The 57,671-nt window shown below is 60.7% G+C and carries 50 protein-coding genes and 3 pseudogenes (2 of these 53 cut by a window edge); 23 read left to right on the top strand and 30 right to left on the bottom strand.

Annotated features, from left to right (window positions below; genetic code table 11):
• Window positions 1–399: the 5' portion of an RES family NAD+ phosphorylase gene (locus ACYVNQ_RS13955; RefSeq protein ID WP_460903083.1), read on the bottom strand. Its footprint begins 114 nt before the window's first position; the window shows 399 of its 513 coding nt (coding positions 1–399); it begins with the start codon at window positions 397–399; its stop codon lies off the left edge, out of view.
• Window positions 396–1,082, bottom strand: a complete 687-nt coding sequence (locus ACYVNQ_RS13950; RefSeq protein WP_460903082.1) for an antitoxin Xre-like helix-turn-helix domain-containing protein — start codon at window positions 1,080–1,082, stop codon at window positions 396–398. Before ACYVNQ_RS13950 ends, ACYVNQ_RS13955 begins: the two co-directional genes overlap by 4 nt.
• A gap of 193 nt (window positions 1,083–1,275) precedes the next feature.
• Here ACYVNQ_RS13950 and ACYVNQ_RS13945 point away from each other — a divergent pair, with 193 nt between their 5' ends.
• The 4 genes from ACYVNQ_RS13945 (at window position 1,276) to ACYVNQ_RS13930 (ending at window position 4,412) form a co-directional block, all read left to right on the top strand.
• Entirely contained in the window at window positions 1,276–1,707 is a 432-nt protein-coding gene (locus ACYVNQ_RS13945) for a hypothetical protein (protein ID WP_460903081.1), read from the top strand.
• Window positions 1,707–1,907, top strand: a complete 201-nt coding sequence (locus ACYVNQ_RS13940; RefSeq protein WP_460903080.1) for a hypothetical protein — start codon at window positions 1,707–1,709, stop codon at window positions 1,905–1,907. Before ACYVNQ_RS13945 ends, ACYVNQ_RS13940 begins: the two co-directional genes overlap by 1 nt.
• Before the next feature lie 213 nt (window positions 1,908–2,120).
• Window positions 2,121–2,750, top strand: coding sequence for an MEDS domain-containing protein (locus ACYVNQ_RS13935; RefSeq protein WP_460903079.1), 630 nt, complete (start codon window positions 2,121–2,123; stop codon window positions 2,748–2,750).
• Between the two features lie 39 nt (window positions 2,751–2,789).
• Entirely contained in the window at window positions 2,790–4,412 is a 1,623-nt protein-coding gene (locus ACYVNQ_RS13930; RefSeq protein WP_460903078.1) for a hybrid sensor histidine kinase/response regulator, read from the top strand.
• A 104-nt stretch (window positions 4,413–4,516) separates the two neighbouring features.
• On the opposite strand, the gene ACYVNQ_RS13925 is transcribed toward ACYVNQ_RS13930, so the two are convergent.
• The 4 genes from ACYVNQ_RS13925 to ACYVNQ_RS13910 form a co-directional block, all read right to left on the bottom strand.
• Window positions 4,517–4,987 (bottom strand): PRC-barrel domain-containing protein, encoded by a 471-nt coding sequence (locus ACYVNQ_RS13925; RefSeq protein ID WP_460903077.1) that lies wholly within the window; start codon window positions 4,985–4,987, stop codon window positions 4,517–4,519.
• 120 nt (window positions 4,988–5,107) lie between these two features.
• Entirely contained in the window at window positions 5,108–5,620 is a 513-nt protein-coding gene (locus tag ACYVNQ_RS13920; protein ID WP_460903076.1) for a GNAT family N-acetyltransferase, read from the bottom strand.
• A 59-nt stretch (window positions 5,621–5,679) separates the two neighbouring features.
• The gene (locus ACYVNQ_RS13915) at window positions 5,680–6,462 is read right to left on the bottom strand and encodes a helix-turn-helix transcriptional regulator (RefSeq protein ID WP_460903075.1); all 783 of its coding nucleotides are present in this window, start codon (window positions 6,460–6,462) and stop codon (window positions 5,680–5,682) included.
• A 108-nt stretch (window positions 6,463–6,570) separates the two neighbouring features.
• Complete coding sequence (locus ACYVNQ_RS13910; RefSeq protein ID WP_460903074.1) at window positions 6,571–7,335, bottom strand: tetratricopeptide repeat protein; 765 nt, start codon at window positions 7,333–7,335, stop codon at window positions 6,571–6,573.
• A gap of 207 nt (window positions 7,336–7,542) precedes the next feature.
• On the opposite strand from ACYVNQ_RS13910, the pseudogene ACYVNQ_RS13905 reads away from it, so the two are divergent.
• Window positions 7,543–7,695: pseudogene (locus tag ACYVNQ_RS13905) on the top strand (leucyl aminopeptidase); the annotation flags it as partial.
• Window positions 7,696–7,699: 4 nt separating this feature from the next.
• On the opposite strand, the gene ACYVNQ_RS13900 reads toward ACYVNQ_RS13905, so the two are convergent.
• Window positions 7,700–8,236, bottom strand: a complete 537-nt coding sequence (locus ACYVNQ_RS13900) for a carboxymuconolactone decarboxylase family protein (protein WP_460903585.1) — start codon at window positions 8,234–8,236, stop codon at window positions 7,700–7,702.
• 412 nt (window positions 8,237–8,648) lie between these two features.
• Here ACYVNQ_RS13900 and ACYVNQ_RS13895 point away from each other — a divergent pair, with 412 nt between their 5' ends.
• Genes ACYVNQ_RS13895 through ACYVNQ_RS13880 form a run of 4 tightly spaced genes read left to right on the top strand, consistent with a single transcriptional unit; the run spans window position 8,649 to window position 13,487 of the window.
• The gene (locus ACYVNQ_RS13895; RefSeq protein WP_460903073.1) at window positions 8,649–10,811 is read left to right on the top strand and encodes an FUSC family protein; all 2,163 of its coding nucleotides are present in this window, start codon (window positions 8,649–8,651) and stop codon (window positions 10,809–10,811) included.
• Window positions 10,808–12,304, top strand: a complete 1,497-nt coding sequence (locus ACYVNQ_RS13890) for an efflux transporter outer membrane subunit (protein ID WP_460903072.1) — start codon at window positions 10,808–10,810, stop codon at window positions 12,302–12,304. Before ACYVNQ_RS13895 ends, ACYVNQ_RS13890 begins: the two co-directional genes overlap by 4 nt.
• Window positions 12,276–12,488 carry a DUF1656 domain-containing protein gene (locus ACYVNQ_RS13885; RefSeq protein WP_460903071.1) on the top strand — a complete coding sequence of 71 codons (213 nt, stop codon included), beginning with the start codon at window positions 12,276–12,278 and terminating at the stop codon, window positions 12,486–12,488. Before ACYVNQ_RS13890 ends, ACYVNQ_RS13885 begins: the two co-directional genes overlap by 29 nt.
• Before the next feature lie 39 nt (window positions 12,489–12,527).
• Window positions 12,528–13,487 carry an HlyD family efflux transporter periplasmic adaptor subunit gene (locus ACYVNQ_RS13880; protein WP_460903070.1) on the top strand — a complete coding sequence of 320 codons (960 nt, stop codon included), beginning with the start codon at window positions 12,528–12,530 and terminating at the stop codon, window positions 13,485–13,487.
• 87 nt (window positions 13,488–13,574) lie between these two features.
• Here the strand turns inward: ACYVNQ_RS13880 and ACYVNQ_RS13875 are convergent, their stop codons facing one another.
• Window positions 13,575–13,874 carry a hypothetical protein gene (locus ACYVNQ_RS13875; RefSeq protein WP_460903069.1) on the bottom strand — a complete coding sequence of 100 codons (300 nt, stop codon included), beginning with the start codon at window positions 13,872–13,874 and terminating at the stop codon, window positions 13,575–13,577.
• 581 nt (window positions 13,875–14,455) lie between these two features.
• Here ACYVNQ_RS13875 and ACYVNQ_RS13870 point away from each other — a divergent pair.
• The 3 genes from ACYVNQ_RS13870 (at window position 14,456) to ACYVNQ_RS13860 (ending at window position 17,927) form a co-directional block, all read left to right on the top strand.
• Window positions 14,456–16,108: a hypothetical protein gene (locus tag ACYVNQ_RS13870; protein WP_460903068.1), complete on the top strand. Its 1,653-nt coding sequence runs from the start codon at window positions 14,456–14,458 to the stop codon at window positions 16,106–16,108.
• 169 nt (window positions 16,109–16,277) lie between these two features.
• On the top strand, window positions 16,278–17,045 hold the full coding sequence (locus tag ACYVNQ_RS13865) for an SDR family NAD(P)-dependent oxidoreductase (RefSeq protein ID WP_460903067.1): 768 nt from the start codon (window positions 16,278–16,280) through the stop codon (window positions 17,043–17,045).
• 117 nt (window positions 17,046–17,162) lie between these two features.
• Window positions 17,163–17,927 (top strand): sensor histidine kinase, encoded by a 765-nt coding sequence (locus ACYVNQ_RS13860; protein ID WP_460903066.1) that lies wholly within the window; start codon window positions 17,163–17,165, stop codon window positions 17,925–17,927.
• Window positions 17,928–17,990: 63 nt separating this feature from the next.
• Here ACYVNQ_RS13860 and ACYVNQ_RS13855 read toward each other — a convergent pair whose 3' ends face one another.
• From ACYVNQ_RS13855 to ACYVNQ_RS13845, 3 genes are all read right to left on the bottom strand, one after another.
• A complete protein-coding gene (locus tag ACYVNQ_RS13855) occupies window positions 17,991–18,347 on the bottom strand; it encodes a nuclear transport factor 2 family protein (protein ID WP_460903065.1) in 357 nt (118 codons plus the stop codon).
• A gap of 244 nt (window positions 18,348–18,591) precedes the next feature.
• Window positions 18,592–19,020, bottom strand: coding sequence for a DUF4148 domain-containing protein (locus ACYVNQ_RS13850; protein WP_460903064.1), 429 nt, complete (start codon window positions 19,018–19,020; stop codon window positions 18,592–18,594).
• Window positions 19,021–19,214: 194 nt separating this feature from the next.
• A complete protein-coding gene (locus tag ACYVNQ_RS13845; RefSeq protein ID WP_460903063.1) occupies window positions 19,215–20,072 on the bottom strand; it encodes a helix-turn-helix domain-containing protein in 858 nt (285 codons plus the stop codon).
• 279 nt (window positions 20,073–20,351) lie between these two features.
• Between ACYVNQ_RS13845 and ACYVNQ_RS13840 the strand changes: the two genes are divergently transcribed.
• Both ACYVNQ_RS13840 and ACYVNQ_RS13835 read left to right on the top strand, forming a co-directional pair.
• Window positions 20,352–21,074 (top strand): response regulator transcription factor, encoded by a 723-nt coding sequence (locus tag ACYVNQ_RS13840; protein ID WP_460903062.1) that lies wholly within the window; start codon window positions 20,352–20,354, stop codon window positions 21,072–21,074.
• A 203-nt stretch (window positions 21,075–21,277) separates the two neighbouring features.
• Window positions 21,278–21,643, top strand: coding sequence for a DUF4148 domain-containing protein (locus tag ACYVNQ_RS13835; RefSeq protein WP_460903061.1), 366 nt, complete (start codon window positions 21,278–21,280; stop codon window positions 21,641–21,643).
• A 90-nt stretch (window positions 21,644–21,733) separates the two neighbouring features.
• On the opposite strand, the gene ACYVNQ_RS13830 is transcribed toward ACYVNQ_RS13835, so the two are convergent.
• Entirely contained in the window at window positions 21,734–22,408 is a 675-nt protein-coding gene (locus ACYVNQ_RS13830; RefSeq protein WP_460903060.1) for a response regulator transcription factor, read from the bottom strand.
• Between the two features lie 171 nt (window positions 22,409–22,579).
• Window positions 22,580–23,908, bottom strand: a complete 1,329-nt coding sequence (locus ACYVNQ_RS13825) for an amidohydrolase family protein (protein WP_460903059.1) — start codon at window positions 23,906–23,908, stop codon at window positions 22,580–22,582.
• A gap of 373 nt (window positions 23,909–24,281) precedes the next feature.
• Here ACYVNQ_RS13825 and ACYVNQ_RS13820 point away from each other — a divergent pair, with 373 nt between their 5' ends.
• Together ACYVNQ_RS13820 and ACYVNQ_RS13815 are read left to right on the top strand one after the other, a co-directional pair.
• On the top strand, window positions 24,282–25,424 hold the full coding sequence (locus ACYVNQ_RS13820) for a porin (protein WP_460903058.1): 1,143 nt from the start codon (window positions 24,282–24,284) through the stop codon (window positions 25,422–25,424).
• A gap of 688 nt (window positions 25,425–26,112) precedes the next feature.
• Entirely contained in the window at window positions 26,113–31,179 is a 5,067-nt protein-coding gene (locus ACYVNQ_RS13815; protein WP_460903057.1) for a trifunctional serine/threonine-protein kinase/ATP-binding protein/sensor histidine kinase, read from the top strand.
• A 77-nt stretch (window positions 31,180–31,256) separates the two neighbouring features.
• On the opposite strand, the gene ACYVNQ_RS13810 is transcribed toward ACYVNQ_RS13815, so the two are convergent.
• From ACYVNQ_RS13810 to ACYVNQ_RS13795, 4 genes are all read right to left on the bottom strand, one after another.
• Complete coding sequence (locus ACYVNQ_RS13810; RefSeq protein ID WP_460903056.1) at window positions 31,257–31,985, bottom strand: alpha/beta fold hydrolase; 729 nt, start codon at window positions 31,983–31,985, stop codon at window positions 31,257–31,259.
• Between the two features lie 332 nt (window positions 31,986–32,317).
• Window positions 32,318–33,496, bottom strand: coding sequence for a porin (locus ACYVNQ_RS13805; RefSeq protein WP_460903055.1), 1,179 nt, complete (start codon window positions 33,494–33,496; stop codon window positions 32,318–32,320).
• Between the two features lie 541 nt (window positions 33,497–34,037).
• Window positions 34,038–34,529, bottom strand: a complete 492-nt coding sequence (locus tag ACYVNQ_RS13800) for a YkgB family protein (protein WP_460903054.1) — start codon at window positions 34,527–34,529, stop codon at window positions 34,038–34,040.
• Between the two features lie 127 nt (window positions 34,530–34,656).
• Entirely contained in the window at window positions 34,657–34,977 is a 321-nt protein-coding gene (locus ACYVNQ_RS13795) for a DUF4148 domain-containing protein (protein WP_460903053.1), read from the bottom strand.
• Between the two features lie 435 nt (window positions 34,978–35,412).
• Here ACYVNQ_RS13795 and ACYVNQ_RS13790 point away from each other — a divergent pair, with 435 nt between their 5' ends.
• From ACYVNQ_RS13790 to ACYVNQ_RS13765, 6 genes are all read left to right on the top strand, one after another.
• Window positions 35,413–36,273 (top strand): MBL fold metallo-hydrolase, encoded by an 861-nt coding sequence (locus ACYVNQ_RS13790; protein ID WP_460903052.1) that lies wholly within the window; start codon window positions 35,413–35,415, stop codon window positions 36,271–36,273.
• A complete protein-coding gene (locus tag ACYVNQ_RS13785; protein WP_460903051.1) occupies window positions 36,270–36,980 on the top strand; it encodes an SDR family NAD(P)-dependent oxidoreductase in 711 nt (236 codons plus the stop codon). The genes ACYVNQ_RS13790 and ACYVNQ_RS13785 overlap by 4 nt, the downstream gene beginning before the upstream one ends.
• 246 nt (window positions 36,981–37,226) lie before the next feature.
• Window positions 37,227–38,591, top strand: a complete 1,365-nt coding sequence (locus ACYVNQ_RS13780; protein ID WP_460903050.1) for an amidase family protein — start codon at window positions 37,227–37,229, stop codon at window positions 38,589–38,591.
• Window positions 38,592–38,608: 17 nt separating this feature from the next.
• On the top strand, window positions 38,609–39,502 hold the full coding sequence (locus ACYVNQ_RS13775) for a polysaccharide deacetylase family protein (protein ID WP_460903049.1): 894 nt from the start codon (window positions 38,609–38,611) through the stop codon (window positions 39,500–39,502).
• 76 nt (window positions 39,503–39,578) lie between these two features.
• On the top strand, window positions 39,579–41,015 hold the full coding sequence (locus ACYVNQ_RS13770) for an MmgE/PrpD family protein (protein WP_460903584.1): 1,437 nt from the start codon (window positions 39,579–39,581) through the stop codon (window positions 41,013–41,015).
• 304 nt (window positions 41,016–41,319) lie between these two features.
• Complete coding sequence (locus ACYVNQ_RS13765; RefSeq protein WP_460903048.1) at window positions 41,320–42,054, top strand: flagellar hook assembly protein FlgD; 735 nt, start codon at window positions 41,320–41,322, stop codon at window positions 42,052–42,054.
• An 81-nt stretch (window positions 42,055–42,135) separates the two neighbouring features.
• Here ACYVNQ_RS13765 and ACYVNQ_RS13760 read toward each other — a convergent pair whose 3' ends face one another.
• Window positions 42,136–42,423 (bottom strand): hypothetical protein, encoded by a 288-nt coding sequence (locus tag ACYVNQ_RS13760; RefSeq protein ID WP_460903047.1) that lies wholly within the window; start codon window positions 42,421–42,423, stop codon window positions 42,136–42,138.
• Between the two features lie 435 nt (window positions 42,424–42,858).
• Between ACYVNQ_RS13760 and ACYVNQ_RS13755 the strand changes: the two genes are divergently transcribed.
• Window positions 42,859–43,419 carry an acetate uptake transporter gene (locus tag ACYVNQ_RS13755; RefSeq protein ID WP_460903046.1) on the top strand — a complete coding sequence of 187 codons (561 nt, stop codon included), beginning with the start codon at window positions 42,859–42,861 and terminating at the stop codon, window positions 43,417–43,419.
• Window positions 43,420–43,529: 110 nt separating this feature from the next.
• Here ACYVNQ_RS13755 and ACYVNQ_RS13750 read toward each other — a convergent pair whose 3' ends face one another.
• The 12 genes and pseudogenes from ACYVNQ_RS13750 to ACYVNQ_RS13695 all read right to left on the bottom strand — a co-directional run.
• Window positions 43,530–44,156 carry an EF-hand domain-containing protein gene (locus ACYVNQ_RS13750; protein WP_460903045.1) on the bottom strand — a complete coding sequence of 209 codons (627 nt, stop codon included), beginning with the start codon at window positions 44,154–44,156 and terminating at the stop codon, window positions 43,530–43,532.
• A 356-nt stretch (window positions 44,157–44,512) separates the two neighbouring features.
• Window positions 44,513–44,760: pseudogene (locus ACYVNQ_RS13745) on the bottom strand (helix-turn-helix domain-containing protein); the annotation flags it as partial.
• A 440-nt stretch (window positions 44,761–45,200) separates the two neighbouring features.
• The gene (gene cysS, locus ACYVNQ_RS13740) at window positions 45,201–46,589 is read right to left on the bottom strand and encodes a cysteine--tRNA ligase (RefSeq protein ID WP_460903582.1); all 1,389 of its coding nucleotides are present in this window, start codon (window positions 46,587–46,589) and stop codon (window positions 45,201–45,203) included.
• A 34-nt stretch (window positions 46,590–46,623) separates the two neighbouring features.
• Window positions 46,624–48,786: a methylmalonyl-CoA mutase gene (scpA, locus tag ACYVNQ_RS13735; RefSeq protein WP_460903580.1), complete on the bottom strand. Its 2,163-nt coding sequence runs from the start codon at window positions 48,784–48,786 to the stop codon at window positions 46,624–46,626.
• A gap of 126 nt (window positions 48,787–48,912) precedes the next feature.
• Complete coding sequence (locus ACYVNQ_RS13730) at window positions 48,913–49,401, bottom strand: VOC family protein (RefSeq protein ID WP_460903579.1); 489 nt, start codon at window positions 49,399–49,401, stop codon at window positions 48,913–48,915.
• Between the two features lie 30 nt (window positions 49,402–49,431).
• Window positions 49,432–50,127 (bottom strand): annotated as a pseudogene (locus ACYVNQ_RS13725) (thioesterase II family protein); the annotation flags it as partial.
• A gap of 12 nt (window positions 50,128–50,139) precedes the next feature.
• Window positions 50,140–51,414 carry a beta-ketoacyl synthase N-terminal-like domain-containing protein gene (locus ACYVNQ_RS13720; RefSeq protein WP_460903044.1) on the bottom strand — a complete coding sequence of 425 codons (1,275 nt, stop codon included), beginning with the start codon at window positions 51,412–51,414 and terminating at the stop codon, window positions 50,140–50,142.
• Window positions 51,390–51,665, bottom strand: coding sequence for a phosphopantetheine-binding protein (locus ACYVNQ_RS13715; RefSeq protein ID WP_460903043.1), 276 nt, complete (start codon window positions 51,663–51,665; stop codon window positions 51,390–51,392). The genes ACYVNQ_RS13720 and ACYVNQ_RS13715 overlap by 25 nt, the downstream gene beginning before the upstream one ends.
• Before the next feature lie 29 nt (window positions 51,666–51,694).
• Window positions 51,695–52,924, bottom strand: coding sequence for a hydroxymethylglutaryl-CoA synthase family protein (locus ACYVNQ_RS13710; RefSeq protein ID WP_460903042.1), 1,230 nt, complete (start codon window positions 52,922–52,924; stop codon window positions 51,695–51,697).
• A complete protein-coding gene (locus ACYVNQ_RS13705; protein ID WP_460903041.1) occupies window positions 52,921–53,190 on the bottom strand; it encodes an acyl carrier protein in 270 nt (89 codons plus the stop codon). Before ACYVNQ_RS13705 ends, ACYVNQ_RS13710 begins: the two co-directional genes overlap by 4 nt.
• Complete coding sequence (locus ACYVNQ_RS13700; RefSeq protein ID WP_460903040.1) at window positions 53,187–54,152, bottom strand: LnmK family bifunctional acyltransferase/decarboxylase; 966 nt, start codon at window positions 54,150–54,152, stop codon at window positions 53,187–53,189. Before ACYVNQ_RS13700 ends, ACYVNQ_RS13705 begins: the two co-directional genes overlap by 4 nt.
• An 85-nt stretch (window positions 54,153–54,237) precedes the next feature.
• On the bottom strand, window positions 54,238–57,671 hold the end of the coding sequence (locus tag ACYVNQ_RS13695; RefSeq protein ID WP_460903039.1) for an SDR family NAD(P)-dependent oxidoreductase. The gene runs 17,965 nt beyond the window's last position; the window shows 3,434 of its 21,399 coding nt (coding positions 17,966–21,399); its start codon lies beyond the right edge, outside the window — the gene reads right to left on this strand; it ends in the stop codon at window positions 54,238–54,240.

The raw sequence follows: 57,671 nt of genomic DNA, 5'->3' as shown, positions 1-57,671 counted from the left end.
CAGCACGTTGTGCTCGCACGGCACGATCACCGACGGCACGACGTACAGCAGGCTAGCCATACTCGCAGACCATTTCTCGCCCGCATCCAGGCTGACCATGCCATGCGGGAGTGCGTCCCAGCCGACGTGGACGGAGGGATCAAACGAGGTCGCCGCTTTCCATACGGCCTCTGGCACGTCGATGCCGACCAGGTAGCGGTTGAACGGCAATGAGCCTGCTTTCAGATGGACCAGCGTTTCCATGCACGCCAGCGCGATGCTGCCGGAGCAGTACAGCATCGGGGTACCCGCGCGGTTCCAGCGTCCGCCGGTCGCCTTCGCGCCGGCTCCGGTCTTGTCTTCGGCAACATGGTCGGGTGTGTCGGTGGCGATTCGCCAGATCGTGACGGATTTGCTCAAGCGTAAGCCCCGCTCTGCGTCATCGCGAGCAGGTTCGACACCACGCTGCGCCCTTCTGCGGTATCCATCAGGTTGGCCGGGCAGTCGCCACCCAGCGCGGGCAACGGCTCGTCAAGCCACGCGCCGAGCCAGTGGGCCGCATCGAAGCCCTCCGGATTGCCTGACTGTTCGACCATTGTCTGTACCTGTCCGATCAATCTCGCGACACTGATCAACCGCTCGCCCTGTTCGGCAGTTAACGCCTCGCCGGACTTCACCTTGCGATCGACGGTGGTGACCGGAAGGCCGAGGGTCTTGCCCAACTGCTCCTTGCTGAGGTCCATCGAACGGGCAATTCGTCCAAACGTGTCGGCCGTGACACCCGACTTGATCGTGAAGATTCGCACTGCCGGATCAGCCCGGTAGACATCGCCAAAGCGCGTCAGATCCTTGAGCAGGGTAATTTTGAAGGACCGCAATTCCCTGGCCGGCACTTCGGGGGCTTGCGCGCGCGCTGCGCCCTCGGACGACGCCGGCTGCTGCCTGCTTTTGGTTGACGGAGTGTGCGCTGTTCGCGTGGCAGCAGGGGCGTCGGACGCGCCGGCGGCAGCAGAGCCGGTGCCCTTTGCCCGCGGCACGGCGCGCGCTTTTTTGTGCGCTTTCGTCTGATGCGCCTGCGTTGTCTCGCGTTCGATTACGGCCACGTCGAATCCTCCAAATGAGGCTTTAGTATAAACCATTTGGGGTTTGGCGTTAGAAGGTCGTGCGTTACACCGAAGACACGTGACACCTGTATATTTATACAGTATCTTATCTCGCAGGCATTAATGGCCCGGCTCCGTAAGCATGTGCGTGGGGCCAGCCTGGTTGCTGTCGCAAGTAGAACCGGAGATCGAAATGTTGCGAAGCTTCGCGCTCGCTGTCGTGCTGATGTGTATGGGGGCATCCGCGCTTGCGGCGTCCGCGCCGGCCGGCGAACGCATCATCGAAATCTGGAATCCGCCTGAGGCGCGGGCAGGGTACCCGCACGTGGCTATCAGGCATGCGCAGGCGCATCGCAGGAAAGTCGCCGTGCACCGCGTGCAGCCGGCGGCGCATCGGCCGCGCTCGAGCGCGGCACCGCTGGTGGCGCAAACGCCCGAGCGGCACAATGCGCCGATGCCGGCACGCGACGCAGCGCACGACAAAGCCCGCGCCGAAGCACGTTCCGACGCACGTTCGGACACACGCTTCGATACACGCTTCGAAGCGATCCCGCGCATCGTCACGCCGGAAGGCAACATCCTGCGTGTCGGCACGGGCAACGCGCACGCAGCGGTGGGGCACTGATGCAATCGGGCATCTACAAGGGCTACTCGATCTGGGGGCACGCCATCGCGCAGCAGAACCGCTATGCGGCGAGCGGCACGATCACCAGCGGCAACCGGGTTGTCGAGGCATCCGGCGTACTCGCGCATCTGATGACGGAACAGGAAGCGGAAGCGCTCGGCCTGCAATGGGCGAAGGCGTGGGTCGACGGTCATCATTGAAGGCGTGCGCCCCGATCGCGGGGTTCTTCAACCGTCGCGCAACATCCGGGCCTCCCAAAACGTTTCGAGACCTCCCGAAGCTGGCACTATTCGAATAAAGCCGTGACGCACCGTGCGATGCCATAGAATGCAATTGCCTTCCCGCGCCTGTCGTGGTGACGCGCCCGACAGGCGCGCGCTTCAGGCAACCCAAAGCCACCTTGGGAAATTTCAATGGACAATCGCATCGCTATCGCCGGCACCCTGATGGACGCGTACCACGTTTGCGCGTTCTTCGACAGCCGCGACCAGGAATATGAGGCCTTGATTCCCTACTACCGTCAGGCGGTCGAAGCTGGGGAGAAGAATTTCCACATCATCGATCCCTCTCTGGTCGACGAGCATCGGGCGAGGCTGGAATCGTCGGGTATCGATACCCACCAATGCGAAGCATGTGGTCAGCTGGAAGTGGTGACCTGGCCGGAGGCCTACCTTGACGACGAAGGCAAATTCGACAAGGAGCGGATGCTGCGCATGGTCGATCGCCTCACCGGTTCGGGACGTGACGCGGGCTTCACCCGGCTTCGCATCATGGGAAACATGGACTGGGCATTTGAAGACGTTGCCGCCGCGCCGGAACTGATCGAATACGAAGCGCAGGTGAACGAGATTATCGAGCGCAACCGGCAGCCCGCCGTGTGCGTCTACGATATGGCAAAGCTCTCGGGCGCCATGCTGATGGACGTGTTGCGTACGCACCCGCTTACGCTGATCAACGGGGTCGTGCAGGAAAACCCCTTTTTTATCCCACCGTCCGAAATGCTCAAGGAGCTCGAGTCTCGCAAAATGCGGGCATCGGCGTGATGGAGTGAATGTGAGCGTCATGAGAACACACGGGCGAGGATGAGCACGGATCGTTACGGTGATCAGAGCCCTGAGAGCGCCCTGCGAGACCTGATGGGGCTGCTTGCGCTTCCTGCGCTCTGGCCGGGTCGCGACGGTGCCGCGATCGTGGGCCTGATGACGCAGGCGATCGAACGGATCGTGCCTCTTGATATCTGCTACGTCGATGTCCCGCTGCTTCCGGAAGTGGCGCCGCTCGAGCAATTGCGAGTGCGCGGCACGCTGGTCGGCAAAGACCAGATGGGGCCCTGGCAGCACGCCATCGCGCAATGGCATGGGCTTCCGATCGGCACCCGCGTCAATCTGTGCGACACCCCACTCGGTCAGGCAAAGCTGATCCGGCTCAGTATGGGTTTCAGCTCCGGGCAAGGCAGCATCTGGTTTGGCGCCGTGGCGCCGTCGTTTCCGACCGTCAATCAGATCGCCTTTCTGCGAGCGGCCACCTCGCAGGCGGCCACCGGTATTCTGGCGGCCCGGGCGGCGCACGAACGCGAAGAAGCAAACCGGTCGAAAGACGAGTTTCTCGCGATGCTGGGTCACGAATTGCGCAATCCGCTGGCACCGATCGCGACCGCGCTGGGCCTGATCCGGCGCGAGAACGGCAACGCGGCAGACAAATACCACGAGATTCTGGAGCGGCAGGTCGACCATCTGTCGCGCCTCGTCGAAGACTTGCTCGATGTCAGCCGGATCACACGCGGAAAGATAGAACTGCAGCGCGAAGGTCTGCGGATCGGCTCGGTGATTACACGTGCAGTGGAGGCGGCGAGCCCGCTTGTCGACCAGCGTCATCAGCGGCTATCGGTTTCCATATCGGACGATGGGGCCCAGATTTATGGCGACCTGACGCGCTTGACCCAAGCCTTCAGCAACCTGCTGAACAATGCGGCGAAATATACCGACATCGGCGGTGAAATCCGGATCGACGCGCGCACTACGGCCACCCACGTGACGGTCTCGATTACCGACGACGGGGTCGGTATCAGTGCCGAACTGATGCCGAAGCTTTTCAGGATCTTCGAGCAGGGGCGCACGACGATCGACCGCTCGAAGGGCGGGCTGGGCATTGGTCTCGCGCTGGTGAAAAATCTGGTCGAACTGCATGGCGGCGCGGTCTTTGCGCGCAGCGATGGGCCAGCCAAAGGCGCGACCTTCACGGTGACCTTGCCGCTTGCAACCGGCGACGAGATTGCCAGTCCGTTTCCGCAACGGATTCGGGCGCCGGAGATCCTCCCGGATCGCTCGGGAGCACGCGTTCTGCTGGTTGACGACAATATCGACGGCCTGCTGTCGATGGAAGCGTTTCTGACTGACGTGGGCTTCGACGTGGCGACGGCATTCGACCCGCTGCAGGCGCTGGATATCGCTGCACAGTTTCGACCCGAAGTGGCGGTCCTGGATATCGGTTTGCCGGGGATGGATGGGTACGAGTTGGCGGTGACGCTTCGCGCGCAGTCGGAACAGGCAGGGCTGCGGCTTTTCGCGCTGAGTGGGTACGGTCAGGTCGAGGATCTGAAACGCTCGTTCGCGGCGGGCTTTGAACGGCACTTCGTGAAGCCGGTGGCCCTGATGGAACTGGTCGACGCGTTAAGAGAGGGTTGCAAGCCGCCACAGGGGGGCTGATGCGGCGCGCCGCGGTGGATGCCGCGGCGCCGCCGTGCGTGGAGCAGGGCGGGCGTACGCGCAGTCAATGCGCGCACGCGTTGCGATGCAGCGCAAGGTGCGACCTACAGCCCTTGCACGTCGCTGCCGGAGCGAATCGCCTGCGTCGTGTTGGCATTCCAGTACGGAGGGCGGTGATAGTACTCATGCAACTGCGTGCCCCATGCCGAATCCGCCATCGACGGCCAGTGGTCCTTGTCGAAACCCGGATCGTCCTTGATGCGCTGCGCTTCTATATCGACACGGAAGCATTTTTCCGCGGTATCGAGCGTCAGCGCGCTCCATGGAATCGCATGCAGCGTCGAGCCCATGCCGAGGAATCCGCCTTCGGACAACACCGCGTACGCGATGCGGCCACCGCGTACGTCCAGCATGATGTCGGAAATCTTGCCGACATGTTCGCCGTCGGCGGAAATCACCTTGTCGCCGTCCAGCGTTGCCGCGGCCATCACATCGGGCCCCGGGCCTTCGCCCACTCCACCACCTGTGATCTGTGCGCCCGAGCCGGATGCGCGTTGCGGGTCTAGTGTGCTCATCATGTCCTCCTTAGGAACGGTTGGCCCCTGAGGTAGCGCAATCGGTATGCCTAACGGTGGTCGGGTATCGCGGCGCGCGCTTTGCGCGACGTTTTCCGCTGCGCTGCGCGCCGGGCCGGCCTACCGCAGGTCGAGCCGGAATAGCAGCGAATCGCGCTCCGGGTAGTCGTACCGTACCGGCAGCTCGGCCGCCGTGATCTGCCGGAACCCTTGCCGCTTGTAAAACTGGTGCGAGCGGGTCGATACCGACGGCGTGTCCAGCACGATCGTCGTGATGCCGCGTCGTTCGGCGTGGGCTCGCAGCGCGTCGAACAGCCGCGACGCGCAGCCCTTGCCGGCGCCTCGCCACGCGGCGGCCACGAAAAACTTCTTCATCACCGCGATCTGCGCAGTTTTGAGCTGCAAACCAATGGTGCCGATTACGTTCCCATGCGCGTCGAGCGCTACCCAGAAACCGCCGCCGGTTGCCACGTAATTGCGCTCGATGTCGAGCAGATCGGGCTGGTCTTCCAGCGCGATGGCCAGTTTCGCTTCGACGTTCTGGATATGAAGAATCAGGCCGACGGCCTGCGCATCATGCGTGCGTTGCCACGCGACGATGTCGGGAATCGCTGCGCGCGATGGAGTGAGCATGGCAGGAACACCGCTGAAGTGAAGACCAGACGCACTGTATGCGCTGCCGCCAGCGCGATCTAGAACGTTCTTGCGCGGCCGCGCGTGCCGGCGAGGCTGCCCGGCGTGATGCCGAACATTGCCTTGAAGTGACGCCCGAGATGGCTCTGGTCCGCAAAGCCGCTGGCAAGCGCGACGTCCGACGGCGCGATGCCATCCAGCAGCATGCGTTTTGCGGCGCCAAGGCGCAGCACCAGCTGGTAGCGATGCGGACTCAACCCATACGCGGCAGAGAAACGCCGACACAGCTCGGATACCGAAAGCGACGCTTCGGTGGCGAGTTCGTCGAGCGATATGTTGCGACTGGCGTACGCATGCAGATAGTCGCTGATGCGCTTCAGGCGCGCGTCCGCGACGGGGGCAACCGACGTGGCCGGTGCGTCGCCAGAGTGGCTCAGCGCGCCCAGCACACGCTCGCAAAACAGTGTCCATTCGCCGACATAGGCCTGCAGCGCCTGTGGATGCCGGAACGACAGCGCGGCAAAGTGCGCGAATTCGGTAACCAGCCGGCGCGCGCGCAGCGGTGCCTCGAGCGCGTGCGGCGCTACCCCGTGCAGCGCGCATTGGGTGCGCCATTCGGTGTCGGGCACGTAGATCATCACGTACTCGCAGCTGTCGGGACTGATCGTACGGCCGGCATGCGCGGTGTCCGGTGCGAGCGAATAGAGCTCGCCCTGCGCGACCTGCATCGGTCTGCCGGCATGCGCCGAGGTGTCCTTCGCACCGCGTAGCACGGCGCCGATGGCCCACGTGTCGTGCGCATGCGAAGCAAAGCGATGCGCGTAAAAACGCGCATGAAGCATTTCGATTTCCGGTTGCCCGAAGCGGAGGTATCGCACGGCGTCTGCCGGCGCTAGCGGGGAACGGTTTGCTGGCATGTCGCCGGGATACGAGACCGAATCCGGACCGGCTCAGCGCGACGCCATCGAACCGGATGCCGACTGGGCACGCTGCAGCCATTCGCGGTTGTGATCCCTCGCGTGACGCGGCCAGTGTTTCGCATCGTGCACGATCTCCGCGTACAGGCTGTAGGCGCGCTGACGGTCTTGCTGATCCGCTTGTTGCGCGAGCCAGTCGGCAAAGAGGCAGCGCGGCGCAGCGTCGCTGGCGCACTTCAGCGCCCGCTCGAACGCCGCGCGCGTATTCGCCGCTCCGCAGGCAGCGAGTGTCCGCGCATACAGCAACGCGGGCTCGGCCTGATCGCGAGCTTGCGGCTGGGCGCTGAAAAGACGCGTCAAGGTGGCCTCGGCGGCCGGGTGTTGACCCACGGCAAACTGCGCGCGCGCCAAACCGAGCAACAGGCCAGGATCGTCGGCGAATGGACCGCTGGCGGCCTGCTGATACTGCTCGAGCGCTTCGGCGGGCTTGCCGGCCGCCAGCAATGCCGCGCCGAGCCGCATGCGGTGCTGAACCGTGGGCGCGCGATCGAATTCGACGCGCGCCTCGCGCAGCGCGCGATCGGGATCGACCAGTTGTGAAATGGCCCGCGCGGCCGCATACCCGCCGCGCGACTGGCGCAAGCTCGGCAACAGCACCGCAAAGAAATAGACGAGGCTACCGAGCAGCGGAAAAACAAAAAGTATAAAAATCCAGTAAAGATTTTGCCGGGTGCGGATCGCATGCACGGCAAAACCAAGCGCCACGATAACGTGTAGACCGATTCCGAAAAATGACATGGGTATTGAGCCTTCGAGTCTGTCAACGAACGCCTGACAGCTTTATCGCGTGCATTTCGCGACAACGTGTAATCTCCGCTACCGAATATCCACTGGTTAGCGTTGCTGCGATTATACGGTGCCGGGCGGACGATCCGCTTCTAGCCGGTTTTGCACGGCGGCTCCAGAGGCTCACGCGGAGCCGATCGCCACTTCGATCAGATTGGTGGACGCAACGCCGGTTTCGACGAACGCCACTGCGGCCTGCATCTCGGTCTCGGTGGCGGCGCCAAGGGCAGCCACCACCTGGATCTGATCTTCGATTCCGGCACGCTTCAGTTCGACGAACGAATCGTATTCGACGGGCAGTACCGGATATAAGCGGTCACTCGACGGCAGGAAAATCGATCACAGTGTCATTGATCCGGTTTGCCAGATTGGTGAACGTGATGGTGGCGATTGCCAGTGCGATTTCGATGAGCTGTCGTTCTGTGTAGCCTGCGTTGCGCACGAGATCGACTTCTGCTGCGTCGACGGTACCGCTGGTCTTGATCAGCACGCGTACGAAGCGCACCAGTGCATCGCGTCTGGCGTCGCCGGTTGGGTCGCCCGCGCGGATTTTACGCATGATGTCCGGCGTCAGGCCGGCCATCTTGCCAACCACCGAATGACCGGCGACACAGTAATCGCACCCGCCCAGTTCGCTGACGATCAGCTTGACCGTTTCCTGATCGGCGCGCGGCAGGCTGCCCTTGAACAGTACCCGGTCGGCGGCGAGAATGGCGGCGAGCGCTGCCGGCGCGTGCGTGCCCATCATGGCAAAGGAGTTGGGTACGCGGCCGATGGACTTCTTGATGGCGGCGAACAGTTCAGCAGTTTCGCCCGTGGCGGCTTCGGGCTGGATCGAGGCAAGACGTGACATGATGCGTTCCTTGTTGTGAGTGCCATCGGCGACGGCATGAGTAGAATTTAAGTAACCGCGGCGCACAGCTTGAAGTTCGCGCGGTTCAATTTCATGCTCGTTCGGCTCACGTCGATCGTATCGGGGTCGCGGGTCGGCTAACCGCACAACAGCCAGCGAGCGCCAGGCCGGAGTCCATAGGCCAATCAGAGCCGGTCTCTGCACCGCTCTAACGGCATCACTCTTTGCGCCGGCAGAGTCCTCAACCGGCAGTCAAGCGCAATATTTTCTGAAATTTCCCGTGCGATATTGATACGGTCGGTTTCACGTTGGCGTTACGTTCAGTCGACGAGGCTCAGATCAGATGGCCGTCGCACACCTGTGCAACGGCTGCCGATTGGCGAGCGTTTGAAATATCAAACGGGGCCGCACAATGGTACTGAGTGATCTGCGTCAAGGGTTCGCTGCCTATCGCAACGATGAGGTCCCGCGTCTTCTGCATGGGCTGAAAACGGCCGTTGCCGCCGTACTTTGCATGCTGATCTGTATGCGGCTCGAACTGCGGGCGCCAGGCACGGCGATGGTCTCCGCTGTGATCGTGATGCTGCATCAGCAAAGCGGCATGGTGATCGCGCGCGCGTTTTATCGTGCGTTAGGCATCTGCTTCGGCGGCGTCGCGGGTCTTGTCCTGATGTGTATGTTCGCGCAACAGCCGCCACTATTTCTTGCTGGCCTCGCGCTATGGGTCGGTCTGTTTGTGGCCGGAGCCTCGTACTACCGGAACTTCCAGTCCTACGGATTCGTATTGTCTGGCTACGCCGCGAGCATCGTGACTGTCCCTGAGTGGTCCAATCCTTATGACGTCGCGACCAATGTCATCTACACGGTCAGCGAGGTGCTGATCGGTGTCGCGAGCGGCAGTCTGATCAGCGCAGTCTTGCTGCCGCAACGGGTCACGCCGGCCCTTGCGGGCTGGAGGCAGAATGCGCTTGCCAGGTTGTTGCAAGGATTGAAGATCGCCGCGCTCGGGAGTTCGCCCACGGAACCGATGAGCCGCTACCTCGGTCTTGTGACGGACAGCATGACGCTCGAGCAGCTTCGAACCGCGGCCATGTTTGAAGAGCCTGAAATGCGTCTTAGGCACGAAGCGCTGTTTCGGCTCGAATCCGCCTTTATCGATGCGCTGACGCGAATTCACGCCATCTGCCGCGCAAGGGAAGGGGCCGCGCAGGCAGGACCCACGTGCCGGGAGTGGGTCGATCGGCTGTTTACCCGCCTGATCGGCATCCTGTCGAGAGCCGAACAAACCGGCCTGCGTAGCGACGACGCGATCGAATCCTTGCGCGACGAACTGCATGCACTGGAATACGAACTTCCTCGCTTGATCAATCGTGCACGCGCATTGCGGCCCGGCAAGGATCCACAGGAGACCGCGGCGCTCGCAATGGCGGGTTCGGAGATCTATGCGGCGGTTTCTTCGCTGCGCCGGTTCTGCAGTGCATCGCGAGTCGCTTCTGTCACGAAAGGCGCGCACTTGACGCAGTCGATCTTCAAGGCCATTTCGTTCATGCGTGTGTATCAGCTCAGGTCCAGTCCGTCCACTGCGCTGATTGCCGGGATTCGCGCGGCTTGCGCGATGGGTTTTGTCGGCATCGCATGGGTGCTGTCAGGCTGGACCAACGGTTTTACCGCGCTGATTTCCGCCGGTATCGCAAGCGGTCTGTCTTCGCTGAGTCCGACACCGACCAATGCGAGTGTCCAGTCGCTGGTCGGTTGCGCGATGGCGTCTGTCGCAGGTTTCATCGTGACTTTTCTGTACCTGCCGCTTTTTTCGGAAGTCGAACTGCTGGCGTTGGGCGTCGGGGCCACGGTATTTATCGGTGGCTACATCATCTCGTTTCGGCGTTTCGCGCCGACGGGGCTAGCATTCAATCTGTACTTCGCAACCATCCTGAATATTGCCAACCCATCGGTCTACGATCCGCCGCTTCTTCTGGACCGGTGCTTTGCGCTGCTATTCGGTATCGCGGTCGTGGTCGCTTCATTTCTTCTGATTTTCCCTCACGAGGGCAGATTGACGGCTGAGCGCCTGACCAAGCGGATGCAGGAACTGTTGCTGCATGCCGCGGCGGGACGGATCGAGCCGAACATTTCCGCGCAAATCGGCCTGTCGATGCGCGACCTGATTCTGCGGCTTGTCAGCGTGCCCAACCTGAGCGCGCACTATCGTGAGGAAGCCAGAAACTGGGCATTCGGGTCGTTCTGGATCGCTTCGACGCTACTGCAGGTCCGTCACTATAGCGAGCTCTATTCGGACCTCATGCCGCACAACTGGGCACCGGTGGAACAGGCATGGCTCGATGCAGTGGCCGCAATGGCAAAACGGATGAGCAACGAAGCAGGCGATGCAGCCGTGAAGGCCACCGATGCAGCACTTGCCGTGCTCGAGCAGGACGAGCATGACGAACAGACCGATCCGCAAAGTCCAAAACGCGAACTGGCGATCTTCCGGATGACGGCAGGCCTGTTCTCCGTGAAGCTCGCGCTGATGGACCATCTCGCGGCGAGCGATGAACGCAAGCCGACCCGGCAATGACAGCCCACTCTGTCCGTTCGCGTTCGTATCGCGGCTGCGTCGCGTTGACGGCCTGCATTGTGTCGCTGTCGGGTTGCATCAATGGTGGAGGGATCAGGCCGGAAGCGTCATTCATCGATGCAGCGAAGCTCGACTCCGGCGAGCAGATGCGGCAGGCAGCGGGTACGGCGGGCTGGCCAACCAGCCGGTGGTGGGAGCGTTGGAACGACCCGCAACTCGATCAGTTGATGGAACGTGCGGTTGCCGGCAGCCCGTCGCTTGCTGTCGTGCAATCGCGTCTTACCGCGGCGATCTGGCATGCACGGGCGCTGTATGCGAACGAAATGCCGGAGGTGGACGGCGGCGCGGGATTCGCGCGTACGCGTTTTCCGCGCTACGCCTCGCCGTCACCGCCGGGTGGTACGACGGTGTGGCGCAATTCGGCCGCAATCGACCTGTATTACGACCTCGATCTGTGGGGGAAGAATCGCGCGACCGCGGCCGGCGCGCTTGATGTGGTTCAGGCATCGGTGGCCGACACCCAGTTCGCCACCATCGAGCTTCGGGCCAGTGTCGCGCGTATCTACAATCAGCTGGCGGCGCAATATGCGTTGCTCGATGTCTACCAGACCATCAGCGATGACGAGAAGCACAACGTCGAAATAGCCACCAAACGTCGCGGTGCAGGCATCGCGAGCAGTATCGAACTGAGCCAGGCGAGCGCACAGTACACCGGTGGCCTCGCCGACCTGATACGCACACGCAACGAGATCGCGCTTGCGCGCTTGCAGCTTGCCTATCTGGTAGGTGAAGGACCGGGTTTCGGCGATTCGCTGACACGTCCGAAACCCCCGGGTCAGATGAACGCCGAACTACCGACGTCGCTGCCAGCCGAACTGATTGGCCATCGTCCCGATGTGGTAGCGAAACGCTGGCGTGCGGAAGCGGCGGCGAAGGCGATCGATGCGGCGCGCGCCGACTTCTATCCGAACATCGATCTCCTTGCTACTGCATCGCTCGCTTCGACGGCGCAGTTCGGCGGCTTCCTTAATTTTATAAACAGCGATGCGGTAGGGCACAGCGTCGGCGTCGCGATCTCCCTGCCGATCTTCGACGCGGGCCGTCGACGCGGGAACTACGGTGTGGCAACCGCGAATTACGACGAAGCCGTGCTGACCTACAACGATGCCGTGCTGTCGGCGATGCAAAGCGTCGCACAGCAGGTGACATCGCTGCAGTCTCTGGCCACACAACAGGTCGCCGTGCAGGATGCGGTAACCGCGTCAAGGCAGTCCTACGAGCTATCGCAACGCGCGTACGTGGGCGGGATCACGGAATACCTCGACGTGCTGATTGCCCAGAAAGTCATGCTGCAGCAGGAGCGAGATCTGGTGCTGGTACAGGCACGTCGCGTCGACGAGTGGACGCTGTTGATGAAGGACCTGGGCGGCGGCCTGGCTGTCGTCGAGACGCCGGACGTCATGCATGGAGGAGATCATGTCCGTCGAGATTGAAATCTTCGGCTTTTTGGCGCCCACCTTGCTGCCCGTGCTGGTTGCGTGTGCGGCCGTCTTTGTGGTGGTGGATCTGATTCTCGCCCGATGCGGCGCTTACCGGTTTGCGTGGCATCCCGGGCTGTTGCGGATCGGCCTGTTTGCGGTGCTATTTTGTAGCGCCGCGCTGCTGGTTCACAGATAGCCCTATGCCGCGCTGCACGGTGGGAGGCAAAGAAGACCGATGAACATAAACAGGATTCTGGTCATTCGAATTGCCATTACGACAGCGATACTGATTGTTGCGCTGCTGCTCGTCCACGAGATCTGGCAACGCTACATGTACGCGCCGTGGACCCGCGACGGCAGACTTCGCGCCAACGTCATCAATATTTCGACCGACGTGTCGGGTCTCGTCAAGGAGGTTCGTGTCAGGGATAACCAGCTGGTGCACAAGGGGGACGTGCTTTTCGTGCTGGACCCGGACCGCTTCAGATACGCGCTGGACCAGGCCAACGCAGATGTGGCGCGAGCGCTGGCACAGCAGAAGCAGGCCAGCGCGCAGCTTGCTGCCAGCAACGCAGACTACCGGATGCGGCGCGATCAGGCGACCCGACGCAAGAGCTTGTCCGGCGATGTGGTGTCGGAGGAGAGCCGCTCTGATTATTCTCTTCAGGCAGAGCAGTCGTACGCGGTGCTTGATTCGGCCAATGCGGCCTTTGCCGCCGCCAGGGCCAATCTGCAGCAAGCTGTCGTGCGCCAGCAGATTGCCCAGCTCGATATGGTGCGCAGCGAAGCGCGTGCGCCGACAGACGGTTACATCGCCAATCTGGATCTTTATCCTGGAGACTTCGCGCATGCCGGTGTCGCGCGCATGGCGCTGGTCGATTCGAATTCCTTCTGGGTGTATGGCTACTTCGAGGAGACCAAAATTCAGGGCGTTCGGGTCGGAGACAAGGCGACTATCCGTTTGATGAGCGGCGACATCGAACTGGACGGTCATGTCGACAGCATCGCGAGTGCGATCGTCGATCGCGACAATCCGAGTGGAACAGGCAATCTGCTTGCGAATGTCGATCCTGTTTTCACGTGGGTACGACTCGCGCAACGCGTGCCGGTGCGGATTCATCTGGATCGTGTGCCCAGTGGCGTGCATCTGGCCATGGGCACGACGTGTACGGTGATATTGAAGCTGAGCCGGTGACGCGATCGCATCGCTGGAAAATGCCTGCGGCGAGTTCGTCCGCGCAAATGCGCCCGGCGCGTCAACTGGCGTATGCAGCGGCTGCGATTATTTTCGGGCGACCGGCGACACTACGCTTGGCCTCGCCAGCGTGTTGTTGACGCCATAAGCGACGACGCCGGAGGTCGAGCTATCGGTCGCGTTCTTCTGTAGGCGCGAGTTCGGCGCACCGGTGCTCACGCCGCCGTCCTGGTTGCCGATGCCAGGCGTGCCGTAGCCGCTGGTTGCATGGGCGGTTGCCGACACGATGGTCGGAGTTGCCAGTGTGTCGTTGACCTGCGCATAAGCGCCGCCCGACAGCGCAAGTGCCGCGCTAGCCGCGATCAATGTGCTGATTGCCTTGTTCATGATTCGTCTCTCCATAGCTGGGCTGAAGTATCGACGCAGCCGATCGCCGTCTGTTTGAGCGTGCATTGAGCAATCACCGTGGCGGCGCTCTTATCCGCACGGAGACTGGACGAAAAGAAAATGGTCTGGCTTGTTTTCTTATCGATCTATAGGGTTATTCGGATCACGAATCGATCACGAATCGATCACAAAGACACGCACGGAAAGTGGGTTCTTGCTGGGTTCGCTTGCGATTTTTGTTCTGCTTTTTTCGTCCGTCATCGACGATTCGTTAATTCAATCTAGCAAACGGCGCGTTGCTACCTGGACATCGATCGTCTCAAAGAGATGCTCATTCAGATCAACATCTTTTACTAACCACCACGTTGCCCAATGGTCAATCTTTCGGTATTGGCGATAGGCCGATGTGAAGCGCAACGTCGATGCCTTCGATCATTCTGCTGAATTCACAATCTCGCGCCAGCATGCGAGTGAGTGCTTGACCTTCCTGCCACAGGAAGCCCGATGCTCGAGGTGGATCTCAACCTCAAGAAGCTCTGTCATGCGCTGCGCAGTCCGCTTCCACCTCTAACGAACGCGCCATGCAATCAACGGACATCATCGTGAAACCTGCAGCAACCGTGCTCATGCGTGTCCGTCTGGTGGTGGTGTCGGCCCTCGCGGTGATCGCGATGGCGTTGTCGCCCGCCGCCGATTCCGTGGCCGCCGGTCAACCCGACACGGACAGCACGCTCGGCAGCGTTCATTTCGACACGTCGTGCGATGCGTCGGTCGCAGCGACATTCGATCGCGGTGTCGCGTTGCTGCACTCGTTCTGGTTCTCGGCATCGATCAATGCGTTCGACGAGGTGCTGCGACAAGATCCATCATGCGTGATGGCGGACTGGGGCATCGCAATGAGCCAGTGGAGCAACCCGTTCGTCAGCGGCCGATCGTCTCAGGCGCTGGCCGCCGGCACCGCGGCGGTGGCTCGCGCAGAAGCGTCGGGCTTCAAGACCGAGCGCGAGCGGGACTATGTGATGGCCGTGAAGCAACTGTATGACGACGCAGCCAGCGTGAGCGAACGAGACCGCACGCTTGCGTATGAAGACGCAATGGCCCGCCTCAGCGCAGCCTGGCCGGACGACATCGAGGCGCAGATCTTTTACGCGCTCGCCATCGATCAGGATGTGGATCCCGCCGACAAGACGTTCGCGCAGCGCCTGAAGGCGGGCGCCATCCTCGAGCGGGAATTCGCGCGACACCCGGACCACCCGGGCCTTGCGCACTACCTGATCCACAACTACGACACGCCGCAACTCGCATCGCGCGCGCTCGTCGCCGCGCGTCAGTATGCGCAGATCGCGCCAGCTGCGGCTCATGCGCTGCACATGCCCTCACATACGTTCACGCGGCTCGGGCTGTGGCAGGAGTCGATCGATACGAACCTCCGGTCGGCTGCTGTCGCCAGTACGGATGCGAACGCCGCGGCCGAGCAGTTGCACGCGCTGGACTACATGGTGTACGCCTATCTGCAGACCGGGCAGGATGAAGCCGCCAGCGCTGTCGTGAAGCGCATTGCACCGCTCGGTGCCCGTATTCCCGTCAATTCGCCCGGCAACGCAGCGCCGCCATCGGCAGGGTACTACGCGATGGCCGCGATTCCCGCACACTTTGCGATCGAACGCAATGCGTGGCGTGAAGCCGCTTCCTTGCAGGTACACCCGACGCCGTACCCCTGGGTCGACGCCGTCACGTATTTCGCGCGCGGGTTGGGTGCAGCACGCAGCGGACATCTCGCCGCTGCGCGGCGTGATGCCGCGCAACTGGGTGTGCTGCGCGACAAACTGGCAGCTGGCAACGATGCGTATTGGGCCGGGCAGGTGATGATCCAGCAACTGCAGATCGACGCATGGATCGCATTGGACGAAGGGAGATCCGACGCGGCACTGAGGCTGTTGCGCGATGCGGCTGAAAGAGAGGACGCGACCGAGAAGGCAGCGGTCGCACCAGGATCGCTGAAGCCCGCGCGCGAGTCGCTGGCCGAGATGCTGCTCGTGTTGCATCGGTCGGATGAAGCGTTGGATGAGTTCGAGAAAGAATTGACAAAGGAACCTAACCGCTTTCGCGCCATCTATGGAGCCGGCCAGGCGGCAACGCTGATTGGCGATCAGGCCAAAGCGCATGCGTATTACGCGATCTTGATCGACAACACCGAACGTGGCGATGCGTCCGTGCGTACCGGAATGCGTTAATGCCTCATCCGAGCGGGAATAAGTGCTATTCCTCGCCGACAGCTACCCTCCATTTCCTCCTGGGAGGACGATGCACATCGACCCGTGTGCAAGCACATCGGTACAGATGCGGCACTCCGGACTCTCGTTGAGCCGGCAGCGCCATCGCCACTTTCTATCGAGGTAAATGATGACCCAGGCTCTCAAAGGCAAAATCGCGCTCGTGACCGGCGCTTCCCGCGGCATCGGCGCTGCCATCGCGGCACGTCTCGCGCGCGATGGCGCATCCGTGATCGTTCATTACGCGTCCAGCCCGGCGCGTGCCGACGCAGTGGCCAAGGCGATCCGCGATGCGGGCGGGGAAGCGGAAACCGTCGGCGCGAATCTGGCGCAACCGGAAGGGGTGAAGACGCTCGTCAATTCGCTAAATGGTGCGTTCGGCGGCCGCTTTGATGGGCGACTCGATATCCTCGTCAACAATGCGGGCACCGTTGAATATGGCCCATTCCTCGATTCGTCGGAGACGTCGTACGACACGCACTTCAATCTGAATGTACGCGCTCCGATCGAACTCGCGAAAGATGCCGCCGCGCGGATGGTCACGACGGGCTGGGGCCGCATCATCAACGTGGGCTCCGCCTTTGGCGAGGCAGCGCCGCTGCCCGGCGTGACGCTTTACATCGCGTCGAAGTTTGCCATTCGCGGCTTTACGCGTGGCCTGTCACGTGAGCTCGGCAAGCATGGTGTGACCGTCAATGCCGTACAGCCAGGTCCGATCGACACCGAACTCGCTCCGCAGCCCGGCACTCAAGATCACGAAACGATGACGAAGCTGGCGAGCGTGGGTCGCTTCGGCAAGCCGGAAGAAATTGCCGCCGCCGTGGCCTATCTTGCGAGTCCTGAAGCGGGCTACACAACCGGGGAAAGCCTGACGGTCGACGGTGGGTGGATAGCCTGATGTAGGCTCTGATGATGATCCGAATGAGCAGTTTTTTAAGTCTGCTTGCCATTGCTGCGGGCGCACCTGGAACTTAAAGTGTCCTTTGACCTTTCATTGGAAACGAATGGGACAGGGATGAAGAATCGAAAGCACGGCGAGGGCAACGCCAAACTACGCGGCATTCGGACGGAAATTACGCGGGCAAACCGGGCGTCGACCTTCGAAAGATTGATGGCGCATGTCTCTCACGAAATCAGGCAACCCATCTCCGCGATGCTGACATCAGCCAATGCGGGTTCGCGCTGGCTTGCGGTAGATCCGCCGAACCTTGCTGAGGTGCGAAGCGCGTTGAACCGCATTGTTGAGAATGCGATCCGATCGGACGAAATCGTCAATCGAATTAGTGCTTCGCTCGTGCGACCGCCGACCTGGTCGAAAAATTTGTCAGTAGCCGAATGTATTGGCCAGGTCGTGCAGTTGCTGAGCGATGAACTGGAGAGCGAGAACATCATTCTGAGCGTATCGATGGAGGAGGCGCTGCCATCGATGAATGGTGATCGGTTGCGGCTTCAGCAGGTCCTGCTCAACCTGATGACCAGCTGTATCGAGGCGATGCGCACGACTGCCGGGCCCCGCGAGTTGACGGTGACCGCGAAGGGATGCGGCACGCAACGCGTATGTATCGAAATAATCGACACAGGGCCTCATATTGCAGCAGGAATACTCGATGGACGAGACCCGACGCAGGCTCTCATAGGTTGCGAATGGGGAATGGAACTTTTGATCTGTCATTCGATTATCGAGGCACACGGCGGCACGCTGGTTGTCAGGCGCCGCGAACGACAGGGTATGAGCTACGCGTTCGACCTTCAAAGCATGGCGGGCATACGCGACAGATGAACGCAACGAAGATCGGCCATTGTGAATGACATATAGCGCTTTTCGGTGAGCCAGTGTGCTTCGTCAGGCCGGTAAATCGTCGACGGTAAAACCGGAAAATACCTGTACTTCGACGATCTTGCCGTTCTCGATTCGAAATAATTCGGCATTGCGATAGGGTGCGCTGCCAGTCCGTCTGCACGCGTAGCGAACGAAGACCTCGTTGCCTTGCTCGAACAACTTCTCGATGCGCAAATATTCGACACTTTCGCTAGCTGGCCAGCAGCGCTCGAAATACGTGTGCTGGTCGATCCGATCGTCCTGCGGGCTGGTGAACGTAAACTGATCTGCCAGCAGCGACTGCAGTGCTACGCGATCTTTCGCCTCGTATGCAACGTAGGCGCGGCGGACGATGTCGGAAACCGAGGTGCTGGTGCTCATGGCCTTGTCCTCCCACGCGCGTTGTATTCGCACACGATACAACACAAACGCACGTGCCGGCAAACGAGCCGGGGGCGTCCGGGCGTGCCATCGACATACCTCAACGAAACGCAGCTGCGGCTTGCTTTGGCTTTGCGCTCTCGTCGTACCGATGATGTTCATCCCGGACGTCCCGCACTGTTTTTGACAGTGGGCGAGTCATGCTCGCCATCCCGGCAACTCAAACTTCGCCGGATCGCGAGGCTTACTGACCGAAGTAAATGGGCTTCATGCCATCGTTATCCAGGTGTGGCGCAACCCGCACAGGACTCGACACCGATGTGCCGTCGACACTGCCGCCATAACTTGTGTTGCCGCTCGCGGGCGCTGTCGCTGTCGCCGTCATCGCGCGAGATGCATTCACGCGTGCCTGCGCGCGCTGCACGGCATCCGGGTAGTGCACATCTTCGCCGACCGACTGGTCATAACCTGCTGCACGTAGTTGCGCGAGCTCGGCACGGACCTCTGCGCGCGTGAGTCCGGCAGCCTGTGCCGGCGTGGCCATCCCCGCAAACAGAGAAATGACCGTGACTGCGACTGCAGAAATGCCAGGGGTAAATCGGTTTTTCATAGCTTGTACGTCCAACGGTTGAGTTATGCGTATGAAGCGCGGCAGTTCATGGGTGACCACCATGTCGTGCCATCACATTTGCGAGCCCCGTCGTCATCGAGGGCACGAACGTACTTTAAGTTACGCGGTGCGTTATCCGACAACCCGGAAGAATCAAATACCTGCTCGTTCGGATCAGTTCACGAAATGCCCCTTACCCGCGGTGATGCGTACGTCTCTCCCCGGGCCTGCGCCGTCGTTTCGGCGTGGCAATCCACTCAACCGGATGCGCGAGCGCGTCTGTAGGCAGCCGGTGTAAGCCCTGTGTGGGTTTTGAATCGGCGTGTGAAGTGACTTTGATCCACGTAACCGAGGTGTGCGGCAATTTGCGTGATTGTCCAATCCGAACCGGCCAGCAGCCGTTGTGCTTCACGAAGACGCCGATTCGACACATAAGCCGTCGGGGTCACCCCTAGCGACTTGCGAAACAGTCTGACCAGTTGGGAGGCACTGAGATTCGCAACAGAGGCAAGTTCGTTGATCGTGAACTCACGGGTGAGGTTTTTTCCAATCCATTCGATCGCGTCCCTGATCCGGCGATCCGGGCCGTTGCCGGGCTGTCCCCCACACGCCTCGTCTGCAAGCAAAGCAAGCAACGCAATCACACGTCCGTGTACATACAGGTGCGCGAGTGGCCGAGGTGGCGGCGAGTAGGCGACGCATTCGGCCAATAGCGGCGTCAACTCAGCCCAGAGTCGAGGATTTCGCAAGCCTGTGAATGAACGGAATGTTGTTGGCAACTCCGCGAAGCAATCTTGCAGGTCGCTGCTTAGAGGATCGATAGAAATTACCCCGTAAGTGACGATGCCTGAACCGGTCGTTGTGCCGAGGACTTCGGATCCCGCCGGTCGAAAAGACATGAGCTGAGGCTCGCTGACAAAACATTTTCGACCAAGCCCGGCGACTTCCCGTTCATACAGGAAGCCGCCGCTGAGTTCGGCATAGAGCGTGTGATGTGGTAGCCATACATGGAGACTTGCCGGTGCTCCATCGAGCCGACGTTGCACCAATTCGACGGTTACGCCGTCGCAATGCATATGTGCCCTTGAAACAAGGTCCGCACTGTATTGCCTCATGGTCCACCATGGTTGCCGTTGACGCTCGAAGATGAAACTCTATCAAGACAGTTCGATTCGATGCTTGGTTTATACCAAATGTTGCACATTGCGTGACATCAACGAAAGCGCCCGCTTGCTAAGCTCGGACGCCAGATTGGTTCCTGCTGGTCGCCATATTTACAAACAGATATGTGACTTTTCCCGCCGGTCAAACATTGGCGTGCGCGCAGCCGGCTGCATCGCGGTACATAGCGTCTGAATCACGCTATCGGGATCTCTTTTGTTGGGTGGTATGTCATGGTCAATCTAAATCCGCTTCCGGATCTTTTGAATGAGGCACCGGCGAACGATGTTACGTGTGAGACACGTTCATCGGAGCCTGAAGCGAACCCAGCTGGCAGCATCGTGTATATCGTTGATGACGATACTGGTATCTGTGAAGCGTTCCGCTCGCTTTTTGAGTCCACGGGTCTTCGAGCTCGAACGTTTACGTCCGGAGAGGCCTTTTTGGCTAGTGATATGCCAGACGTTCCGTCGTGTCTGTTGCTAGATGTGCGTCTGCGAGGCCTCGGCGGATTTGCGATGCAGTCGAAAATGCGCGCGCAGGGTATCGCCGTGCCGGTCATTTTCATAACCGGTCACGGCGACGTGGCAATGTCAGTGCGTGCGATGAAGGCAGGGGCATTCGACTTTCTCGTGAAACCATGCCGCGAGCAGACGTTGATCGAAGCCGTGCAGGGCGCTCTGGATCTGGATGAGAAACGGATCCAGTCGCGACGTTCGCTGCAAGGGCTGGTGTCCTTATATGATTCCTTGTCGACAAGACAACGGGAGGTGATGAATCTTCTCGTTCAAGGTCTCTCCACAAGAGAGATCGCGTCAAGACTGAATCTCTGTATCGACACGGTCAAGCTGAACCGCAAGGATCTGATGATAAAGATGGAGGCGCCCACGTTGGTCCATCTGGTAAGGATAGTTATCCGGATGGCACGCGGGCAGGCAGTACAAGGTGATGGATGAAACCGCTTCGGCGATTCCCTGCGTGGAAACGGAGGCATTTGCCGCGCCTTGACACAAGGATGAGGGCCTGGGCTGCTGACCGTCGAGCACCGATCGAGCATTTTCATGAGCCGTTCTGCAATTCACGCAGATCTCACATCCCCGTAAGGTTAGGGCCATGCCGTTACCGACGGCGGCACTTACCTGAATAGAAGGGGAAACTTATGAAACGCGCAGCACAGGGGCTGTTCATCGCATCGCTGGTCTTCTCATCGTTGGCGGTTCAGGCCGCAGAGAGCACAGGGCTCACACGGGAGCAGGTTCGCGCGGATCTGATCAAGGCCGAAATGAACGGAACGTTTCCGTTCAGCAAGGTGCACTATCCGGACCCCGAATGGAACCCGTCCACAGTTTATGTGGCGACAAAGGCGGCGCGAGAAATGGATAAGGAGGCGGCCGCGAAAAGGAAAGCTGATGTTGATGCGGCATCGTACGGCGCAGCGGCCTCAGGTACGTCGGCATCAGGTTCCCGCACCGACGGCGGTACCTCCACAGCACCACAGAGCGACAAGCCGCATCCGGCGCAATGAGTATCGTTCGGCGGGCGTGGGATAGACGCCCATCTTCAGACTAAATGTGTCCAATATGCGCACGCCTCGCGAGTCCCGCCTGGCGTGGCATCATCCCTTCGATGACTGCTTTTCCTGGGCGAATGCAGGCACAGCAGAATCAATCCCAAGCCGGTGGCCTTTGAGGACAAATTCGGCAATCGACGTCGACTCCATCTTTTTCATTGCCTGAGTACGATGGACCTTGACGGTGGCTTCGCTAAGACCCAGCTTCTCAGCGATATCTCTGCTCCGTTGGCCGTCGACGATCAACGCCATTACGTCACGTTCGCGCGGCGTGAGCGATTGGTGGCAACGGGCCAATCGTTCTAACGCCCGGACTTTTTCACGTTGCTGGTGGCTCTTTTCCAGCGCTTCCGATACTGAATCAAGCAGGTCCTGTTCTCGAAATGGCTTGGCAAAGAAATCGAATGCGCCGCGCTTCATTGCCTTGACTGACATCTCGACGTCGCCATGAGCGGTCATGAAGATTACTGGCAGATGTCTATGGCTAGCGCTCAGGCGCTGCTGCAAGACAAGACCGCTTTGGCCTTTTAGCCGGACATCCATGATTGCGCAGGCAGGCGTGTCCGGCACATGTGTGGCGAGAAAGTCTTCGGCACACTCGAAGGTCGTAACGGTGAAACCGGCGGATCGTAGCAGCTGGCGCAAGGACTCTCGCATAGACTCCTCATCATCCACGACGTAGACCATCGGCACCTCGGCTGCATTCGGCACTGTATCCATCAATCCGCTTCTCCATCAGGCGTGAAAAGGTTCAGATTCCGGTGCAGTCGGCGCAACCCGCTAAAAACTGAACTTATCGGAAGCTTAGCTGAATTGGAGAAATATGGGGGCATGGAAACATCGGTGCGGCGAGGCCGCGGTTCGTCAGAGCATTGGGAGTGCCTTTTCGCATCACGTCGATCCGAAAAGATCAGGCGTGTAGCCACAGGCCTGTGCGAGCCTTGCGCGCGATGCTTCGACGTCGCGCGCAAGCCGGGACACGTCGACGTCAATCAATCGCCCTCCGCGTTTGCGGATTGCGCCCGCGACCATCACCGTGTCGACGTCCGATCGTTCGACCGCATGCACGATTGCGCCGATCGCATGGGTTACAGGGAAGACCCCTATGCTATCTGTACGCACCATGATGAGGTCTGCTTCTTTGCCTGGCGTTAGCGTGCCGATTGTCTTCTGCTGACCCACCACGGCCGCCCCGTTAACGGTTGCCGCCTGCAATACTGCCTCGACCGTAACCGCAGTCGACGCGCGGGCGTCGCCGCGCAATTGACGATAGCGCATTGCAGCACGCTGCAGTTGGAACAGTGCTCTCATTTCGCCGAACATGTCGCTGCCATACGTGGTCTGGACATCAATCCCGAGCGCTGGCTTGAAACCGTAATCGATGGCCTTCTGGTAAGCGAAGCTGTCATCGTCGAATCCGAATATGACGTCTGAGCGCGGGTTGACCGTGATGCTGGCGCCACGGTCCGCCAATAGCTTCCACGTTTCCGCTGGAATGCGCGTGCAGTGGTTGAAGATGGTTTTCGGGCCGATCAGGTCAAGATCGGCCAACTCGGCAGGAATCCGGTTGAAATCCCCGACCAGTTCGGTTAGCAGCGGAATCTCCAGTTCCCGTGCAAGTTTCCACCAGTCCAGATCAAGCTTCAGATGGCCGAATAGCCCCACTTTGACAAGCCCTTCACCGGGGTTCCATTTTGCGGCTAGTCGCCTGATGTCCTGAGGAAGATGGGAACTCCATCCCTGCTTGTCCATCGGCGAGCCAACCAGATGGAGCGCACGAATGCCCGCATCCCGAAGTGCATCGATGGACGCATCGCTATGTTCGGGGCTGCGCGTATTGTGCGCTGCGTCGACGATTGTCGTAATGCCGGCGTCAAGCGCCGCAACTGCGGTCAGCCGGGTGCTCACGTACATATCGTGCGGCCGGAATTCTGCGCCCATCTTCTCGGCTACCAGGTCAATGTACGCGAATAAATCGGTACAGTCTGGCATCAGCCGGCGCATTACCCCAAGCCATACGTGGTGGTGGGCATCGATAAAGCCGGGAAGAAGGATGCAGCCCGTTGCGTCGATGATATCGGCGCCGTGAACCTGAATATCAGGAGCGATCGCCTCGATTCGCTTGCCGCGGACAAGGATGTCGCCAATCGGCAGGTTCGGCATGCGCCCGTCCATCGTTATGATGGCGCCGCCTTTGAAAAGGGTCACGCGCTCAGTCATTGAAGTTCCAGTCTGGCAAGTATGAATCAGAGCGGCCGTCTGATGAGTTACAGGAAGATAACCTGAAGCGCTTCATCGCGGTTGTCCAATAAGACCGCCAAGAGAATCAGCCCTGGAGGTCCGTGCAATCTCATAAAGGAACGGGAGTGATGAACGGTGGGCTCTGACGGCAGTATGCGAATGGCATTTTGACAAAAGAGGGCATCCTTATATCGTGTCTCCAGAATCGAAATCTATATTACGGTGACCGTCGCTATCCAATTGATTTAAATCCAGACCGACAATCCATAAGGTTTGTCGTGTTAAAGATTTGCATGGGAAGCGAAATGAATCGGAGGCTGGAATCCGATAAATCAATATAGAGAGGAGACAAATGAAACATCATCGCTATTCGCTAGCCTGTTTAGGCCTGTTCGCCGTTCCGTTTGCGCATGCTCAAAGTTCCGTGACGCTGTATGGCCTGCTCGATACGGGTCTGGAGTACACCAATAACGCTGGTACCGGATCGCTGATCCGTCAGAGCAGCGGCAACATCAACGGCAGCCGCTTCGGTCTGCGCGGCAACGAAGATCTGGGCAGCGGCCTGAGCGCGATCTTCGTGCTCGAAGGGGGCATCACGCTCAATAACGGTAAATCGGCACAGGACGGCCGGCTGTTTGGGCGTCAGGCGTATGTCGGTCTGGGCAGTAAGGAGTACGGCACGGTGTCGTTGGGTCGTCAGTACGACGCGTTCACCGATACGCTGATTCCGCTGTCGGCCACTGCGCTTACTTTTGGCGATTCGGCGTTTGCGCACCCATTTGACAATGACGAAATGATCCACTCATTTCGCCTGAGCAACACGGTAAAGTACGTGACCCCTGCCTACCGTGGGCTGAAATTCGAAGCGCAGTACGCGTTCTCGAACAGCACAGACTTTGCCGTGAACCGCGGATACAGCGTCGGGCTGGGCTATAGCAACGGTCCATTGAGTGCAGGCATCGGCTATTTTCAGCTCGATGGTACGAAGAACACGACGATTAACAGCCCTGGCACGCTCGATATCAACGAATCGCAGGCGAACAACACCGCCGGCTTCGTGCTGGGCGCCGATGTTCAGCGGATTGCCGGCGCCGGTGTGAACTATGAAATCTGGGGAGGGAAGGTAGGCTTCGTCTATACGCACACGCAGTTCCTGGGATCGACGTCGTTCGGCTCGCGGGGCGGCTCGGTGCGCTTCGACAACTATGAGCTCAACGCCAAATTCCCTATCATGCCGCAGCTCTCATTAGGCGCGGAATACGTGTTCACCAATGGCCACGTGACCAACACGTCGACCTTCGGCTCGTCGCCCAAGTGGAATCAGTTCGGCTTGCAGACCGTGTATAGCCTTTCCAAACGCACGGATGTTTATGTCGAAGGCGTATATCAGCACGTTAGCGGCCACAACTTCACTGCGTTTATCTATAACTCGGGCGGCGCCTCATCGACCAATAACCAGGTGGTCGGCATGATGGGCATACGCGCGCGTTTCTAGTGAGGTATGTCATTCGTGTGCGTGCTAGCCACAAGATTCTTTCCGACGATATTTCGCGTCAGGCGGATCGCCCGATCGAGCCGTGTGCGTGAAGGCAGACGGTATGCCGCGGCGCGCAGGCAAAAGCGGTTGTCCATGCGACGATGCTAACCGCGAAAACGGGTTCAAACCGATCGCTTCGATCAAGCGTCGATTGCGATCTTGACCGGCGCGCGTCATTCCCGCTTCAGCGCGCGATGATCACTGCAGGCCACCGCCGCGCGATGCGGCCTGCGCGACATCGGATTGCCGCTCGCGCAGATCGCTTGCAATCCCACTGAACCTCTACCACCGCCAGGCTGTAGATCTCCAGCCGGCGCTAACTCCACTGACAGGTTGCGCTGCCGCGCCTGGCGTCCGCGTGGCTGGCCGATTACTTTTCCGGCCGCCGCGCAGTGCGCGCACGGCCGGCAGGCGCGACGTCGTGATCGCAGACCTCACCAGGGTGCACTGTGTTGCCGCGTACTCATTACGCATGGCTTGATATCAAAGAGCGCTACAATTCGCATACTGAATTGGCCGTTCTGGTAAGAAATTTGAAATATTTGGCGACAGCGCGAGTGAGTCGTAGATCGGCCGGCCAACGCATCGATTTTCCTGAACGACGCACGGCATAAATGGACCATCCTCAATCCCAGAGGTGTCTTCGATGGCCAGCCACTATGACATGGACGAGCAGCTGGTGCGCCATAGCCGCATCGCACTCTATCGCGCGACGGCGGGGGCCGCGAAGCGACTGATCGCCGTTGGTTCGCCCGGGGTGTTCACGACCGTACACGTCGAAGCCTTCCGGCATGAGTACGCGCTGCGCTCTGAGCTGAACGGCGAGTGGGCGGTCCTTCCGCTTTCGCCGACACGTTACGAAGATCAGCCTTCTCTCCTTCTTGGAGACCCCGGCGGGCAGTTGCTGAGAAACCTGTGCGGCGTGCCGATGGCGCTGGAGCAGTTCCTGCCGCTCGCGGTGGCAATCGCCTCCGCGGTCGCGCAAATGCATGCCTGCGGGTTGATTCATCTGGGCATTAGCCCCGACAACCTGCTGGTCGAAATCGGGCGCACGGGCGTCAGCCACGCATGGTTGACCGGATTCGGCTCGGCGCAGCGGATCCAGGACTCGAAATCGGCTACACGTACACACATTCCCGCCGAACCCGAAGCGTTTGCGTATTTATCGCCTGAGCAATTGGGCATGAGCCATCCGAGCGTCGATGCGCGCGCCGACCTCTATGCGCTCGGTTGCACGTTCTACGAACTTCTGTCCGGTACGCCGCCATTCACGGCCGAAGACCCGATCGGATGGGCGCATGCACACACGGCACAATGGCCGATCAACATCAGGGCCGGTCGACCATCGATACCGCATCAGATCGGCGCGATCATCGGGAAACTCCTGAAGAAAGCGCCCGAGGAACGCTATTACAGCGCGGCCAGTCTCGGCGCAGACCTCGAACGATGTCTGAGCACATGGCGGCAACACGGAGCGGTCGACCGGTTTCCGCTGAATCTTCATGACATTGCGAGCCGGCTGTCGCAATCCAGAAAACTTTATGCACGCGGCCGTGAACTGCAGAGGTTGGCCGTTGCGACGGACGATGTGAACCACGGCGCTGCACGATGCGTGTTGCTTCGCGGCGCCGCAGGCTCGGGCAAGTCGTCGCTTGCCAACCGGCATCTGTCGAGATTGAGCCCGGAGCGCCACTGGCTCGCCATATCGAAGTGCGAACCGGCGATGCAAGGCGTGCCGTATGCCGGCCTTGCCCGTGCGCTGGAATACCTGATCCGCCCGCTACTAGGCGCCAGCGACGTCGAACTGGAACGTTGGAGAACGCGTTTGCAGTCGGCACTCGACGGGCAGGGGCGCGTCCTGCTGCCTTTCGTGCCGGCACTCGAGCGCATCGTCGGGATCCAGCCCGCGTTGCCGCAGTTGACGTCCACCGAGGAAAAGGACCGTTTGATCCGTGTGGTGACAAGCCTGTTTCGCGTACTTGCGTCGGCCGAACAGACCATCGTGCTGTTTTTCGACGATCTGCACTGGAGCGATGACGGCACGTTGCGCGTGTTCGAATATCTTGCATCGCGTGCGTCCGTACCTCATCTGCTCGTGATCGGGAGCTTGCGCGACGACGGAGTCGTTGCGCAGCATCTGACGGACACCGTGGCCTCTCAGCAAGGTGTCGACTGTATCGCGCTGCAGCCCTTCACCGTGCCCGATGTCGCTGCCTTGCTGTCAGACCTGCTTCATGATGATCAACACCATGTGGCGGCATTGGCGAGTCTGATCACCAGCAAAACGTACGGCAATCCATACTTTACGATCCAGTTCATCCTTGCGTTAGCTCAGGAAGGACTGGTCGCGTTTCGCAGCGACGGAACTTGCGCGTGGGAGCTGGCGCCTATCAAGGCAAAAGGTTATACGACCAATGTCGTTGATTTGTTGCTCGGACAGATCAGACTTTTGCCGGTGCGATGCCGCAAGACGATGCACCTGCTCTCATGCCTTGGCAGAAGCGCGCACGTGGATGTCCTCGCGCAGGTGGCAAACGTGTCGAACGAACGCATCTACGGCATGCTGGCCCCGGCGCTCGATGCGAAGCTGGTGCAGCGTCTGGACGACGTATATTCGTTCGCACATGACCGGATCCTCGAGACTGCTTATCTGACGCTCGCGGACGAAGCGAAGCGTGGCGCGACGCATCTGCAGATCGGCCGTCGGCTCGGCAAGGCGCTGTCCACCGCGCATCGGGAACACCAGCTTTTCGAAGTGGTAAGTCATCTGAATCGTGGCGCCCGTCTGATCGACGACCCGCAGGAGCGCCATGAGCTTGCCGCGCTGAACCTCGAGGCAGGCTTGCTGGCGAAGGGGGCGACTGCTTACGGCGAGGCGCTGACCTACTTGCGCTGCGCTGTAGAGATGTTGTCCGGTGCCGCGCAAGTGAACGAGGCGGAGTTGCAAACTGCCGAGCTTCACCTTGCCGAGTGTGAATTCATCAACGGCCATCTCGACGAAGCGAACCTGCGCTTATCTCTGCTTGCGGAGCGCGGCGTCGATCTCGCCTGCGCCGCGGAAATCGCGCGTCTTCGCGTGGCACTGTGTACCGCGCGGGATCGTTCGGACCTCGCGGTCGGCATCGGTCTCATGTATTTGCGCAAAGCAGGCATCGAGATACCTGCGCATCCCACCGAAGCCGAGGTGATCGGGCAATACCAGCGTCTGCTCGCGCGTATCGGCGAGCGGCCGCTCGACGCGTTTCGCGATCAGCCGGAAATGCGCGATCCGGTCTGGCAGCGCACATTGCAGGTACTCGCGGACCTGATTCCACCGGCGTTGTTCACCTCTCCCAATTTACCGAACCTGATTGCGTTGCATATGGCGCATATCAGCTTTGAACATGGTGTGAGCGACGCCTCGTGCTATGGCTATATTTGCGTGAGCGAGGTAGCCCGGCGCGCAGACGATTTCCGCATGTGCGTTGCGTTTGCCGAGCTGGGGCTGCATCTTGTCGACGTGCGCGGGTTCGCGCGTTACAAGGCTCGCGTCCACATGTTGTTCGGGCTCGTGCAATCGTGGACGCGGCCGGTGCGCGATGCGCTCCCGTACCTCAGGATGGCGTTTGACGAGGCGATGCAGGCAGGCGATATCACGTTCGCTGCCTACTGCCGCCGCAATCTGATCTCGCCGATGCTCGTGTATGGCGCACCGCTCGCCGAAGTGCGGCAGTTGGCTTATGAATCGCTTGCTTTTGCGCGTGGCACTGGCTTCGCACTGGTTATTGACGCGATTCGCGCACAGATTTCCTATGTCGATACGCTTCGCGGTGCGCGACCCAATTCGGCCTGGTGGACCGACGATGAAGCGGATGAACATACACATCGGCCGATTTCGGTGTTTTCGTACTGGACACACCGGATGCAGGCGCATCTGATATTCGGCAATCTGGCAGCGGCGGTCGATGCGCAATCGCGCATTGCCGGATTGGTGTGGGCGTCGAGCGGACACTACGAAACAGGTATCTTCGTGCTTTTCAGCGCGCTCGTGCATGCAGCCGCATGTGGTGCGAGCAAAGGCCGTGCGCGTACGCGGCACCTCGCTCAACTCAACACGTACGCGCAGCAACTGGATGCCTGGGCGCGCCACGCGCCGGCCAACTTTCGCGACGGGGCGACGCTCGTCGCGGCCGAAATCGCACGCATCGAACGGCGTGTAGCGGACGCGATACGGCTTTACGACCAAGCCATCGAGTACGCGCGTGAGCAGCAGTTCCTGCACAACGAGGCGCTCGCAAGCGAACTGGCCGCGCAGTTCCATCTGGGGCTTGGTGCGAAGACCAGCGCGCACGCTTACCTGCGCGGCGCACGCCAGGCGTATCTCGCCTGGGGGGCCGATGCCAAGGTCGGGCAGCTGGATCTTGCCTACCCGGATCTGGTGACTTCGCAGGAGCACGACGGTCCCGCCGGACTAGAAAGCCAGCTTGATATTGCAGCCGTCATTATCGCGACCCGAGCACTATCTCGTGAGACCTTGCTGACGCGGCTAATCGAAACCTTGCTACGTTGCACGCTCGAATACGCGGGCGGACAGCGTTGCGTGCTGGTCGCCATCCACGGCAATGAACTGGGAATCGAGGCTGAAGCACAGGTTCGCGGCCACACCGTGAATGTGCAGATGTGCTCCCGCGTGGTCGCGCCGACCGACGTACCGCTAGCGCTGCTGCGCACCGTCATTCGCACCGGCGAGCTGATGGTGCTGGGCGACGCGCAAACTGCGCGTGAATGGTCCGGCGACCTCTATATGCGTGAAGTACAGCCTCGCTCGGTGTTGTGTCTGCCCTTACTCAACCAGTCGCGCATGGTTGGTCTGCTCTATGCGGAAAACAACCTGGCGCCGAACGCATTTACGCCCGAGCGCACCGCGGTGCTAAGCGTATTGTCGACGCATGCTGCCATCTCGCTGGAAAACGCGCGCGTATCCGAGCGCTTGCAAACCGCGCAGGCAGAACTTGCGCGTGCAGGACGGCTGACCGCGATGGGGGAACTGGTTGCATCGATCGTGCACGAGGTCAATCAGCCCCTGACCGCCGCCAATACCGGGGCCCACGCTGCGCTGCGCTGGCTCAAGCGCGATCAGCCGGACGTCGCCGAGGCGCTCTATACACTCGATCGCGTGGCTGCGGACACGACGCGTGCCGCGAATATCATTCGTGGCTTGTTGTCTCTGGCGAAGAAGACCGCTCCCGAAAAGCAGTGCTTCGATCTGAACGAGTCAGTCCGCGAAGTTCTACAGCTTTTGCGCCGGGAAATTGCGCACCATGAAATCGACATCGACGATCGGGCCATAGCCGGCGAATTGAAGGCCTACGGCGATCGTGTCCAGTTACAGCAGGTCGTGATGAATCTCGTGATGAACGCGATCGACGCGATGTCCGATTCTCCAGCGGTCTTGCGAAAGCTACGCCTCGCATCGGCTCCATGTGTCGATGGCCGGATTCGCGTGACCGTTGCGGATAACGGGCCGGGCATCGATGCCACGGTGATGGGAAAAGTTTTCGAGCCTTTCGTGACCACGAAAAGTACCGGGATGGGAATGGGGCTGTCGATTTGCCGTTCGATTGTCGAGGCACACGGCGGCGACTTGATCGTATCGGCGAACGAGCCCCACGGCGCGTGCTTCGAGTTCATCATCGCGGCGGCCGATGAGCGCCGGGCCGCCGGAAGAGCGTGATATCGAACGCGGTCTCGCGGCGAGCAGTCGTGCCGGCCGCCTGCCATCGCGCTGAAAAACTTCCATGCGGGCGGCGGCTATTTCGCAGCCACGCGGGCGGCCTGTACGATCACGTCGGCGACGATGTCAGGGTTAGAGACGGTGACTGCGTGCGCGGCGTCGACCTCAATGACAGTAGATTGCGCACGATCGGCTTCGAACCTCTGCTCGGCCAGAGGGATCGCGAGATCCTGCAGGGTCACGATTTGCCAGGTGGGCTTGACCGTCCATGCGGCGGCCGTCGGCGCCTCGGTCAAACATGCCATGTCCATCGGGCGTTGGGTGGCGACCATCAGCGCGGCCTCGCTTGCCGGCACGTCCGCGGCAGTCTGACTGTGGAACTTGTCGGCCTGGTAAAGGACATACGTGCCGCTGGTGCCGTCGGGCAGGGTATAGGGGACCGGATAGGTGGACGTGAGGAACGAACTACCAGGGAATCGTTCGATCAGCACATGTGGAGCTTCCCCTGCTGCGGGCAAAATCGAACCCGCATAGACGAGGCCTTTGACCTTGGGGTCGTCCGCGCCCGCCTGGGTGATGACGGCGCCACCATAGGAGTGGGCCGCGAGGATCACCGGTCCCTCGATCCGGTTCAGCAAGCTGCGCAAATACGCAGCGTCGACCATCACGCCCCGCAGCGGATTGGCGAAGGCAACGACCGGATAGCCATCGCGCTGGAGCCGTTGAATGACGCCATTCCAGATCGACGAGTTTTCGAAGGCGCCATGGACAAGCACGATGGTAGGCATGCGTGATTCGAGATTCACTGTAATTCCTTTTTCAAAAGGGTTATGCAGGAAGCGAGATCGCCGACATACTTGTTAAGCCATGCCGCCCATGAGTAGCGGCGTGAATATAAGCGCCAGGGTCCATGGCGTGCTGCACCGGCGCCTTTTCTTGTCGAAAACGCATCTTCCAATTGGCCTGCCACTTCGTATTGGATAACTTCAGGCCTTGAATTTATTCAATTCGATGATCGAGAGTCACAATTGATGTTGCAATGACGAACCGCCGCACGCGACGCGGCGACGCGACATCGGCCCGGCAGTTTCCGCGAAAGCTCGACTACCGGATCAAACATCGCGGCGCCGCCCGACTCCTAGAAGCGGTGGCGTATGCCTGCCGTCACAGCGACCTGGTTGGCGGTCGATGACGCACCACCGCCGGACGTGTTGTTAATCATCGCTCCGATGATCTGCCCATTCACACCATCGCGGTTCATCATGTGTTGGTATTCGCCTTGCAGGTACACGGTAGTGAGCTTCGACAGATAGTAGGCAGCCTGCATGTTCAATTGCCCCCACTTCGGCTGCGCCGCAGAGCCGAAATTTGCCTGGGTGTACGTGTAGCCGCCGGCAAGGCTCAGTGCCTGCGTCAGCGTGTAATGCCCGTTCAATTCGAAGTTCTGGAAGTGAGCGCTGTTCCCGCCGAAGGATACGGTTTGACCCGCCGTGCTCGGGTTGACGCCAAAGCCTTGCGTCAGGTTTGTCTGCGAATAGATGAACCCGGCTGTTGCCGGACCAATAGAGTAATTCACGCCGGCGCCCCAGGTTTGCTGGCGGCCTGCGAGCAGCGTGTTGTCTCCAGTGACCGCGCCGGCGCTATTCACCGATGCAAGCGCCGCGGCGGGAGTCGTACCCGAGAGACTCTTGTTCAATTCCAGATACGCAGCCGCCAGCGTAAGGCCGCCGCGCTTATACGTCGCTCCAGCACTGTAAGCGCGATTGTTGGAGAACTGCCCTGCGGTATTCGAGAACGCGTACGTCCCCCCGAACTTGAGACCACCGAAGTCGCGACTTTCGTACTTGATTGAGTTGTTCAGGCGGAACGAATTGTCCAGGTTGTCGTTATCGAACGGATGCGACGCAAACGTGCCGCCATATTGTTGTCCGGCGAGCCCGAGCGGTTCCACGTAATCGACCATGCTGTCGTATTGACGGCCCAGCGTAACCTGACCAAATCGGGAGTCGGCCAGTCCGACGAACGCCTGGCGGCCGAATTCACGACCGCCTTGTCCAAGCGTTCCGTTGTTTGTACTGTAGCCCCCTTCCAGCGTGAAGATGGCGCTCAAGCCCGCCCCAAGATCTTCTTTGCCACGCAGGCCCCACCGGCTCGAATTCACTGATCCGCTTGTTTCTTGCCAGTTGGCATGTCCTTTCACATTGTTTGTGTAGGTTATCCCAGCGTCGATCAGGCCATAAAGCGAGACACTGGATTGTGCATGCGCAGCAGATGCGAGAATGCCGGGCAATGCTGCAAGCATGAAGGTCTTTTTCATATTCGTAGGAGTTAGATCGCAAACGCGTTTTTTGTGCAAGAGAGATCGTTGAGCGTGCCGCGCGACCCTGTGACAGAGAGCAGGCGTTTGCCAGTTGGCGAAACGCGCCAAAGCCGCAGACCTGTAACGGCGTACGATGCACGCCGCGCGAGGTCGTTGTCCGCACTGCGTCGTACTGACCAGTACGCGCAGCGTCGCGACGCCTCACACAAGATCCGCGCGCGGCCGACACCTCAACCCGGGTTCCGTGTCGACCCAATACCTGCGCACCTGTGCTCGTTGAACACCGAACGAGCGGGAGGCAGACCGCTGCGACGACACCCGTTCGACTTTAGTGTCGTGCGCACATAGCGTGAATTGCGCTACGGCTCATTAAATTGCTCGATCTGCTCATTCGCATGCTCCGTGCTAAAGGACGAGGCGTTGCCGAAAGCGCGATGGCAACGCACGCCAGTACCACTAATGAACGTTATTGGCGTCTTCGGCGTTACGGCTGTGTTGCCTGTAACGCCGTACTACGCGCAGCACGGCGAGCCGATGCTTAACGGCGCTTTTGCGCAAGCACCCGCGACACATCCTCCTTCAGCAGATAGATCGATACCGCCAGCAGCACCACGTCCTTCATCAGGAACGGTACGTTGCCTACCATCGCCGGAAAACCGCCCGCCGAAGCGGCCCAGCCGTCCGGCATGAACGGAATGATCGTAACAGTACCGACGAAGGTCGCGACCGAGCCGAGCGCGCCCAGCACGCCGATACGCTTGTTCCAGAAGCCGATGAAGATCAGCGTGCCGAACAGCCATTCGGATACGCCGAGAAACCAGCTCGCGCCGCGAATGCCGAACAGCGGGTACAACCAGAAAATCAGCGGGCCGTGGCTGATGTACGGAATCAGCACCTGTGCCTCGTACTCGAACCACTTTTGATAGCCGAAGAACGCGAAGATCAGCACCATCGATGCGCGCACGATGTGATAGTCGAGGTCTTGTTTGAGGAGGCCCGAGCGGCCCAGCGTGTTGGTCAGAATTTCCATGATCGTTTCCTTGTGAGACGAAGCCCGTCGCGCAGCGCAAGCGATGCCGCGCAAGCGGTGTTGTCTGTTTGCTTGTGGAGGGGGGAGGTGGGTTGCCTGGTGGCAGCCCGATTTAGTGGCGGCCCGATTAGTGGCCGCGATACAGGTCATCGATCTGCGTGCGCGGCACCGCGGCGGCGCCTGAGTCTGAACTGCCCGCGGTAGCCGGACCGTACCCAGTCGCTGCGGCGCGGCGTTCGGCGGTCTTCTTCGCCACATACGCGGCAGCAAAGTCGGGCAGCACGTCGGGGTAGTGCGTCTTGCTGGTGTGGTACGTACCATCCTGCTCAGACTGGATCAACTCGGCACGGACTTGCGCACGGGTGAGTCCGGCGGCGTGCACAGCCTGGCCGACGAACGGCGTAAGTGCGAGCGAAGCAACGATCAGAGCGCGGTTGAGACGTTTCATGATGGCCTACCTTTGAGAGAGTTTCCGTCTGCGACGGCATGGACTGAACTTTAGGTTTTCGCGCCTTTTGCGTGAATCGCGGCACGGCTCATCAAATTGCTCGATCGGATCATGACCCGCGTGCAGCCAGGTTGAGTTGCACGTAGAGGGTTCTGGTCGGGAGGCGCGGTCTAGAGGAAGGGGGAGCGCTCCGCCTGGCCGACGATACGGGGAAACGCATGTTTGATTCGAACGTCTTTGTCGAGCAATCTGCCGAGCGTGCTAATGCGAATATTCGCGTCGATGAAATGACGTATTTTTAGTTGCAGGCCCGACGAGCTGAAGATAGGAGATGCGACCGTGACACAAGCGAACGATGAAGAATCTACGCCCCCGTGGGACGCCGCGCGGGTGAATCTAACCGCGAAGGAGCTTGGCCCTGGAGTGTTTGCGGTCATGCCCGACGACGTACTCGTCAAAGACCACGTCGGAACGACTGCGGGTTTCGTGATCGGCGAGCGTGCTGTGCTTGTCATCGAGTCCATGCTGAATGGCAATCTCGCTTCGCAGCTTATCGGGCTGGTACGCGAGATGACCACGAAGCCGATTCGCTTTCTCGTCAACACGAGCTACCACGGCGATCATGCATACGGGAACTATGTGTTTCCGGAAAGCACGGTCGTCATTCAGCATCCGGCGACGAAGCGATATATGGACGAGCATTTCGAAGAAGACCGCAGCTTTATGATCGGCTTGATGGGTAAAGGCAAAGGGATCGAGCGCGTGCAGGCGCGCACTGCCGATATCGTGGTGCCGGACATGCTTTCCGTCGATCTTGGCGGCCGTACCGTCGAGGTACGCCACTTCGGATTCGCGCAGACGCCTGGCGATCTCGTCATATGGGCGCCGGAGGCCAAGGTATTGTGGGTCGGCAACATGATTCAGGCACCATCGCCTGCGCTGCCGTGGTTGCTCGAGGGCCGGCACAGGGAGACGATCGCGACCTTGAGTCGCGTGCGCGAATTCCTGCCTGAAGACGCGACGATCATTCCAGGCCACGGCCGCCCGATGCGACCCGCGGATATCGAATATCCGCTGCGCTATCTGCGCGAACTGGATCGCACCGTGCGCGCGGCTATCGCCGAGGGGCGATCGGTCGAAGAAACGCTCGACCTTGCCGCGATGCCGCACTTTTGCGGCTACAGCCTGTTCGATTGGGCGCACAAAACCGTCAACGTGCCGGCCGCCTATCGTGCGTATCGCGACGCCTATCGCGATTCAGAAGCAGACGATCCTGATAGCGGAGATCGGGCGTGAGCGCAGGTGAAACCGCAGTCGTGGTTGGTGTTGGCCCTGGCCTCGGTTGGGCTCTGGCCAAGCGCTTTCACGCGGAGAATATGAACGTGGGTGTAGTCGCCCGAGACGAAGCCCGGCTGCGAGCGATGATCGCGGCCGGGCCAGCGGGGCGCGTTCAACCTTATGCAGCGGACGTTTCGAAGATCGAGGATGTGACACATGTGTTCGACAGTGTGCAGCGCGAACTGGGTGACCCCGATCTCGTCGTGTTTAACGCCGGCGCCTACGTCAGTGGCAACGTGCTCGACATCAATCCCGCCGACTTCGACCGGTGCTGGCGGATAGGCTGTTTTGCGGGATTTCTCGTCGGCCAGGCGGCCGCGCGGCGCATGGTAGCACGAGGGCATGGGACCATTATATTTACCGGTGCGTCTGCCGCGCTGCGCGGAAGTGCCGGATTCGCCAATCTCGCAGTGCCAAAGTTTGGCTTGCGCGCGCTTGCTCAAAGCATGGCCCGCGAGTTGGGACCCCGAGGGATACACGTCGCATTCGTGGTGATTGACGGACAGATTGAATCTGAACGGTATTGGGAACTCGCTAAACAGCGAGGGCAAGATTCGCTGCTCGCACCTGATGCGATTGCAGATGCGTACCTGCATCTGCATCGGCAACATCGTAGTGCATGGTCAAGCGAACTCGACATGCGTCCGTGGACGGAGAAATTCTAGGCTGCTGCGACGAACGGCGCTGTACAGATAAAGAGCCGCGGAGGCAAATTATATCCATAGCTGTTATAGCGGCTTCACACTCACGCGCTGTTCTCTCCCGATGAAGGCATCTACCATTCCGTAACCTTCTTTCAACGAGCGGCAAGATGGAATTGCGGAGAGAGCGTCAATTCAGTCTGGAGCGTCGGTGCAATTTTGACGTCCGTTTCGTGTTCACGTTCGAGGTTGATTCGGAAGGTGACGTCAATGCATGAAACCTTCCCGGCACCCATTTCAGCACTTGCCATGGCCGAGGCCTTCGCGCGGAGACTTAGCAGCCCGGTCGAAGTCGTGACTGCGGCGCTCGATCGTGCCGCACGCGATCACAAGACTTTTATCTCGGTGATAAACACGGAACGTGCGTTGAGTCTTGCGGAGGCATCGGCTGAGCGATGGCGCCGGGAAGCACCGCTAAGCGCACTAGATGGAATACCCATTGCGTGGAAGGATTTATTCGATATCGCTGGACTCGTCACCACGGCTGGGTCAGCGTTGCTGTCTGCGGCAAGTCCTGCAACTGAAGACGCCGCGCTCATCGGTCAGGCAGAGCGCGCCGGTCTGATTGCGATTGGCAAGACAAATCTTAGTGAGTTCGCTTATTCGGGATTGGGACTGAATCCGCATTTCGGAACGCCCACTAACCCCGCCATCGACAGAGGCATGCGTGTGCCCGGTGGGTCTTCGTCAGGCGCGGCGATCTCGGTTGCCACCGGAGTCGTACCGGTTTCCGTGGGCACCGATACCGCCGGTTCCATCCGGATTCCGTCGGCGTTCAACGGCCTTGTCGGTTACAGGGCGAGCATCGACCGTTATTCTCGCGCAGGAATGATCGGCCTGTCGGGAACGCTCGATACCATTGGGCCGCTGGCTAACACTGTCGCAGATTGCAGGGCCTTCGATAGTGCAGTGCGCGGCGTGCCGTTTCGCGAAGCCGTGGGTAAGCTTCATAACCGACGGTTCGTCTTCGATCCGTCGCTGCTCGAACGATATGAGGTTTCCGATTCAGTTGCGTCTAACTTCACGTCTTTCATTGGCGACATGCGAGACGCGGGTGCACAGGTCAAAGAGTGCGTCTTCGATACGCTAACCCGTGTACATCAGCTGATTCTGGACAGGGGGTGGATTGGCGCACTCGACGCATTCGATACCCATCGCAATCTTCTAGATTCAGATGCTGCGGCGCTACTGGATCCTCGCGTGCGCGCGCGCCTTGAACTTGGCAGACATTTCCCATCCTCGCGAAGAATCGAACTGCTGGCGGCAAGGAGCGCATTGCAGGCGTCGTTCAGGCGCGAATTGCAACAGGCAACACTGATCATGCCGACTGTCAGCCGTACGCCACCTCTGCTCGAGCCTCTTGAGGCGAATCCGGATCTGTTCGCAGCGGTCAATATGAAAACACTTGCGATGACAATGCCGGCGAGCTTTCTCGATGCGCCAGTTGTTGCCATGCCTTCGGGATTCGACCGCGGCTTTTTGCCGATGGGTATCCAATTGATTCGCGTAACGGGCGACGACGATGCGCTACTGGCGGTCGCGCAGATGGTAGAGCGGTATATGAAAATTTCCTGAGCTGAGGAGACGAACAGATGTCTAAAGAGATTCTGATTGCGTTCGGTGTCGACGTTGACGCCGTGGCTGGTTGGCTAGGTTCCTACGGTGGAGATGACTCGCCCAATGACATATCGCGCGGGCTTTTTGCCGGCGAGGTCGGTTCGGCGCGTCTTCTCAACCTGTTTGAACGTAAAGAAATCAAAACCACCTGGTTTATTCCCGGGCATTCGATCGAAACCTTTCCTGAGCAGATGAAAGCCGTAGCGGCCGCAGGCCATGAAATCGGCATTCATGGCTATAGCCACGAGAATCCCATCTCGATGACACCCGAACAGGAAGAGGCGGTGCTCGACCGGAGTATCGCGCTGGCGACCGCGCTGGCAGGGCGCGCGCCATCGGGTTACGTAGCGCCGTGGTGGGAGCTGAGCCCGATCACCCACGAGCTTCTGCTCAAGAAGGGGATCACGTACGACCACAGCCTCATGCATAAGGATTTCGAACCCTATTACGTGCGTGTCGGCGACAGCTGGACGAAAATCGACTACACGAAACATCCCGATGCATGGATGAAGCCGCTCGTGCGTGGCAAGGAGACGGCGCTGGTCGAAATACCCGCCAGCTGGTATCTCGACGACCTGCCGCCGATGATGTTCATCAAGAACGCACCCAACAGCCATGGGTTCGTCAACCCGCGCGATATCGAATCGCTGTGGCGCGACCAGTTCGACTGGGTTTACCGGGAGATGGACTACGCCGTTTTTCCGATGACCATTCACCCGGACGTATCGGGGCGTCCTCAGGTCCTGTTGATGCTCGAACGGCTGATTGATTATTTTTCGGCTCATGACGGAGTCCGGTTCGCCACCTTCGAACAGATTGCAGACGACTTCCGGCACAGGGGGGCGACTTCAATCATCACGAGGCCGTGATCGATGGAGGGCTCACTTGCTGCTCCGGGTGACAAGCCCGGGGCTTGTTTTAGCTTAACTCTGGAAGGGCTGTGTGATGAATCTGAACACAAGCGGGCAGGATGGGCATCGCGAAGGAATAGCTGCGGAATTGGCCCGCTTTGCGATGGGGGTAGTGCCGGATCGTATTCCGGAAGAGGTGCGAGCGCGTGCGAAACATCTGGTTCTCGATGCGGTTGGACTTGCCTACGCCACTAAAGGCTACCCCTTCACCAAAGTGACAATGGCAGCCATGCAATCCCTTGGGAGCGGGACTGCCACAGTAATAGGGCACGGCCGAAGCCTCCAGACGAGAGATGCGATGGTGATGAACGGACTGCTCGTGCACGGACTCGATTTCGACGACACCCATACGCGCGGTGTGATTCACGCAACGGCAAGCCTGTTGCCTTGCACACTGGGTCTGGCTGAATTGCATGGGGCAAGCGGACTGGAGCTACTCGCTGCCTACATTGCCGGCGTAGAGGTTGGCGCGCGTCTGACGGCCGCTGGAAACGGTGGGTTTCACGAAACCGGATTTAATCCGACCGGCGTGGTGGGCGCCTTCGCCTGTGCAGTAGCCGCCTCGCGTCTTGCCGGGCTTTCGCAGCAGCAAGCCTGGATGGCGCAGGGCATCGCGCTTTCCATGGCAAGTGGCAGCCAGGCATTTTTGCAAGGGGGTGCATGGACCAAGCGCATACAGCCTGGCTGGGCAGCAGGGGTTGGAATGACAGCCGCCACCCTTGCCAAGGAGGGCTTCATCGGGCCTAAGGAGCCGTATGAGGGTAGGTTCGGTCTTTACACCAGCTATCTCGGGGAAGTCCGGAACCTGGTGGATTTATCTCTTGCTACGAGCGAACTCGGTGACGTGTGGCAGACGATGGAGGTCGCAGTCAAACCCATTCCAGCGTGTGTATTTGCGCACGCGGCAACCGATGCAGCTACGATCCTGCATGACGAGTTTCAGCGCACGGTTGATGAGCTCGCCATTTCTGCCGCCGATGCGGTAAGACGCGTACGCGTCAAAGTTCCGCGAGAAGTGGTGAAAACCGTTTGCGAACCCGTGGCAGCGAAGCGCCTACCTGCTAACGCCTATGAGGCTCAGTTCAGCATTCCCTATGTCGTGGCTACCGGCTTGCTGAAAGGACGGTTCACGCTGAATGAATTGCAGGACGACGCCGTAACCGATCCGCAGGTTCTGGCGCTTGCCGCGAAGGTTGACTACGAGATTGATCCGGACTCGAACTTCCCCCGTCATCATTCGGGTGAAGTCATCGTTGCTTTTGCCGATGGGCGCAGCCTTGCGCATCGTGAGGCCGTCAACCGTGGCTCTGCCGACCGGCCGGTGAGCAATGACGAGGTCGTCGAGAAGTACTATGCCAACGTCGACGGCGTTCTTTCCACGGCACGAGCTGACCAGATTCGCGATGCAGTGCTGTCGCTCGATCGAAACCCTCTTGGTAGCCTGCTCGCGCTCCTGGCTGAACCGGTCTGAAGCGGGACACCGCCGGTGTATCGCCGGCGGTTATTACAAGTGGGAGACTATTCCGGCGTTTCAACAGTTCAATAAATCGCGGCATTCCGATGATTCAGTCAACTCAGTTTATACGGAAAATCCGGAATAGCGATTTCCTGTGATTTTCTATCAGAGGCTAATTCTCTGAAAGCGCTAATAAGAGACCAAATTTTGCTGTTGTTCGCCAAGCTAGTGCGTTACGTAACGCACAAAATATGATCGTGCAGGAAACCTTCGTACCGCATTCCCCTGCGGTATGCGACGTCTAAAAAAGGAATTCAACATGACTTCGTCCAACACCACGATCGGCAACAATGGCAGCAATACTTCGGCCTTGATGAATGACTCGATGAGTCCAAACAAGACTTCGGGTACATCGGCGGCAGACCTGCAGCAGACTTTCCTGCGACTCCTCGTCACGCAGTTGCAAAATCAGGATCCGACCTCGCCAATGGACAGCTCACAAATGACCTCCCAACTGGCGCAGATCAATACGGTGAGTGGCATAGCGCAGCTCAATACGTCGCTTCAATCGTTGTCGTCACAGCTCAATGCAAGTGAGACGGGCCAGGCCAGCGGCCTGATTGGTCATGCTGTACTTACGCCTGGCAATACATTCAGAGTTGACTTTCTTAACAACGCCGACGGAACGCAAAGCGACAAGGAGGGGACCTCGCCTTTTGGTGCGAAGCTTGCTGTTGACTCCACGGATCTTAAGTTCCAGGTTCGCGACGATACAGGCAGGGTGGTCAGTACCATCGACATGGGCAAACAGGCGGCGGGCGTTGTGCCCCTCACGAGCTGGCCCCCGGCCGACGACGCAGGCAACCCGCTGCCCGCGGGCAACTATGCATTTACTGTGACGGACGTTGGTGCCGATCCGTCAGCGACCGCGCCAGTGGCATTGACAGGGCTCGCGGTAAGCGGCGTGGTCCAGCAGCAGGACGGAACGACTGGCCTGCTACTCAACAACGGCACGACGGTTCCGCTGAACGGTGGAGTCTCTGCTCTTTTTTGAAGTAACTCTCATCCGTTGGAGGATGGCAACCGGGAGGCCGATTCGGGCCACCCGGTTTGCACATTGCCAAACTTGTCACGCTCAATGGTGACGATACAGCCAACCTTCGCTTGAAGTCGTATTGCCAGACCCGACCGCACGCTTGCCCGCCTGTGAATCGTCGTCACGAACGCCACCATACGCATCGGCTTTCTCATTCGCGTCTTGAGCTTCGGCGTGCAGCGTTTGCGTACTCACACCGCGTTGGGAAGCCGGCGCGCCGACCGATGGTCGATAAAACGGTGCGGGACCATAGCCGCTTGCGAATGCGGAAAAAGCAGTTCCACTCAATGCTGCCGCAATGATAATCGCCGTCAGTTTGATCTTCATGATTAACCCTTTAAATTTCAATAGATTTAAGACGTCGCGCCGACCATTGTTTCGAAATGTTCCCGCGACCTGCCAACGTAGTGTATGTCGATCGCCCCGGAAATTTGTACGCTATATGTCGAAATCATCATTCTGGAAATTGAGACATCCTGGAGTTCAATACAGAATATGCACGACTCTAATTTGACAGGAGTTGTGTCGAAAATCGGCATGCCAGATTCGACATTAACGGACTGAGCCGAACGAGCAAAAATTCGATGCTATCGGGCATTCCCGACGATTACGTGCATTGCCAAAACCAGCGCAGTGGAATCGGCCTCACTATATAGTGTTAGATGAGTTGCGGGACGAGCGCCTACTGCCATTCGATTGCATTGGGCAGGCTCGTGACGCAATGGCTCCGCTTTCGAAAAAAGTCCACTTCTGAAAGGGACGGTGAGTGACGCGATCATGCCATTGAAATTAGGTGACCCCTCGGCCTTGGGTTTAGCAGGTTTTGGACTGACGACATGGTTGTCGAGCATGATCAATGCCGGATGGTTTCCTGGCGACGCTTCCGGGCTTGTTGTCGCGAGCGCATTCATCTATGGGGGTGGGGCACAAGTCATTGCAGGCGTGCTGGAATTTCTGAGGGGTAATACTTTCGGCGGTACGTCTTCCCTCGGTTACGGGTCGTTCTGGTTGTCGTATGCGCTGTTCGTTCAGTCGTCTCGCCACGTCCCGTCGGCATTTGTCGGCTGGTATTTCTTTCTGTGGGGAGTCTTCACGCTATACATGTGGGTCGCTTCATTGCGCTCGCCGCGGGCGCTGCAGATCGTTTTCCTGTTGCTATGGATTGTGTATTTTCTGCTAGCCGGTAGCGAATGGTTGGCGTCGACCGTTCTGCGGACGTTGTCCGGATATGCCGGTTTCTTGACAGCGCTGTCAGCGTTCTATCTGTCTGCCGCTATCGTAATTAACGATGCGCACGGAAGATCTGTGTTACCTGTCGGTTAGATAAGCAGCACACGCAATACACATACGCACTTGCAGATCCGGCGATTTGACCGCGAAGATCGACGCGGTCGAACCGATCGTCAGGAATGCAATCCGGCTGCGTGGCATGGTCACCCAATGCTCGTCTGATTGGGCGTCTCGGCGTGCACGAAGGCGGTTTCGAAGTCAACGAGTTCCGACTCGCTGAGGCTGCCGTCATGATTTCCATGGTTATCAACCAACGCGCCGAGCGTCTGTGCAAATGCGGTGTTGCCACCGTCGAGGTTCACCTGGGCGACACCTGCCAGGAACTCGCTATGGGAAATCGACCCGTCGCCATTGGCATCGAACGTGTCGAAAAGCTGGCTCGCTTGAGTGTCGCTGCCGCCATACTGCGCAATGATTCTCTGGAAATCCGCTTTGGACACACTCCCATCGAGCGGAATGAGCGGTAAGGGTCCCTCGGGCACGCGCGATCCTGGGATATGCGATGCAAGTGGATTGTAGTAGAGCGTCGTGGCTGTGACGCCTTCCCCCGCGAGCCTCGCGATTGCGTCGGCATTCTGATCAAAATCTACGTGATGAGCAGTGGTCGAGCTTTCGCCGGGCAAAGCAGAGGGTGTAGCCGGCGTTGCTTGAGCGGGTGGTGTGTTAACGGCAATGTTGAAACCAGCACCGAAGTCGTCACCGGACGATTGTTTGGTGTTGAGTCGGGTGATTTCATTCGTAAACAGTCCACCAAGGGGCGATAGATTCATGACTGGCACTCCACTGTGTTAGTCGTGTCAACGGGGGATTGAGCGGCGCGAAACCTGCGATGAGACTGAGCAGAGCCGACCTGTTATCTATTCAATCGTAATGGCCTGTGTCGTTTTCGATATGGGGAGGAGTGGAGGAATAACCCCCTATATCGTGCGAATACACCGCGGCAGATGAAATCACCCCGAACGCCTCTGAGCAACGATCAAATGGGAAAGGGCGCATCTCGGCGAGATTAAAGTGGCAGCGGTCACGCCTTCTTAAGATGCGGATATAGAAATGAACAAGGAATCGTTTTTGGGTTTACGTCGGTTGGTAGTTGTTGTGGGCGCAACCATTGCCGCAGCGGCGCCTCAAAATCGGCATAGCGCTCACGGATGATGGCCAGCGCCCGGTCGGCCGTCGCCTCATCGAGCCTGTTATTGCTTGCCTCGAGCACCGGCCCGATACCAGGCCGGCTGGTCCGTGCTCACGCAAGCGCGCCACCAGTCGCCTGATCTGCCGGGTGGTCAGCCCGAGCCGCCCGGAAGCGCGCCATGGCATCAGCAGGCCATCGGCCACGTCCTGAATCACCCTGAACCGGTCGAGTTCGTGCATCGTCATCGTGATCCGTCTGCGCAGCCATCGCAGCCTCCGGCGCCGCAGGATCGACGCCGGACAAGCTTAGGCTGCTGCAAAGCGGACATCTGAACTTGGCCAGAAGCGGACATTACTAAAAAGCCCTGACATCCAAAACGTTGTTAATTTATCTTATGTCAACTTTAAAAAACACCATGGAGAAGTCGCTGTATGCAGTATGTGCCGCCATTTGGTTGGACGACCGGTCATCAGGGTGAAGCCGACACTGGAACGTCCGAGTGACGCAGCACCTGAGTGGCGACGCGGAGTAGACGTAGCTCTGCCTGCGTCGAGCGCAGAAGCACTCGAGCAACCCGGATGACTTGCAGGGTGCGAGAGCGGACACCACGGGAGGCAGCGGATGTTCTGCATGTGCCTTGGGCGCGTGGCGCTTCAGACAACCTTGCCAGTCTCACCAGCAACAATCACCCGCTCGTCCGAATCTGCCTCACGCGGGTACCCGGCGCCCCGTCTTCGATTGCGTAACCGAGCGCTTCGATTCGGTCGCGCAGCGCATCCGATTCGCGCCAGTCGCGGCGCGCACGGCACTGCGCGCGTCGCTCCACGAGTTCGCGCACTGCCTCGGGAATCACGACGGCCTCCTCTGGGCGCCATTGATCGAGGCTTAATCCAAGCACCTCGTCGAAGCGGGCGATGGTCGCTTTCCTGTCTGCTTCGGGCAATCTGCCTTTCACGATTTCCCACACCAGCGCAAGCGCGTTCGGCGTATTCAGGTCGTGATTGATTTCCTGCAGAAACCGTTCGACAAGCGCTTCGTTGGGTACTCCTCCACTCGGCCAGCCATGGAACTTTTCTCTCAGCCGCTCAAGCGCAGCGCTAGCTCCTTGTAACGCGGCTGTCGAAAAATTCAGGTGCCCGCGGTAATGCGCACCCAGGCAAAGGTAACGAAACGCGAGCGGATCAGCCCCGTCGTCAATCAGTGTCTGCAAACGAAGAAAATCCCCGCTTGATTTCGACATCTTCGCCTGATCCACCTGCAGGAAGTAACCGTGCATCCAGAAATTGGCAAGGCGTGTGCCGTAGCACCCTTCGTTCTGCGCGATCTCGTTGGTGTGATGCACAGGGATATGATCTTCGCCGCCGCAATGAATATCGAACCACGGACCGAGATACTTGCAGGACATCGCTGAACACTCGCTGTGCCAGCCTGGAAACCCTCTGCCCCACGGGCTTTGCCATTCCATCTGCCGGTGCTCGTGTGCCGCGCTGAACTTCCACAATGCAAAGTCGGTGGCGTGGCGTTTATCCCCCATCGACACTCGCGCGCCAGCTTCAAGTCCGTCCTTGTCGAGCCGGGCCAGAAACCCGTATGCGGATTGCTTCGATGTATCGAAGTAAATGCCGTCGGGCGTGGCATAGGTGTAGCCATTACGATCCAATGCCTCGATCAGCGCGATCTGGTCGGCGATATGCTCGGTCGCTTTGCACCAGACGATGGGCTGCCGGATATTCAACCGCTCCAGATCGGCGACGAATGCGTCGGTGAAACGTTGCGCGATTTCCCATGCCGACACACCGCTACGTCGGCTTTGGCGCTCCACCTTGTCCTCGCCGTCGTCCGCATCGGACAGCAGATGGCCGACATCTGTGATATTGACCACGTGCCGAACCGTGTATCCGTTGAACTCGAGGGTCCGCCGCAGCACGTCTTCGAACAGATACGTGCGCAAATTGCCGATATGCGCATAGTCGTACACTGTCGGGCCGCAGCAATACAGGCCCACCCAATCGGTGTGCACCGGCTTGAAGGGCCGAGCCGTCCGTTCCCACGTGTCGTACAGAAGAATTTCCATGGTAGCGCCGAGCGTATTTCGAGGTTGGTTGTCGTCAGGCTGACGAAACATTGGCAAAGATCTGCTGGCCGCGAGGCGCCGACGCGATGCCCGTGCCGGTGTGCGCCACGATCCGCTCGAAGATACGCGCCGCCGATTCGAGGATCGGCGTACCTGGCCCGAAGATGTCGGCCACGCCAGCCCGGTGTAGTTCGTCGTGGTCGGCTTCCGGTATCACGCCTCCGAGAAACACCGGCAAACGGCGCGGCAATTGCCGATCCATCGCGTCCATCAAGGCTGGAATCGAGTGCCGGTGACCCGCTGTTAGCGACGAAATGCCGATCGCGCGGACCTTCGACGCTGCGGCGAGCCGCACCACTTCATCGGCCGTCTGAAACAGCGGCCCGGTGACGATATCGAAGCCGAGATCGCGCAGCGCGCCGGCAATCACGCCGATCCCGCGATCATGTCCGTCCTGCCCGAGCTTGGACAGCATGATGCGCGGTGCACCATGAAGAGCGGCAAACTGGCGGAGATCCTGCTGCAGTTTCAACCAGCGGCGGTCGCTCGCGAACGCTGTTTCGTACACGCCCGCCAGCACTTCGGTCTTCACGGCATGCCTGCCCCACACTTTTTCAAGCGCCGCGGATATTTCACCGACGGTGGCGCGCGCGCGTGCAGCGCAAATCGCCAGCTCGAGCAGATTGCCGCCGTCCGGGTGGGACGGCTCGTTCGCCGCCGCATGGCGCAGCGCGGCCAGTGCGCCTTCGACGTCACGAGGATTGCGCGCGGCCTTCAGCTGACGGATTCTGGCGACCTGTTCGCCGAGCACCGCACTGTTGTCGATCCGGCGGATATCGGTCTGTTTTTCATCGTTTGCCAACCGGTACTTGTTGACGCCGACGATGACGTCCTTTCCCGTATCGATCCGCGCCTGCTTGCGCGACGCGTCGTTGCCGATCTTGCGCTTCGCCCATCCCGAATCGATCGCATCGACCACACCGCCTAGCTGGTCGATCTCTTCCATGATCTGCGTCACCTGGGCGACGATCTGCTGCGTCAGCGACTCCATCATGTACGAGCCTGCCCACGGATCGACGACTTCCGGAATCCGCGTTTCCTCGCGGATGATCAACTGCGTGTTGCGCGCGAGGCGCGCCGCGAACTCGCCGGGCAGCGCCAGCGCTTCGTCGAGCGAGTTGGTATGCAGCGATTGCGTGCCGCCGAATACCGCCGCCAATGCTTCGATCGTGGTGCGCACAACATTGTTGTGGGGTTCTTGCTGCGTCAGCGACCAGCCCGACGTCTGGCAGTGCGTGCGCAAGATACGCGAGCGTTCGCTTTGCGGATTGAATTCGCCGACGATCTGCCACCACAGCTGACGGGCCGCCCGCAGTTTGGCGATCTCCAGATAGAAATTCATGCCGACCGAGAAAAAGAAACTCAGTCTGCCGGCGAATTCGTCGATACCCAGACCGCGGGCCAATGCGCCCCGCACGTACTCGCGAGCATTGGCCAGCGTAAAGGCTAGTTCGAGTGTCGGCGATGCGCCGGCCTCGTGCATGTGATAGCCGGAAATCGAAATCGAGTTGAACTTGCGCATATGCTGTGCGCAATATTCGATGATGTCGGTCGAGATCCGCAACGACGGGCGCACCGGATAGATATAGGTATTGCGCACCATGAACTCTTTCAGAATGTCGTTCTGAATCGTGCCGGTGAGCGCCTGCGGCTCGACGCCCTGCTCCTGCGCGGCGACGATGAAGCACGCCAGTACCGGCAGCACCGCGCCATTCATTGTCATCGACACGGAGACGCGATCAAGCGGAATGCCGTCGAACAGCAACTTCATGTCTTCGACCGAATCGATCGCCACGCCGGCCATGCCGACGTCGGCGGCCACGCGCGGATCGTCCGAATCATAGCCGCGATGGGTGGGCAGATCGAAGGCCACCGAGATGCCGTCGACGCCGTCGCGCAGCGCGGTGCGATAAAAAGCGTTGGATTCCTGCGCAGTGGAAAATCCGGCGTACTGCCGGATGGTCCATGGCCGCGACGTGTACATCGTTTCATAGGGGCCGCGCAGATAAGGGGCCGCCCCCGGCAAGGTGTTCTGAAAAGGCAGCGTGGCGGTATCGGCTGCGGTATATACCGGCTTGAGCGGAATCTGTTCGATTTCCCGCTGCAGTTTGCCGACATCCGCGCTGCTGTCGCCCAGAGGTTCGGGCACGTCATTGCTGCAAGCGTCCTGCATGGTCTTTCTCCGATGAAAGAGTCAGGGTCGTCCGGCCATTTGCTGCACATCGACTGCTGGAATCCGGTCCTGGTGCACCGGCGGTGCGAGCTAGCCTTGCACCAGTTCGATCAGCACGCCCTCGCCGCAGACGGGGAACGCGTCGCTCGCCGACGGATGGATAAACGCCATGCGAGCACCGCCCGCACCTTGCCGGATACCGCCATCGGTGAAACGCACGCCTTGCGTGGCGAGCCATTGCACAGCCGCATCGAGGTCGTCGACCGTCAGTCCGACATGATTTAGGGGAGGTCTCGCCACATTGGGTTTGCGTGCGGCATCGAGCGGCTGCATCAGATCGATCTCGACGGCGCCGGCACCTGTGCCGGCGACCAGAATGTCTTCGTCGACGTTTTCCCGTTCACTGCGAAAGTGCCCCGAGACTCGCAGTCCGAGCAGATTCACCCATAGGTTCGCGAGCCGTTCCTTGTCGCTGCCACCGATTGCGACATGGTTCACGCCGAGAACTTCGAACGGCCTGCGGGGATCCTGGCTAACGGCATTGCGGCGCGCCTGTGCATTTGGCTGACGCTCGCGCAGATGGCCCGCCACCAGCTCCAGCAGCGGCTGCGGCGCCGCCTGCAGATAAAAATGGTCGCCCTTCAACAGGTGATACGAGAACGGCCCACTGGTCACTTCGCGCCACGCAATCAGTTCCGTTTCGGTGACCTGTGAATCCTCGTCGCCTGCGAACGCCACGATTTCGCATCCAAGCGGATGGCCGATCAATGGGGTATAGCGCTCATTGAGTTCGAAGTCGGCACGCAGACCTGGCATGAAGATATGGAACATTGCCTGATCGCGCAGTACCTCGTCCCGCGTGCCGCCAAGCTGGCGGATCGCATTCATGAATGCGGCATCCTCAAGGCTGTACACGGGCGGACGCGGGCTGCGCAAATGGGGCGCGCGGCGCCCCGACACCAGCAGCGATTGCAACGGCAAGCCTCGCCCCACTACGCGGCGCGCCACTTCGAAGGCGACGATCGAGCCCATGCTATGGCCGAACAGTGAGAATGGACGATCCATATGCGGCGCGAGCGCATCGACCAGCGGATCGATCAGATCCTCGATGCGGCGATAGGCTGACTCGCGCATGCGTGCTTCCCGTCCCGGCAGCAACACCGGGCAAACGTCGACATCGTCGGCAAATGCCGCGCGCCACGGCTTGTATAACGCTGTGCCGCCGCCCGCATGCGAAAAACAGAACAGCCGTTGCGCAGCGGACTCGGTCGCCTGCGAGCGCGCGCCAATCCAGCTCTTATGCATCGTTGCGTTTTCCTAATAAGCAGTGAAAATCTGGCATGAGTTAATGCCGCCAAAGCCGAAGCTATTCGACATCGCGGCATCGATCCGGCACGGCACCGCCTGCTTGCCGACCCACTTCGGGCGGCTGTCGATCGGTTGGTCCAGAGCCGGATTCGCGTGTGCGAAGCCATGCTGCATTTGCAACACCAGCGCCACGGCCTCCAGCAGCCCGGCACTTGCAAGACAATGGCCGAGCAGTGCCTTGGGCATGTTGATCCACGGACTGTGCGCGTTGCCGCCGAACACTTCGACTAGCGCGGCCGCCTCGACCTGGTCGCCGAGCACCGACGACGTCCCATGCGCGCTGACCAGACCGATCGCCGCTGCGTCGAGGTCGGCCTGCTGCAGCGCGCGCCGCATCGTCGCCACCTCGCCGGACACGCTCGGATTGGTCGAGCGGTTCGCATCGAGTCCCATCGTTGCGGCGGCTAGCCGCGCAAGCGGCTGCCCGGCTGGAGTTCCAGACGCGCCGGCCCGCTCGAGCAACATCGCAGCGCTGCCCTGGCCGTATACGAAGCCAGCCGCGGCTCGATCGAATGGGCGGCAAACCAGTGCGCCATGTGCCGCCGGCACGGCATCGCGATATAACGCGCCGACCGCCGACAGTGCCGAAATTTCGGCATTCGACAACATCATCGGCACGCCGACCACCAACACTGCGTCGACTTCCTCGCTTAACAACGCGCGGCGCGCGTGGGCCAGCGCAATACCGCCGCTGGCGGATGCGCCGCCCACCACATAGCCTTCGCCCTTGATGCCGAGAGCCTCGCTGATTGCGCCGACAAAATCCGTATCCATGAAATCGCTGGCGTAGCTCGGACGCACCGCCCGCCCGCCGGCGACGCGCGCCATCGACTGCGCCGCCGCGCGCTGGTCGAGATTCGAGCCGCTGACGATCAGCGCGACGCGCTCGGCCGCCGCTTGCGTGCCGGACTGGCACCACGCCTGCGCGGCAGCCAGCAACGCCGCGCGCAGCGGCGTGCCGGCGCGGCGCGCGATACGCTGCAGCGAAGCGCTCGATGCACTGTCGATGCCGAGGTCTGTGGCCAGCGTCGCGATATCGCAGTCGGGCAGCGGCGCGAGCACCGGCAACGCAAGCTCTGGATCGCTGCAGCGGACGATCGCGCTGCGTCCCTGCCGCAGCCCCTGCAACAGCGCGCCGCGACCCACTCCAGGCGCACTGACGGCACCAAGACCAGTCACAACGATGTCGTGCGCCACGATCAGCGCGCCGTCATGAAGCTGCACAACAGGCGCACCAGACTGCGCAGGTCATGCACGGCCGAAAATTGCGTAATCGGGATATCGAGCTGCAGATCGTCGAGCGTCTTCCACACGATGTCCATGCGGTCGATACTGTTGCAGCCGTAGTCGGCCATCTTGCCGGCGATCGATATCTGCGCCGTGTCGACGCCCGGCATCAACTCGCCGATATTGCGGACGATCGTTGCGAACACCTGGTCTTCCAGATCCTTGTCGATTTGCAGGGCATCGGTCATGTTCTTTTCCTTTCTATGGTTGGCAGCCGCTAGATCCACTCGTAGTGGCGCTGATAGCCGCTGATGCGGGTGAGCGCGAGCATGCGCTGGCGGCTGGCCGGCAGCAGCGGCAGGTAGTCTTCGACGCGGATCGTGCGCGCCTCGACCGGCACGATCGCGCCGAGCGTGGTCTGCAACAGTTCCTCGTAGTGTCCGAACGACACCAGCGTGCGCGCCGCCAGCGCGGCGCCGATACCGAACGGCGCGAGCGCCGCGCGCGAACGCGCGTCGACCACGCCGCTCAGGAATTCAGACGAGCAACCCGAACCGTACGAATACAGGCCGATCCGCACCGGCTCGCTGCCGCTGCGGTTCTCGATCATGCTGGCGAGCGCCAGATACAGCGAACCGGAACACAGATTGCCCACCTGGCGCGGGTAGACCAGCGAGGCCTGCAAACGGCGCGCGAAATCCTGCTGCTGCAGCGCCGGATCGGTCACACCGGCGACCTCGCGCATCATCTTGCGATGCGCTGCCTGGACAATGCCGGCGAACGGCGTGTGCATGCAAAGCTGAGCGAAGCTCGCCACGAAGTCGGCCTCCGGCACACGCGTGCGGTAGTCCTTGAAGCTATTGGCGAGGCAATCCAGATACGCGAACAGCGAACGGTCGACGTCGGCGATGTCCTGAGTCGGCAGCGGCCGCGCCGAATCCATCGTTTCGTAGCTGTAGATGCCGAATGCGCCGCGATCGATCGTCAACACCTGCGGTGCATCGCCGAGCAGCATGGCGACCGCGCCAAAGCCGGTGGACGGCTCGGCATAGCCGGCGCGCGCATCGACCAGCGAGATATCGGTGGCAATGATCAACGCCTTGCTGCCCGGCGAGACGCCGGAAGCCAGATAGCCGAGGGCCATTTGCAGCGCCGCAGTGGCGCCGTAGCAGGCCTGTTTGACTTCGAGAAAGCGGCAATGCGGACCCAGGCCCAGATACTTGTGCGCATAAGACGCCAGCGACTTGCTGTAGTCGACGCCGGACTCGGTCGAGACGATCAGCATTTCGATCCGCGCGGCCTCTTCGCCAAGCTGCTCGACGATCGGCCGGGCCGCATGAACCGCACTGGTGACCGGATCTTCGAAGCCGAGCCCGAGCGAGCGCCGCTCCTGCTGGATGTTGCCGATCCGTTCGAGGTCGAGGCCACGGCCCCGGAACAGTTCCGCCGTGTCGATCGCCGCGACGCCGGCGTAGACGTTCAGCAGTTCGATACCGATCTCGCTCATGCCGCCTCCTCGCGCAATGCCGCGAACAATGCGATCAGCGTCCGCAGGTCCGGCACGTCGCTAAAGCGCGACATTTCCACCGCAAGGCCGAAGCGCTCGCGCAGCGTCATGATGATTTCGACGCGGTCTACCGAGTCGGCGCCGAGGTCCTTCAAATGGCGGCTCTCGTCGATGCCGGCCGGGCCCAGCGCCGGCATGATTTCCAGCATCGTCTGGTGCACCTGGTCGCGCGTATCGCGCAACACGTTGTCCGATCGTGCAGTCACGCTTTTTCCTCGCAGCAGAGTTCGATGATCGCCAGCACGCGAGCACCGTCGCGTTCGGCAATGCTGATGTCGAAGACCTCGCGGGCGGACTGGCCGGCGGCATCTTCGAAACGGCGGATACGGATCGCCAGCGCCGTGCAGGCGTCGGCATTGGCCAGAAACAGCAGGCGCTGCGACGGCACCACCCGCTCGAGAAACGACGCGTCGCTGCGGCCGAGCTGACGCCACATCCGCGCGAGCGCGCTGTCCGCGATCTCGAAGTAGCTGGCGAAGTACAGCAGCCCCACGCCGTTCAGATCGCGGCCCATGTCGATTTCATAGCTCAGCACGGTTTCGTCGCGCAGCGTCAGCGCGCTGTCGTGCGCGACGAAGCTGCCGGCGCGGCGGGCCGCGTCGTATGCCGCGCGTGGCGACAGCGCCGGCGCGAGGCGTTCCAGATGCTCGTGGCGGAAGCCGGCTGGCGCCGCCGAATGGAGATCCCGGTTGCCGCCGTGTGCGCCGCGCTGGATCCAGCGATTGAATGTCTGCGCATACAGGCAGCCGGGGCGCCGGTCGTGCAGCATTTCGTCGATCGACAGCGTGGCCGGCAACGCACGCGCAGCCGGCGCGAGGCGATGCACGGTGAGGATCGACTCAGGGCCGAAGCCGTAGCAGCGCGACACCACCTGCAGGCGATCGCCGAACGTCGGCACACGCAGATGGAAACTCTGGTCGCCGATCAGCTGGTAGTAAAAGAACGACAGGTAGGTCGGCTCACCCTGCGCATCGGTGGCGCGAAACGTATTGACGCCGCACAGGTGGCTCACCGCCTCCCATGTCCAGTCGCCGATCTGACCGGCCAGACGCGCGTTGTGTCCGCACATGGCCGGCTTGATCGTGACGCGGCGCTCGAGCATCTGGCTACCTGCCGGCGTCAGCGTATCCGGCTCGTACCCGGCGCTGCTCAATTGAAATGCAGTCATCGATACGGCACTCGCTTCGCAGTTGTCACGGAATGGGTCGAAGCTCCTGTCGCCGCGCCGTACCGCGGTGGCAGGAGCGGCGGCATCAGCCGGCTTCATAGGAACGGCGCTCGAGTGGATCGCCGTCCCGCGGCGCGGCCGCCAGCTGCGCATCGACGAATGCGTCGATCAACGCATTCACGCGCCGATGCGAAGTCAGGCTGGGGAAATGGCCGGCATCGTCGAGCTGTTCGTAGCGCGACTGCGGCAGCACCGCATCGATCTCGCGCGCGATGGCGGTTGCAATCACCGTATCGTGTTCGCCGTGAATCAGCAGCGCCGGCACTTTCAGTTCGCGTGCGGCCTCCAGCAGGCTTGGCTTGGTGGCAAACACGTCGAGATAGCGCAAGCCGATGCGAGGGTCCATGCTTTCGCACTCGGCGAGCAGGCTCTCGTATTGCGCGCGCGGCACGTCGAGCGTTACGCCGGCCCGCTCGAGCGCATCGAAATCCTCGCGCGCCACCACGTCCAGACGGTTCACCTCACCGCGGCGATTGCCGACCTTGTACGAACTGCCCAGCAGCACCAGACCGCTGACCCACTCCGGATGCGCATGCGCGACCGCCAGCGCGGTCAGGCCGCCGAAGCTCGCGCCCGCCACGACGAAACGCGAATCGACCCCGACGCCGCGCGCCGCCGCCAGCACCAGACGCGACAGCCCGGCGAACGACAGATCCGCGGCGTACGTCGTGCCGTCGACGCCCGGCGCATGCACGACCACCACCCGTCGGCGCGCCGCGAGCTCCTTGAGTTGCGGGGCGAAAAAGCCGGCGCCGATGTTGAACGGATGCAGCAACACCACGGGCTCGCCCGTGCCGCTTTCGAACACTTCGATCTGCGCCCCTTCGAACGGCACCAGATGACGTTTGACCGCTGGCTGCCAGCGCCGCACCAGCTCCGCGTTGCGGCCCTGCGGCGGTGCCTTGATGCCGCTCTGCAGCGCCTCGACGACTTCGTCGGGCACGCTGTCGCGCAGTACGTAGCTGCTGCCGGCACTCGCGGAGTCACCGGGCACGCGCAGCAGTTCGGCCGGCGTGGCGCCTTGTTCACGCGCGGCCAGCAGCGCCGTGCGCAGTTCGTCGAGCGCTGCGTCGCCCAGTCCGACTGGCACCGCCAGCCGGATGCACTGGCTGGCCTCAGCGAGGCCGGCATGCAGGTGCGGCGCCGCACGCACCCCGGCAAGCTCGTACAGCGCAGCGAGCGCGGACGCTACCGGTTCGGCGTGGCCGCGGCACCAGGCGGCTGCATCGACCAGCACCGCATGCGCGCCCGACGCGCGCACCGGGATGCCCGCTTCGCCAAGCATCGCCGCAAGCTGCGCGGTGTGCCGTAGCCGCGCGACGACCGCCTGCTCGATCCATGCCTTATCGGCCAGTGCGCTGGCCAGCAGACGTCGGCCGGCCATCGGCACATCGTGGCCGCGATCCTGCACGCGCTGCTGCAGCGCCCGCGTCAACGCCGGGTGGTTGCTGGCGACCAGACCGCCGGCATTGACGCCGAAGTCCTTCGACATCGACAGCGTCAGTGCATCGGCAAGCCCGAACAGCTCGGCCACCGTGTCCCAGAACGGCGTACCGTTGGCCGCGCCGATCATCGATGCATTCTCGAAGCCACGCGTCGCATCGAACACCAGCGGGATACCGGCGGCCTGCAGCCGCTCGCGCACCGCGCGCAGATTGTCCAGCGACATCGCGAGGCCGCCGGTTGCGTTCGGCGCCAGTTCGATGCAGCACAGCGCCACCGTGGCACGCTGCTGCGCGATCAGCTGATCGAGATGGACCAGATCGATATCCGCGCCGTGCGGCATGGTTCTGAGCAGATGCGGCACGTAGCCCAGTTCGAGCTGGTTGAACGTCCAGCTCTGGAACAGATGGTTCTGGATGATGCCCTTCTTCGCCCCCGCTGCCGCGCGCAGCAGCGCCAGTTCCGCGGTACGCCCGGACGGCGCGGCCTGCACGTACGAAAACGGCAGCGTGTGCTGGTCGGCGAGATCGAGGCAAATCGCGTTGGCGGTATCGGTCAGTTCCCGCACACGCTCGACCACCATCACGTCGTCGCGCTCGGCCCAGGAATCGGTGACGAGCTCGAATGCATCGGCTGCCTGCGGCAGGCGCAGCGGATTCCAGCCGGCGTCGCGCAACTGCGCGCGGCGCGGGCTGTCGCCATCGACCGGCGCGCCCGCACGCCGCACCGCGTCGGCAAGCAGCCCGTCGGCGGCCAACGCCGTGGCGCTGTCCGGCACCGCAACCGGCTGCGGCCCGGCGCATGCAGCCGGCGCTCCGGTTTCACTCATCGGCGGTGGCGCGCTGTCGTACGCGGCGGGGATCGTCGGGTTGACGATCAGCAACAGCACCGAAGAAATATCCGCGGGCGATGCGGCCTCCGGCTGGCACAGATACACCGGCAGATTCTGCGGCCGGTATTTGTTCTTGAACTGGAAATTGCCGTCGCCGCTGAAGATGCCCGACTCGCGCAATTCGCCGATCGTGCGCTCCACCTGCGGACTCGGGTTCGGCGATGGCGCCACCAGCACGCCGAGCGTCGCGCCGAAGCTGAACATCTGCACGCCTTCCTGCGCGAGCCGCTCGATGATCGCGATGATCGTGTAGTCGAGCCCGCCATCTTCCATTGCGTCGCCGAAGAATTCGAGGTCGAGCAGATAGCCGTTTTCCGACGGGATCTTCGTGACGATGATCGCGGCGACGACGGCATCGTTCACCGTGGTCACGAACACCCGGTGACGCTCGGCAAGAATGCCTGCGCCGATTTCGCGACGCACTGTGCCCACATACGGATTGACCATTTCCTTGCGCGCGGCCCATTCGTCGATCAGCCGCACGATCTGCTGATCGATGCCGACGTCGTCGCCGAGCCGGTACTCGTCGACCGACACGTTACCGGAGCGCTCGAAGCGGTTGATCTTCTTGCGCAGCCGGTTCATGTCCTTGCCGGCGAGCGAGAACGACTGGATGTCGTTGAGGCGCTGCACGGTACCGAACGACGTCGAACAGAACGGCATGCCTGCCACCTGATGCAGCGGCATCATCGACAACAGGTTGGGCCGCAAGCCGCGCGAAGTGGCCCATGCGACCCATTCGCCTGCCAGTGCCGCATAGCGCGGCTCGTCGACCACCGAGCTCCACGCGAGCAGCAAGCCGTCGCGTTCGGAGAAGTTCAGGTAGCCGCTCGCCCCGCTGCCCAAAAAGATCAGCGGTGCGATATCGCGGCCGGGCAGGCCGCCCTCCTTCGCCCATGCGGCTTCGAGTTCCGCGACCGTGGCGGCGAGCTCGGGGTGTGCGTGCAATTCGCGCTTGACGATCACCGCCGCACCGTTGGCCAGATACTCGGTGGTCAGCGCGGCATGTTCGTGCGTCACGCCCCGCGCGGCCGCAAGGCGCGCGGCGGCATCGCTGCCGTATTGCTGTATCAGCCACTGCGCGAGCGCATGCGGCGTCGGGTAGTCGAACAGCGAACTCTTCG

This window comes from Paraburkholderia jirisanensis, assembly GCF_054782355.1.
Note: the sequence above shows the minus strand (reverse complement) of the source record. Positions and strands in the feature narration are given on the sequence as shown.

Bases quoted from the DNA above. Each gene is read 5' to 3' on its own strand.
- ACYVNQ_RS13945 (WP_460903081.1), top strand. From the start codon at position 1,276: ATGTTGCGAAGCTTCGCGCTCGCTGTCGTGCTGATGTGTATGGGGGCA.
- ACYVNQ_RS13940 (WP_460903080.1), top strand. From the start codon at position 1,707: ATGCAATCGGGCATCTACAAGGGCTACTCGATCTGGGGGCACGCCATC.
- ACYVNQ_RS13935 (WP_460903079.1), top strand. From the start codon at position 2,121: ATGGACAATCGCATCGCTATCGCCGGCACCCTGATGGACGCGTACCAC.
- ACYVNQ_RS13930 (WP_460903078.1), top strand. From the start codon at position 2,790: ATGAGCACGGATCGTTACGGTGATCAGAGCCCTGAGAGCGCCCTGCGA.
- ACYVNQ_RS13925 (WP_460903077.1), bottom strand. From the start codon at position 4,987: ATGAGCACACTAGACCCGCAACGCGCATCCGGCTCGGGCGCACAGATC.
- ACYVNQ_RS13920 (WP_460903076.1), bottom strand. From the start codon at position 5,620: ATGCTCACTCCATCGCGCGCAGCGATTCCCGACATCGTCGCGTGGCAA.
- ACYVNQ_RS13915 (WP_460903075.1), bottom strand. From the start codon at position 6,462: ATGCTTCATGCGCGTTTTTACGCGCATCGCTTTGCTTCGCATGCGCAC.
- ACYVNQ_RS13910 (WP_460903074.1), bottom strand. From the start codon at position 7,335: ATGTCATTTTTCGGAATCGGTCTACACGTTATCGTGGCGCTTGGTTTT.
- ACYVNQ_RS13900 (WP_460903585.1), bottom strand. From the start codon at position 8,236: ATGTCACGTCTTGCCTCGATCCAGCCCGAAGCCGCCACGGGCGAAACT.
- ACYVNQ_RS13895 (WP_460903073.1), top strand. From the start codon at position 8,649: ATGGTACTGAGTGATCTGCGTCAAGGGTTCGCTGCCTATCGCAACGAT.
- ACYVNQ_RS13890 (WP_460903072.1), top strand. From the start codon at position 10,808: ATGACAGCCCACTCTGTCCGTTCGCGTTCGTATCGCGGCTGCGTCGCG.
- ACYVNQ_RS13885 (WP_460903071.1), top strand. From the start codon at position 12,276: ATGGAGGAGATCATGTCCGTCGAGATTGAAATCTTCGGCTTTTTGGCG.
- ACYVNQ_RS13880 (WP_460903070.1), top strand. From the start codon at position 12,528: ATGAACATAAACAGGATTCTGGTCATTCGAATTGCCATTACGACAGCG.
- ACYVNQ_RS13875 (WP_460903069.1), bottom strand. From the start codon at position 13,874: ATGAACAAGGCAATCAGCACATTGATCGCGGCTAGCGCGGCACTTGCG.
- ACYVNQ_RS13870 (WP_460903068.1), top strand. From the start codon at position 14,456: ATGCAATCAACGGACATCATCGTGAAACCTGCAGCAACCGTGCTCATG.
- ACYVNQ_RS13865 (WP_460903067.1), top strand. From the start codon at position 16,278: ATGACCCAGGCTCTCAAAGGCAAAATCGCGCTCGTGACCGGCGCTTCC.
- ACYVNQ_RS13860 (WP_460903066.1), top strand. From the start codon at position 17,163: ATGAAGAATCGAAAGCACGGCGAGGGCAACGCCAAACTACGCGGCATT.
- ACYVNQ_RS13855 (WP_460903065.1), bottom strand. From the start codon at position 18,347: ATGAGCACCAGCACCTCGGTTTCCGACATCGTCCGCCGCGCCTACGTT.
- ACYVNQ_RS13850 (WP_460903064.1), bottom strand. From the start codon at position 19,020: ATGGTGGTCACCCATGAACTGCCGCGCTTCATACGCATAACTCAACCG.
- ACYVNQ_RS13845 (WP_460903063.1), bottom strand. From the start codon at position 20,072: ATGAGGCAATACAGTGCGGACCTTGTTTCAAGGGCACATATGCATTGC.
- ACYVNQ_RS13840 (WP_460903062.1), top strand. From the start codon at position 20,352: ATGGTCAATCTAAATCCGCTTCCGGATCTTTTGAATGAGGCACCGGCG.
- ACYVNQ_RS13835 (WP_460903061.1), top strand. From the start codon at position 21,278: ATGAAACGCGCAGCACAGGGGCTGTTCATCGCATCGCTGGTCTTCTCA.
- ACYVNQ_RS13830 (WP_460903060.1), bottom strand. From the start codon at position 22,408: ATGGATACAGTGCCGAATGCAGCCGAGGTGCCGATGGTCTACGTCGTG.
- ACYVNQ_RS13825 (WP_460903059.1), bottom strand. From the start codon at position 23,908: ATGACTGAGCGCGTGACCCTTTTCAAAGGCGGCGCCATCATAACGATG.
- ACYVNQ_RS13820 (WP_460903058.1), top strand. From the start codon at position 24,282: ATGAAACATCATCGCTATTCGCTAGCCTGTTTAGGCCTGTTCGCCGTT.
- ACYVNQ_RS13815 (WP_460903057.1), top strand. From the start codon at position 26,113: ATGGCCAGCCACTATGACATGGACGAGCAGCTGGTGCGCCATAGCCGC.
- ACYVNQ_RS13805 (WP_460903055.1), bottom strand. From the start codon at position 33,496: ATGAAAAAGACCTTCATGCTTGCAGCATTGCCCGGCATTCTCGCATCT.
- ACYVNQ_RS13800 (WP_460903054.1), bottom strand. From the start codon at position 34,529: ATGGAAATTCTGACCAACACGCTGGGCCGCTCGGGCCTCCTCAAACAA.
- ACYVNQ_RS13795 (WP_460903053.1), bottom strand. From the start codon at position 34,977: ATGAAACGTCTCAACCGCGCTCTGATCGTTGCTTCGCTCGCACTTACG.
- ACYVNQ_RS13790 (WP_460903052.1), top strand. From the start codon at position 35,413: ATGCCCGACGACGTACTCGTCAAAGACCACGTCGGAACGACTGCGGGT.
- ACYVNQ_RS13780 (WP_460903050.1), top strand. From the start codon at position 37,227: ATGCATGAAACCTTCCCGGCACCCATTTCAGCACTTGCCATGGCCGAG.
- ACYVNQ_RS13775 (WP_460903049.1), top strand. From the start codon at position 38,609: ATGTCTAAAGAGATTCTGATTGCGTTCGGTGTCGACGTTGACGCCGTG.
- ACYVNQ_RS13770 (WP_460903584.1), top strand. From the start codon at position 39,579: ATGAATCTGAACACAAGCGGGCAGGATGGGCATCGCGAAGGAATAGCT.
- ACYVNQ_RS13765 (WP_460903048.1), top strand. From the start codon at position 41,320: ATGACTTCGTCCAACACCACGATCGGCAACAATGGCAGCAATACTTCG.
- ACYVNQ_RS13760 (WP_460903047.1), bottom strand. From the start codon at position 42,423: ATGAAGATCAAACTGACGGCGATTATCATTGCGGCAGCATTGAGTGGA.
- ACYVNQ_RS13750 (WP_460903045.1), bottom strand. From the start codon at position 44,156: ATGAATCTATCGCCCCTTGGTGGACTGTTTACGAATGAAATCACCCGA.
- cysS (WP_460903582.1), bottom strand. From the start codon at position 46,589: ATGGAAATTCTTCTGTACGACACGTGGGAACGGACGGCTCGGCCCTTC.
- ACYVNQ_RS13715 (WP_460903043.1), bottom strand. From the start codon at position 51,665: ATGACCGATGCCCTGCAAATCGACAAGGATCTGGAAGACCAGGTGTTC.
- ACYVNQ_RS13710 (WP_460903042.1), bottom strand. From the start codon at position 52,924: ATGAGCGAGATCGGTATCGAACTGCTGAACGTCTACGCCGGCGTCGCG.
- ACYVNQ_RS13700 (WP_460903040.1), bottom strand. From the start codon at position 54,152: ATGACTGCATTTCAATTGAGCAGCGCCGGGTACGAGCCGGATACGCTG.